The organism is Saccharothrix sp. NBAS 001, from assembly GCF_056640475.1.
Genome location: NZ_CM153251.1, coordinates 3199920 through 3257590, shown reverse-complemented (window position 1 = coordinate 3257590; position 57671 = coordinate 3199920). Strand labels below are relative to the sequence as shown.

The 57671-nt window shown below is 73.8% G+C and carries 50 protein-coding genes and 1 pseudogene (1 of these 51 only partly in view); 33 read left to right on the top strand and 18 right to left on the bottom strand.

Translation table 11 applies throughout. The features are described 5' to 3' along the window. On the top strand, positions 1-1122 hold the 3' portion of the coding sequence (locus tag AC0HI0_RS13735) for an RNA polymerase sigma factor (protein WP_480932725.1). 99 nt of this gene lie to the left of the window's left edge; the window shows 1122 of its 1221 coding nt (coding positions 100-1221); the start codon falls outside the window, past its left edge; its stop codon occupies positions 1120-1122. Between the two features lie 149 nt (positions 1123-1271). Further along, the gene (locus AC0HI0_RS13730) at positions 1272-2906 is read left to right on the top strand and encodes a tannase/feruloyl esterase family alpha/beta hydrolase (protein ID WP_480932724.1); all 1635 of its coding nucleotides are present in this window, start codon (positions 1272-1274) and stop codon (positions 2904-2906) included. 4 nt (positions 2907-2910) lie between these two features. On the opposite strand, the gene AC0HI0_RS13725 is transcribed toward AC0HI0_RS13730, so the two are convergent. From AC0HI0_RS13725 to AC0HI0_RS13715, 3 genes are read right to left on the bottom strand one after another with little or no spacing between them, the layout of a single operon-like run. After that, the gene (locus tag AC0HI0_RS13725; protein WP_480932723.1) at positions 2911-3870 is read right to left on the bottom strand and encodes an NAD(P)-dependent alcohol dehydrogenase; all 960 of its coding nucleotides are present in this window, start codon (positions 3868-3870) and stop codon (positions 2911-2913) included. Further along, entirely contained in the window at positions 3867-4151 is a 285-nt protein-coding gene (locus AC0HI0_RS13720) for a hypothetical protein (RefSeq protein ID WP_480932722.1), read from the bottom strand. The genes AC0HI0_RS13725 and AC0HI0_RS13720 overlap by 4 nt, the downstream gene beginning before the upstream one ends. Further along, positions 4151-4489: an ArsR/SmtB family transcription factor gene (locus AC0HI0_RS13715; protein WP_480932721.1), complete on the bottom strand. Its 339-nt coding sequence runs from the start codon at positions 4487-4489 to the stop codon at positions 4151-4153. The genes AC0HI0_RS13720 and AC0HI0_RS13715 overlap by 1 nt, the downstream gene beginning before the upstream one ends. A gap of 292 nt (positions 4490-4781) precedes the next feature. Here AC0HI0_RS13715 and AC0HI0_RS13710 point away from each other — a divergent pair, with 292 nt between their 5' ends. Further along, complete coding sequence (locus AC0HI0_RS13710; RefSeq protein ID WP_480932720.1) at positions 4782-6824, top strand: acyltransferase family protein; 2043 nt, start codon at positions 4782-4784, stop codon at positions 6822-6824. A 311-nt stretch (positions 6825-7135) separates the two neighbouring features. On the opposite strand, the gene AC0HI0_RS13705 is transcribed toward AC0HI0_RS13710, so the two are convergent. Next, a complete protein-coding gene (locus tag AC0HI0_RS13705) occupies positions 7136-8596 on the bottom strand; it encodes an aldehyde dehydrogenase family protein (RefSeq protein ID WP_480932719.1) in 1461 nt (486 codons plus the stop codon). Between the two features lie 152 nt (positions 8597-8748). After that, a complete protein-coding gene (locus AC0HI0_RS13700) occupies positions 8749-9744 on the bottom strand; it encodes a hypothetical protein (RefSeq protein ID WP_480932718.1) in 996 nt (331 codons plus the stop codon). Positions 9745-9993: 249 nt separating this feature from the next. Between AC0HI0_RS13700 and AC0HI0_RS13695 the strand changes: the two genes are divergently transcribed. Further along, positions 9994-10587, top strand: a complete 594-nt coding sequence (locus AC0HI0_RS13695) for a hypothetical protein (protein ID WP_480932717.1) — start codon at positions 9994-9996, stop codon at positions 10585-10587. Between the two features lie 7 nt (positions 10588-10594). Here the strand turns inward: AC0HI0_RS13695 and AC0HI0_RS13690 are convergent, their stop codons facing one another. The 4 genes from AC0HI0_RS13690 to AC0HI0_RS13675 are packed head-to-tail and all read right to left on the bottom strand — an operon-like array spanning position 10595 to position 15738. Then, positions 10595-13090, bottom strand: coding sequence for a CHAT domain-containing protein (locus tag AC0HI0_RS13690; protein WP_480932716.1), 2496 nt, complete (start codon positions 13088-13090; stop codon positions 10595-10597). A gap of 5 nt (positions 13091-13095) precedes the next feature. Beyond that, a complete protein-coding gene (locus AC0HI0_RS13685) occupies positions 13096-13578 on the bottom strand; it encodes a hypothetical protein (RefSeq protein WP_480932715.1) in 483 nt (160 codons plus the stop codon). Then, complete coding sequence (locus AC0HI0_RS13680; protein ID WP_480932714.1) at positions 13575-14186, bottom strand: RNA polymerase sigma factor; 612 nt, start codon at positions 14184-14186, stop codon at positions 13575-13577. Before AC0HI0_RS13680 ends, AC0HI0_RS13685 begins: the two co-directional genes overlap by 4 nt. After that, positions 14167-15738, bottom strand: a complete 1572-nt coding sequence (locus AC0HI0_RS13675) for a S8 family serine peptidase (protein WP_480932713.1) — start codon at positions 15736-15738, stop codon at positions 14167-14169. The genes AC0HI0_RS13680 and AC0HI0_RS13675 overlap by 20 nt, the downstream gene beginning before the upstream one ends. Before the next feature lie 196 nt (positions 15739-15934). Between AC0HI0_RS13675 and AC0HI0_RS13670 the strand changes: the two genes are divergently transcribed. From AC0HI0_RS13670 to AC0HI0_RS13635, 8 genes are all read left to right on the top strand, one after another. Next, a complete protein-coding gene (locus AC0HI0_RS13670; RefSeq protein ID WP_480932712.1) occupies positions 15935-17674 on the top strand; it encodes a LamG-like jellyroll fold domain-containing protein in 1740 nt (579 codons plus the stop codon). A gap of 64 nt (positions 17675-17738) precedes the next feature. Beyond that, on the top strand, positions 17739-18296 hold the full coding sequence (locus AC0HI0_RS13665; RefSeq protein WP_480932711.1) for a CGNR zinc finger domain-containing protein: 558 nt from the start codon (positions 17739-17741) through the stop codon (positions 18294-18296). Beyond that, the gene (locus AC0HI0_RS13660; protein ID WP_480932710.1) at positions 18293-18742 is read left to right on the top strand and encodes a protein-tyrosine phosphatase family protein; all 450 of its coding nucleotides are present in this window, start codon (positions 18293-18295) and stop codon (positions 18740-18742) included. The genes AC0HI0_RS13665 and AC0HI0_RS13660 overlap by 4 nt, the downstream gene beginning before the upstream one ends. A gap of 450 nt (positions 18743-19192) precedes the next feature. Further along, positions 19193-21037: an asparagine synthase-related protein gene (locus AC0HI0_RS13655; protein ID WP_480932709.1), complete on the top strand. Its 1845-nt coding sequence runs from the start codon at positions 19193-19195 to the stop codon at positions 21035-21037. Beyond that, positions 21034-21294, top strand: a complete 261-nt coding sequence (locus AC0HI0_RS13650; protein ID WP_480932708.1) for a lasso peptide biosynthesis PqqD family chaperone — start codon at positions 21034-21036, stop codon at positions 21292-21294. Before AC0HI0_RS13655 ends, AC0HI0_RS13650 begins: the two co-directional genes overlap by 4 nt. Beyond that, positions 21291-21749 (top strand): lasso peptide biosynthesis B2 protein, encoded by a 459-nt coding sequence (locus AC0HI0_RS13645; protein ID WP_480932707.1) that lies wholly within the window; start codon positions 21291-21293, stop codon positions 21747-21749. The genes AC0HI0_RS13650 and AC0HI0_RS13645 overlap by 4 nt, the downstream gene beginning before the upstream one ends. 29 nt (positions 21750-21778) lie before the next feature. Next, complete coding sequence (locus AC0HI0_RS13640) at positions 21779-23569, top strand: ABC transporter ATP-binding protein (RefSeq protein WP_480932706.1); 1791 nt, start codon at positions 21779-21781, stop codon at positions 23567-23569. Between the two features lie 95 nt (positions 23570-23664). Continuing rightward, positions 23665-24219: a sugar O-acetyltransferase gene (locus tag AC0HI0_RS13635; protein WP_480932705.1), complete on the top strand. Its 555-nt coding sequence runs from the start codon at positions 23665-23667 to the stop codon at positions 24217-24219. 187 nt (positions 24220-24406) lie between these two features. On the opposite strand, the gene AC0HI0_RS13630 is transcribed toward AC0HI0_RS13635, so the two are convergent. After that, a complete protein-coding gene (locus AC0HI0_RS13630) occupies positions 24407-24625 on the bottom strand; it encodes a hypothetical protein (RefSeq protein ID WP_480932704.1) in 219 nt (72 codons plus the stop codon). Between the two features lie 212 nt (positions 24626-24837). On the opposite strand from AC0HI0_RS13630, the gene AC0HI0_RS13625 reads away from it, so the two are divergent. Continuing rightward, positions 24838-25821: an AraC family transcriptional regulator gene (locus tag AC0HI0_RS13625; protein ID WP_480932703.1), complete on the top strand. Its 984-nt coding sequence runs from the start codon at positions 24838-24840 to the stop codon at positions 25819-25821. Here the strand turns inward: AC0HI0_RS13625 and AC0HI0_RS13620 are convergent. After that, entirely contained in the window at positions 25714-26583 is an 870-nt protein-coding gene (locus AC0HI0_RS13620; protein WP_480932702.1) for an NAD(P)-dependent oxidoreductase, read from the bottom strand. The two genes, AC0HI0_RS13625 and AC0HI0_RS13620, sit on opposite strands and share 108 nt — an antisense overlap. A gap of 96 nt (positions 26584-26679) precedes the next feature. Here AC0HI0_RS13620 and AC0HI0_RS13615 point away from each other — a divergent pair, with 96 nt between their 5' ends. Together AC0HI0_RS13615 and AC0HI0_RS13610 are read left to right on the top strand one after the other, a co-directional pair. Then, complete coding sequence (locus tag AC0HI0_RS13615; RefSeq protein WP_480932701.1) at positions 26680-27423, top strand: polysaccharide deacetylase family protein; 744 nt, start codon at positions 26680-26682, stop codon at positions 27421-27423. Between the two features lie 74 nt (positions 27424-27497). Beyond that, positions 27498-27887, top strand: a complete 390-nt coding sequence (locus AC0HI0_RS13610; RefSeq protein ID WP_480932700.1) for a hypothetical protein — start codon at positions 27498-27500, stop codon at positions 27885-27887. 12 nt (positions 27888-27899) lie between these two features. Here AC0HI0_RS13610 and AC0HI0_RS13605 read toward each other — a convergent pair whose 3' ends face one another. Then, positions 27900-28616, bottom strand: coding sequence for a TetR/AcrR family transcriptional regulator C-terminal domain-containing protein (locus AC0HI0_RS13605; RefSeq protein WP_480932699.1), 717 nt, complete (start codon positions 28614-28616; stop codon positions 27900-27902). 61 nt (positions 28617-28677) lie between these two features. Here AC0HI0_RS13605 and AC0HI0_RS13600 point away from each other — a divergent pair, with 61 nt between their 5' ends. Further along, complete coding sequence (locus tag AC0HI0_RS13600) at positions 28678-30213, top strand: MFS transporter (protein WP_480932698.1); 1536 nt, start codon at positions 28678-28680, stop codon at positions 30211-30213. A gap of 3 nt (positions 30214-30216) precedes the next feature. Here AC0HI0_RS13600 and AC0HI0_RS13595 read toward each other — a convergent pair whose 3' ends face one another. The 5 genes from AC0HI0_RS13595 to AC0HI0_RS13575 form a co-directional block, all read right to left on the bottom strand. After that, positions 30217-31092, bottom strand: coding sequence for a PaaX family transcriptional regulator (locus AC0HI0_RS13595; RefSeq protein WP_480932697.1), 876 nt, complete (start codon positions 31090-31092; stop codon positions 30217-30219). 4 nt (positions 31093-31096) lie between these two features. Next, entirely contained in the window at positions 31097-32761 is a 1665-nt protein-coding gene (locus tag AC0HI0_RS13590; RefSeq protein ID WP_480932696.1) for an AMP-binding protein, read from the bottom strand. 64 nt (positions 32762-32825) lie between these two features. After that, entirely contained in the window at positions 32826-33596 is a 771-nt protein-coding gene (locus tag AC0HI0_RS13585) for a maleate cis-trans isomerase family protein (protein WP_480932695.1), read from the bottom strand. Continuing rightward, the gene (locus tag AC0HI0_RS13580) at positions 33593-34483 is read right to left on the bottom strand and encodes a fumarylacetoacetate hydrolase family protein (protein ID WP_480932694.1); all 891 of its coding nucleotides are present in this window, start codon (positions 34481-34483) and stop codon (positions 33593-33595) included. The genes AC0HI0_RS13585 and AC0HI0_RS13580 overlap by 4 nt, the downstream gene beginning before the upstream one ends. A 61-nt stretch (positions 34484-34544) precedes the next feature. Beyond that, positions 34545-35663, bottom strand: coding sequence for a cupin domain-containing protein (locus AC0HI0_RS13575; protein ID WP_480932693.1), 1119 nt, complete (start codon positions 35661-35663; stop codon positions 34545-34547). 98 nt (positions 35664-35761) lie between these two features. On the opposite strand from AC0HI0_RS13575, the gene AC0HI0_RS13570 reads away from it, so the two are divergent. Genes AC0HI0_RS13570 through AC0HI0_RS13560 form a run of 3 tightly spaced genes read left to right on the top strand, consistent with a single transcriptional unit; the run spans position 35762 to position 39533 of the window. Beyond that, a complete protein-coding gene (locus tag AC0HI0_RS13570) occupies positions 35762-36181 on the top strand; it encodes an acyl-CoA thioesterase (protein WP_480932692.1) in 420 nt (139 codons plus the stop codon). Continuing rightward, positions 36178-38499 carry an oxidoreductase gene (locus AC0HI0_RS13565; RefSeq protein WP_480932691.1) on the top strand — a complete coding sequence of 774 codons (2322 nt, stop codon included), beginning with the start codon at positions 36178-36180 and terminating at the stop codon, positions 38497-38499. The genes AC0HI0_RS13570 and AC0HI0_RS13565 overlap by 4 nt, the downstream gene beginning before the upstream one ends. 14 nt (positions 38500-38513) lie before the next feature. Continuing rightward, positions 38514-39533 (top strand): carbon-nitrogen hydrolase family protein, encoded by a 1020-nt coding sequence (locus tag AC0HI0_RS13560; protein ID WP_480932690.1) that lies wholly within the window; start codon positions 38514-38516, stop codon positions 39531-39533. A 226-nt stretch (positions 39534-39759) separates the two neighbouring features. On the opposite strand, the gene AC0HI0_RS13555 is transcribed toward AC0HI0_RS13560, so the two are convergent. Beyond that, the gene (locus tag AC0HI0_RS13555) at positions 39760-40278 is read right to left on the bottom strand and encodes a hypothetical protein (RefSeq protein ID WP_480932689.1); all 519 of its coding nucleotides are present in this window, start codon (positions 40276-40278) and stop codon (positions 39760-39762) included. Positions 40279-40323: 45 nt separating this feature from the next. On the opposite strand from AC0HI0_RS13555, the gene AC0HI0_RS13550 reads away from it, so the two are divergent. The 14 genes and pseudogenes from AC0HI0_RS13550 (at position 40324) to asnB (ending at position 57442) form a co-directional block, all read left to right on the top strand. Next, on the top strand, positions 40324-40968 hold the full coding sequence (locus AC0HI0_RS13550; protein WP_480932688.1) for a hypothetical protein: 645 nt from the start codon (positions 40324-40326) through the stop codon (positions 40966-40968). A 308-nt stretch (positions 40969-41276) separates the two neighbouring features. Then, positions 41277-42302: an NAD(P)/FAD-dependent oxidoreductase gene (locus AC0HI0_RS13545; protein WP_480932687.1), complete on the top strand. Its 1026-nt coding sequence runs from the start codon at positions 41277-41279 to the stop codon at positions 42300-42302. A 317-nt stretch (positions 42303-42619) separates the two neighbouring features. Further along, complete coding sequence (locus AC0HI0_RS13540; RefSeq protein WP_480932686.1) at positions 42620-43966, top strand: lysine N(6)-hydroxylase/L-ornithine N(5)-oxygenase family protein; 1347 nt, start codon at positions 42620-42622, stop codon at positions 43964-43966. A 27-nt stretch (positions 43967-43993) separates the two neighbouring features. Further along, positions 43994-44362, top strand: coding sequence for a cupin domain-containing protein (locus tag AC0HI0_RS13535; RefSeq protein ID WP_480932685.1), 369 nt, complete (start codon positions 43994-43996; stop codon positions 44360-44362). Beyond that, a complete protein-coding gene (locus AC0HI0_RS13530; protein ID WP_480932684.1) occupies positions 44359-45984 on the top strand; it encodes a class I tRNA ligase family protein in 1626 nt (541 codons plus the stop codon). Before AC0HI0_RS13535 ends, AC0HI0_RS13530 begins: the two co-directional genes overlap by 4 nt. 10 nt (positions 45985-45994) lie before the next feature. Further along, positions 45995-47236, top strand: a complete 1242-nt coding sequence (locus AC0HI0_RS13525; protein WP_480932683.1) for an ATP-grasp domain-containing protein — start codon at positions 45995-45997, stop codon at positions 47234-47236. 81 nt (positions 47237-47317) lie between these two features. Continuing rightward, positions 47318-47656 (top strand): avidin-fold protein, encoded by a 339-nt coding sequence (locus AC0HI0_RS13520; protein ID WP_480932682.1) that lies wholly within the window; start codon positions 47318-47320, stop codon positions 47654-47656. A 13-nt stretch (positions 47657-47669) separates the two neighbouring features. Then, the gene (locus AC0HI0_RS13515; RefSeq protein ID WP_480932681.1) at positions 47670-49478 is read left to right on the top strand and encodes an ABC transporter substrate-binding protein; all 1809 of its coding nucleotides are present in this window, start codon (positions 47670-47672) and stop codon (positions 49476-49478) included. A 168-nt stretch (positions 49479-49646) separates the two neighbouring features. Then, positions 49647-50894 (top strand): ATP-grasp domain-containing protein, encoded by a 1248-nt coding sequence (locus AC0HI0_RS13510; RefSeq protein WP_480932680.1) that lies wholly within the window; start codon positions 49647-49649, stop codon positions 50892-50894. Between the two features lie 32 nt (positions 50895-50926). Continuing rightward, positions 50927-52192, top strand: a complete 1266-nt coding sequence (locus tag AC0HI0_RS13505) for an MFS transporter (RefSeq protein ID WP_480932679.1) — start codon at positions 50927-50929, stop codon at positions 52190-52192. A gap of 58 nt (positions 52193-52250) precedes the next feature. Further along, positions 52251-53498 carry an amidohydrolase gene (locus tag AC0HI0_RS13500; RefSeq protein WP_480932678.1) on the top strand — a complete coding sequence of 416 codons (1248 nt, stop codon included), beginning with the start codon at positions 52251-52253 and terminating at the stop codon, positions 53496-53498. Between the two features lie 39 nt (positions 53499-53537). Next, positions 53538-54123, top strand: a pseudogene (locus AC0HI0_RS13495) (IS982 family transposase); the annotation flags it as partial. A 189-nt stretch (positions 54124-54312) separates the two neighbouring features. Beyond that, positions 54313-55362, top strand: coding sequence for a MerR family transcriptional regulator (locus tag AC0HI0_RS13490; RefSeq protein ID WP_480934299.1), 1050 nt, complete (start codon positions 54313-54315; stop codon positions 55360-55362). Positions 55363-55603: 241 nt separating this feature from the next. Next, complete coding sequence (asnB, locus tag AC0HI0_RS13485; protein ID WP_480932677.1) at positions 55604-57442, top strand: asparagine synthase (glutamine-hydrolyzing); 1839 nt, start codon at positions 55604-55606, stop codon at positions 57440-57442. Positions 57443-57671: the final 229 nt, after the last annotated feature.

Below are 57671 nucleotides of genomic sequence, written 5' to 3'. Positions count from 1 at the left end.
GACGCGGTGCAGGAGGCGTTGCTGGACGCCGCCGGCCAGTGGCCGGCCGGGTTGCCGGACAACCCGCGCGGCTGGCTGATCACGGTCGCCGCGCGGCGGTTCGTGGACCACCTGCGCACCGAGCAGGCCCGCCGCCGGCGCGAACTGGCGGTGACCCCGCAGGCCGAGCTGCTCGCCCGGCCCGCCGACGCCGACCACGACCGCGACGACTCGTTGGCGCTGGTGTTCCTGTGCTGCCACCCGGACCTGTCGGACCCCAGCCGGGTGGCGCTGACCCTGCGCGCGGTCGGCGGGCTGACCACCGCGCAGATCGCGGCCGCGTTCCTGGTGCCGGAGAGCACCATGGCGCAGCGGATCAGCCGCGCCAAGCAGACGATCAGGGGGACGGGGTTCGGCGCCCTGTCGCCGAAGGACCGCGCCGAACGCCTGCGGGCCGTGCTGCACGTGCTGTACCTGGTGTTCAACGAGGGCTACACCACCACCGACGGCGCGGACCTGACCGCGCCCGCGCTGTCCGACGAGGCCATCCGGCTGACCCGCTGGCTGGCCGGTCTCCTGCCCGACGACGCGGAGGTGGCGGGCCTGCTGGCGCTCATGCTGCTCACCGACGCCCGCCGCCCGGCCCGCAGCACCCCGGACGGCGGCGTCGTGCCGCTGGCCGAGCAGGACCGCGCCCGGTGGGACCGGGACCTGGTCGCCGAGGGCCTGGAGCTGATCAGCCGGACCCTGCCGCGCGGACAGGTCGGCCCGTACCAGCTCCAAGCCGCGATCGCCGCCGTGCACACCGAGGCACCCAGCGCGCAGGACACCGACTGGCCGCAGGTCCTGGCCCTCTACGACCTGCTGGAACTGGCCGCGCCCAACCCGATGACCTCGCTCAACCGCGCGGTCGCGGTCGGTGTCGTGCACGGCCCGCGCGCGGCGCTGGACCTGCTGGAGGACCTGGCCCGGGACAAGCGCCTCGCCGACCACCACCGCCTGCACGCCGTCCGCGCGCACCTGCTCGAACAGAGCGGCGACCGCGCGGCGGCGTCCACGGCCTACCGGGCGGCCGCCCGGCGCGCGACCAGCGCCCCGGAGCGCCGCCACCTCACCGAACAGGCCAACCGGCTGGCCGGGTAGCGCGACCCGGTGGGCACGTCCGCCGGGTGCGGGCCGGTCCCGATCACGCCGGCGCTGTCGTACCCCTGTGATTGACTGTGCGTCAGGGGGCCTTCACCAAGGGTTACTCCTACACGTGCGCGTCACCGAATCGACTACGGGGGTGGACGATGAAAACACGCACGTTCCTCGCGACGCTGGCGATGGCGGTGTCGACGCTGACAGCGGTCGGTCCGGCCGGTGCGGAGCCGGCGGACCGGCCGCCGCGCCCGGTGCGGAGCTGCGCCGATCTGGTCGGCGACCACCCGGTGCCCGGCACCGGGGTCCACGTCGAGCAGGCGACCCCGGTGCCGGCCGGCGTCGAGCCCGAGCACTGCGACGTGCGCGGCCGCGTCGACCCCGAGGTCCGGTTCCGGCTCAAGCTGCCCACCACCTACTCCGGCCGCTACCTCCAGACCGGCTGCGGCGGGTTCTGCGGCGAGGTCGCGGCCCCGGGCATCCGGCCCTGCACGCCCGAACCCGGCGACTTCGCGGTCGCCACCACCGACGACGGGCACGTCGGCGACGGCCCGTTCCCCTCGGCGGACGGCCGGTGGGCGGCCGACGACCAGGCCGCCCGGGACGACTGGGCCTTCCGCGCCCCGCACGTCGTGTCGCTGGCCGCGAAGCGGCTGATCGCCGAGTACTACGGCGCGCCGCCGCGCACCTCCTACTTCGAGGGCTGCTCCAACGGCGGCCGGGAGGCGCTGCTGCTCGCCCAGCGCCACCCGGACGACTTCGACGGCGTCATCGCCGCCGCGCCCGCCGCCTACTTCTCCGCGCTGGCCCTGGACCAGGCGTGGCTGGCCAGGACCAACACCGACCCGGCCGGGCAGCCGATCCTGACCGACGCCCGGCTGCCGGCCCTGCACGCCGCCGTGCTGGCCCGCTGCGACGGCCTCGACGGCCTGGTGGACGGCCAGCTCGAAGACCCGCGCCGGTGCGACTTCGACCCGGCCACCACCCGGTGCCCGGAGGGCGTCGACGGCCCGGACTGCCTCACCCCGGCCCAGGTCGAGACGGTGCGCAGGCTCTACGGGGGCCCGGTCGACGAGCAGGGCCGCCGGCTCTACCCGGGCAACCAGGAGCGGGGGTCGGAACTGGCCTGGGCGGGCTGGCTCACCCCGCTGCCGGGGTTCGGCGGGTCGATCGCGTTCCTGCTCGCCGAGAACTACCTGCGCCACATGGGCTACCCGATCGGCACGCCGCACAGCTCGGTCGCGGACTTCCGGTTCACCACCGGGGAGCTGCGCCGGCTGACCGCCGAGGGCTCGCGGGCCAACGCGCTCGGCCTCGACCTCGGGCCGTTCCGCCGGTCCGGCGGCAGGCTGATCCTCTGGCAGGGCTGGAACGACCAGGCCGTCCCGCCCGCCGGCCTGCTCGACTACTACGACCGGCTCGGCCGGCGCAACGGCGGCCCCGCCGCCACCCGGCAGTGGGCCCGGGTGTTCATGGTCCCCGCGATGTACCACTGCGCCGGCGGCGACACCCTGGACACCTTCGACCCGCTGCCCGAACTGGTCCGCTGGACCGAGGACGGGATCGCGCCGGACCGCGTGATCGCCGCCGCGCGGGCCGCCGACGGCACCGTCACCCGGACCCGGCCGGTGTTCCCGTACCCGGTGCGCGCCCGCTACGACGGCAGCGGCAGCGTGGACGACGCGGCGAACTTCGTGCCGTGGCGGCCGCAGGACCCGCCGCGCGACGCGATCGACTGGCCCGGCTCGTACCTGCACCAGGTGCCGGGCCCGGTGACCAGGCCCTGACCGCTCACCCGGTGATGACGACCTTGCCCCTGGCGTGGCCCGTGCCGAGGTGCGCGAACGCGTCGGCGACCTGCGCCAGGGGATAGGTCCGGCCCACCAGCGGCACGACCGCGCCGGACTCGGCCAGCCCGACGAGTTCGGCGAGGTCGGCCGGGTCGATGGTCGAGACGTAGACCTTCACCCGCTGGCTGACCAGCAACGACATCACCGCGCCCCGGACGATCCGGGGCAGGCTGCCCAGCCACCGGCCGCCGCGCCCGCTGTTGGGCAGCAGCGTGCCGTGCCTGGTCAGCACCCGGCACAGGTCGGTGAGCGAGTGGTTGGCGACGTTGTCGAAGATCACGTCGTAGCGCGCGTCCTCCCGGGTGAAGTCCCGGGTCCGGTAGTCGATCACGTCGTCCACGCCGACCGACCGCAGCAGTTCGTCGGAGCCGCCGCACACCGCCGTGACCACGCAGCCCCGGTGCCGGGCCAGCTGCACCGCGAACGACCCGACGCCGCCCGCCGCGCCGTTGACCAGCACCCGGTCCCCGGCCCCGACCTTCGCCGCGCGCAGCCCGTGCAGCGCGGCGAGCCCGGCCATCGGCAGCGCCGCCGCCTGCTCGAAGGTGAGGTTCGCGGGCTTGGCGACCAGGTTCGCCGCCTTCGCCACGGCGTACTCGGCGAACGCGCCGTCGCCCTGCCCGACCACCTCGTCGCCGACGCGCGGCCCGGTCACGCCCGGACCCACCGCCTCGACCACGCCGGCCAGGTCGACGCCGCGCACCGGGTTCCTCGGCCGCCGCAGGCCCGCCGCCAGCCGCAGCGCGTAGGGCGTGCCGGTGAGGAACAGCCAGTCCGCGTAGTTCAGCGCCGCCGCCCGCACCTGGACCAGCACCTCGCCAGAGCCGGGGGTCGGCGTGGGGAGGTCGGTCAGCTCCAGCACGTCCGGGCCGCCGTACGCGCCGTGCACCGCGGCCTTCATTCGACGGTCCGCAGGATCTGCTCGATGGACGCCGCCCGGGTGCGCAGTTCGGCCACGTCCGCCGCGGTGCGCTGCTGGGCGTCGAGGGTCTTCTCGGCGAGCTGCTCGTAGCGGCCCACCAGCTGCCGCAGGTGCTCCTCCTGGTCGGCCTTGATCTTGGTCTTGCGGATGTCCAGGAAGCTCTGGAACAGGAACAGGGCGGTGACCATGGCCAGGAACAGCAGCCCGATGGTGAGGACCGCGTCGGGCCAGGTCGTGGACCCCTCCGCGCTGAGTGGCATCAGGAACGCTCCTTGCGTCCGGGACCCTTCTCCGGGTCCGTGAGGGTCTGGGCCGCCTCGGCGAGCGTCGAGGCGGTGAGGCGCAGGTCGAACTCGGCGACCTCGTAGTACTTCATGGCTTTGCCGTCCTCGGAGAGTTCGAGCGTGCCGACCACCAGGCCGGCGGCCTCCAGCCGCTGGAGGTGCATGTGCAGCAGGGGACGGCTGATGCCGATCTCGCGGGCCAGGTGGCTGACGTAGTCCCGGCCGCCCGCGAGCGTCGCGACGATCCGCAGCCGCAGCGGGTTGGCGAGGGCGGCCAGGACCTCGACCAGGTCGTCACCGGTCGGCCGCGTCATGTTCAGGCCATCCCTTCACGTGTCAGAACTTTCTTACACGTGAAACCGTAGCACGACATGGCGGGTGTGGTCGCCGAACTCCGCGATCAGGCCCACGCGCCTGCGATTCCCCGGACCGGCGGGGGACGGGGCGGTGGCGCCGGTGGCCGGTACAACACTTGCGACGTTCGGCCGATCAGGTCACGGCACCTCGGGTATCGTCGCCCCGACCTCGCTCGTCCGGGCGAGGCACGGGGGGCGTCGGCGAAACCCGGGATCGGCGACGCGAGCCAGCAGCTGTTCGGAGCCGATCTTGAGTGTTGCCCAGTCCTCGCGCGCGGACTCGACGCCGACCGTGCGGTTCTCCGCCGCGGGCGCGCGCTTCCGGCCGGAGATCCAGGGCCTGCGCGCCGTGGCGGTCGTCCTCGTGGTCGTCTACCACGTGTGGCTGGGCCGGGTCTCCGGCGGCGTGGACGTGTTCTTCGTCATCTCCGGGTTCCTGGTCACCGGCCAGCTCCTGCGCGCGGTGGACAAGGGGCGGATCGCGTTCCGGCCGCTGTGGGGGCGGATGATCAAGCGGCTGTTCCCGGCGGCGCTGACCGTGCTGCTGGTGGTGCTGGTCGCGAGCTTCCTGCTGCTGCCCGGCAGCCGCTGGTTCCAGACCATCCGCGAAGTCGTCGCGGCGGCCCTCTACCTGGAGAACTGGCAGCTCGCGGCGGACTCGGCGGACTACTTCGCCCAGCACAACTCGGCCAGCGTGGTGCAGCACTTCTGGTCGCTGTCCATCCAGGGCCAGTTCTTCGTGGTGTGGCCGCTGCTCGCGGCCGGCGCGCTGCTGCTCGGCCGGGCCACCGGGTGGGGCGTGCGCCGGGTGCTGGCCTGGTTCCTGGCGTCGGTGCTGGTCGAGTCGCTGGTGTTCTCCATCGCGCTGACCACCGTCGACCAGCCGCTGGCGTACTTCCACTCGCTGACCCGGGCGTGGGAGTTCGCGCTGGGCGGCCTGCTCGCCTTCTTCGCCGACCGGGTGGTGCTCGCCCGCGCGGTCCGGCTCGCGCTCGGCTGGGTCGGCATCGCCGGGCTGGTCGCGTGCGGCCTGGTGCTCCAGGTCGGCGCGGTGTTCCCCGGCTACCTGGCGTTGTGGCCGACGCTGTGCGGCGCGGCGGTGATCCTGGCGGGCACCAGCGGCAGCGCGGTCGGCGTCGACCGGGTGCTCGGCTCGGGCGCGCTGAAGTACGTCGGCGACGTGAGCTACTCGCTGTACCTGTGGCACTGGCCGGTGCTGGTGCTGTTCCTGGTCGCGACCCGGCAGCAGTCCGTCGACTTCCCGGACGGCGCGCTGATCATCGGCGCGTCCGCCGTGCTGGCCGTGCTGACCTACCACTTCGTCGAGCAGCCGGTGCGCCGCTCGGCGATCGGGGTGGCCAAGCCCTGGGGCGCCTACCGGTTCGGCCTGCTGCTGATGGTGCCCGTGCTGGTGACCGCCGGCACCTGGCAGGTCGTCACGCAGCACCGGGTCGACTCGTACTCGTTCGCGCCCGACCCGGACCACCCCGGCGCGCTCGCGCACCGGCCCGGCTTCGAGTACGAGGGCTCGCCCGACGCGCCGATCGTGCCGCCGCTGGAGGTACTGCGCGACGAGGTCGGCGCGGTCGGCCCGGAATGCCTCAACGTCGGCACCAACGACGAGGTCTACACCTGCACCTACCGCGGCGACAACGAGCCCGTGAAGCGGATCGTCGTGGTCGGCGACTCGCACATGCACTCCTACCTGCCCGCGTTCGAGGCCATCGCCAAGAAGCGGGACTGGGAGTTCACCACCTACCTCAAGGGCGGCTGCCCGCTGTCCACGGAGTCCTACGTCGAGCCCACCGAGCCGGTGTACTGCCCGCAGTGGGCGGACGCCGTGCTGCCCAGGATCCTGGAGTCGAAACCGGACCTGGTGGTCGTCAACGCCACCCGCAACGTCCGCCAGGGGCTCACCGAGCAGACCCCGCCCGGGTTCGTCGAGCAGTGGCGCAAGCTCGACGCGGCGGGCCTGCCGATGCTCGGCATCCGGGACAACCCCCGGTTCGACATCTCGCCGGCGGAGTGCCTGGAGATCAACGGCCTGGACTTCGCCAAGTGCAGCGTCCCCCGCGCCGAGGTCTACGGGCCGCCGCCGTACGACCGGCTCCCGGACGTGCCCGCCGGCATCCGGTTCGCCGACTTCGGCGACTACTTCTGCGACGCCCGCCAGTGCACGCCCGCCGTGGGCAACGTCTACATCTACGGCGACCACAACCACCTCGGCCGCAGCTTCGTGACCACCCTGACGCCGGTCGTGGAGGAAGCGCTGGCCACCCGCCTCGGCGAGTAGGGGCGGGGTGCCGCTGCCGGTCGTCGCGACCCGGCACCGCCACCCCGCCGCACGTCCGCGCGCGGGCTTCGGGACCTGGCCGTACCTGGTCGACACGTTGGTGACGGTGTGTCGGCCTGGTCATGGGCGAGGCGTCCGGGTGCGGTGAGGACCGGGTCGTCGCCGCACCCGGCGTCCCCGCCCGCACGGTGTCCCGACCGACAACGCCGGGAACCACCCGGTCTCCCGCGACACTGAACGCGGTCACACCGCACTCGAAGGGCAGCCACCCATCAGCCGCGTCCAGTCACCAACCTCATGACCAAGTACACCTAGAACGGGTAGTGCGCGTGTTCGGTGGCCAGCGTGATCCAGCGGGTCGTGGTGAACGCCTCGGCGCCCCACCGGCCGCCGAAGCGCCCGTAGCCGCTGGACTTCACGCCGCCGAACGGGGCCTGCGGCTCGTCGCCCACGGACTGGTCGTTGACGTGCACGATCCCGGTCTTGACCCGGCGGGCCACCGACAGGCCCCTGGTGCCGTTCTCGGTGAGGATGCCGCAGGTCAGGCCGTGGTCGGTGTCGTTGGCGCGGGCCACGGCCTCGTCGTCGGTGGCGAACGTCTCCAGCACGCACACCGGCCCGAACGCCTCGCCGTAGTGCAGTTCCATGTCCGTGGTCACGCCGGTCAGCACGGTCGCCCGGTGCAGCGCGCCCACCGGCTCCTCGCCACCGGTCAGCACGGTCGCGCCCTTCTCCCGCGCGTCGCGCACGAGCGCCGCGACCCGCTGCGCGGAGCGGGTGTTGACCAGCGGGCCGATCACGGTGTCCGGGTCGGTCGGGTCGCCGTGCGGGAGCGAGGCGATCTTCGCCACGAACCGCTCGGTGAACTCCGCCGCGATCCGCTCGTGCACCAGCACCCGGTCGCCGGACATGCAGATCTGCCCGGAGTTCATGAACACCCCGAACACCGCCGCGTCCACCGCGTGGCCCAGGTCCGCGTCGTCCAGCACGATGATCGCGTTCTTGCCGCCCAGTTCGAGCACCGCGGGCTTGAGGTGGCGGGCGGCGTGCGTGCCGATGATCCGGCCGACACCCGTGGACCCGGTGAAGTTGACCACCCGCACCCGGGGGTCGGCGATCAGCGCCTCGGCGACCTCGGCGGCGTCCGCCGGGTCGTTGGTGACCACGTTGAGCACCCCGGCGGGCAGTCCGGCGTCGCGCAGCACGTCGGCCAGGAACAGCCCGGACGCCAGCGGCGCCTCCTCGCTGGGCTTGAGCACCACGGTGTTGCCGGCCGCGATCGGCGCGGCGAACGCCCGCACGCCCAAGATCAGCGGGGCGTTCCACGGCGCGAACGCCGCCACCACGCCGACCGGCTCCCGCACGGCCAGGCCGAGCGCGCCGGGCTCCTGCGCGGAGAGCACCTCGCCCAGCGGCGCGGTGACCGACGCCGCGGCCTCGCGCAGGATGTTGGCGGCGAGGAAGACGTTGAACATCGCCCACCGCCTGGTGCCGCCGGCCTCGCCCGCCATCAGCTCCGCGGCCTGCTCGGCCCGGGCGTCGAGCAGGTCGGCGGCGTCGAGCAGGACCTTGCGCCGGGCGAACGGCCGGACCGCGGCCCAGTCGGCGAACGCGGCGTCGGCGGCGGCCACCGCCGCGGCCACGTCCTCGGGGCCGGCGGCGGCGACGGTCGCGTACACCTCGCCGGTGAAGGGGTTGACGTCGTCGACGGTGCGGCCTGACGTCGCGGGCACGTCGGAGCCGGCGATCAGCAGGTCACGGTGGATGGTCATGGTTCAGCGCCTCCGGACCACAGCAGGGGTTGGTCGGCCAGCATACGGACCGCCGGCCCGACCGCCCTTGTGCCGACGCGTCCGCCATTTGGCCCTGCGCGCACGCCGTCGTCACCGCACCCGGCCTGCGGCGCGGCGGCCCGGGAGCGGTCTCAGTCCTCGTACCGCCTGGTCACCACGAAGGACGTGCCGTCCAGCACCGAGCCGACCGGCGTGCCCGCCCAGCGGGCCAGCTGCTCCGCGCTCCCGCCGCTGCGGGTGAGCAGCTCGGCGAGTTCGGCGGCCGAGGGCGGGCTCGGGCGGTAGGAGCCCAGCACGGGCTCGCCGGTGGCGGCGCTGTCCTCGTCGTCCGGGTCGTCCGCGATCCACCGGCAGACCTCCACCCGCCACTCGGTCCGGCCGTGCACGGCGTCGGGCACCGGGGCCTCCACGGCGAGGAAGTAGCCGTCCTGGCCCTCCTCGGCGGGGTCGTCGGTGATCGAGAAGTCCTCGGCGAGCAGTTGCGCCTCGTCGTTGGTGCACCGGGTGTAGGCGTCGAGGAGCAGCCGCAGGTCGGCGGCCCCGGTGCGGATCTCCTCGACCGACAGGTCCCGCTCCACCTCGTCCAGCCGCCGGCGCGTCTCGCCGCTGAGCCCCTCCACGTCGCCGAAGGACACGAACGGCCCTTCGAAGTCCCAGATCCGCCGGTCCCGCGCGTCGGTCGGCTCGATCCCGTCGGTGAACTCGGCCAACGCCTCGCGCAGCCAGCGCGCCTCGGCCTCCAGCTCGGCGTTGATCGCCACCCGGACCGGGTCCGGCACGCGCTCGGTGCACTCGTCCAGGTAGAGCAGGGAATCGTGCAGCAGCGCCTTCACGTACTCGTACCAGAGGCTGTGCGCCCCGGTGAGCAGGTCCCGGCGGGCGCTCGGGTCGGTGAGCGCGGCCAGGTGCTCGTCGGGGTAGTAGGCGAACCGGTCGCCGCGCGTGTCGGGCACGCTGACCGGCACGGTGGCGCAGGCGGAGATCCGGTTGAGCGCGTCGACCACCGGTTGCGCCAGTTCGGTGTCGTCGAGGCTGGTCACCGTGGACGACACGGTGCCCTCGGGGCCGCGGTAGGTGGCGAGCACCTGGATCTTCCCGCGACTCGGGTGCTGGGAGTAGATGGTCACTGGTGCCCTTCGGCCGGCGGTCCGCGAGCGGACGGCGCGGCGGGATCGCGGGAGCGGCGGCGCGGGGCCGGGCCCCGCGCTCCGGGGAGCGCCGGCGGTGGTCCAGGTCCGGTCCCGAACTCCTTGCCGTGCCGTGATTTTAGCGCACGCCGCGAGGTCGCCGCGCCGGTCGGCAGGGGCTACCGTTCCGGTTGCCGCGCGGGCACCGCGCCCCGCCGGCGGACCGTCCACTGTGGATCGGGGGATTCGGTGCAGTTCTCGATGGCGGTGCTGGACGGGATCGTCGCCGGCCGGATCGACCTGGCGTTCCGGCGGTGGCGGCGGCCCGACGTGCGGCCCGGCGCGCGGATCACCACGGCCGCCGGCGTGGTCGGCATCGGCGAGGTGGCGGTGGTGCGACCGGCCGACGTGCCGGACGCCGACCTCGCCCGCGCCGGGTTCGCCGACCGCGCGGCGTTCGAGGGCAGCCTGCGGGCGGGGGAGGACCGGCTGCTCTACCGGGTCGAGGTGCGGCACGTGGGGGAGGAACCCAGGGTGGCGCTGCGCGCCGCCGACGACCTGTCCGCCGCCGAGCTGGCCGAGGTGGCGGCCGGGCTGCGCCGGCTGGACGCGCGCAGCGGGCGCGGCGCGTGGACCGCCGACGTGCTCGGCCTGATCGCCGACCGGCCCGGCGTGCGGGCGGCGGACCTGGCCGCCGAGGTGGGGCGCGAGGTGCCGAAGTTCAAGTCGGACGTGCGCGCGCTGAAGTCGCGGGGCCTCACCGAGAGCCTGGAGACCGGCTACCGCCTGTCCGCCCGTGGCCGGCGGGTGCTCGACCACCTGCGCCGGACCGGCGACGGGTGACCGGCGGTCAGCCGCCCCAGCCGTGGCAGACGAACGGCATCAGCCACTGGTCCTCGGTGGCCTCGGCCAGCGCCTTGCCCGGCGGGACGCCCCGGGTCAGCGCGTGGTGGTAGGAGGTCATGACGTCCACGGCGGCGTGGTCGTCCACGCGGGCGACGCTGGAGACCACGGTGCGGCTGCCGCTGTAGAGCAGCGCGGCGGTGAAACCGAGGATCTCGTCGCCGGTCCGCACGACCGCCTGCCCGATGTCGCACGAGGACAGCACGACGTGGTCGGGCACGGCCGCGAGCTGGTGCACGTCGTGGGCCATCAGCGGCCCGTCGACCAGGTCGAGCCGGGAGAACAGGACGTTCTCCTGCTCGTGGTGGCCGTGCGAGGCGAAGTGCGCCAGGCCGCTGCGGTTGACCGCGTGCAGCGTGTTGGCCACGGTCGCGTCCGGGCCGTCCAGCACGGTGCTGTGCGGGTAGATCCGGGCCAGCCGGTGCACCTCGTCCGAGGAGTGCGCGAGGTTGGGGCCGCCGACCAGCAGCACCGGTCCGGGCGGCCGGACGGCGCGTTTCGCGGCCACCCAGGCGGACGGCGACGGGGTCACCGTGACCGGGCGGCCGCGCAGCGCGTCGAGCAGGCTCCACGGCATCGCGGACAGCGCCCCGGTGGGCACCAGCACCAGGTCGCGGTCGCCGACCGCGTCGAGCAGCGGGGTGAGCACGTGGTCGGTGACGATCGCCAGCTGTCGCCGGATCGAGGTGTGGATGACCCGTTCGATGGTGGCGGGCAGGCTGCGCCCGCACGCGGCGTCGAGGTCGCTGCGCAGCCGGGCGATGGCCTCGAACACGGTCCCCGGGTCGCCCAGCCCGAGCAGGTCGGCCTGCCGGTCGCCGATCACCTGGGCCAGCAGCCGGTCGCCGTGGGTCAGGAACACCACCATGGCCGCGTCCGCGTCCGCCAGTTCCGCCTTGACCTCGGCGAACCCGACCTCGGCGTGCCGTTCGCCGGAGCCGTCGGTGCGCCAGCCCTTGGCCCGGATCTCGCGCTCGATGTGCCGGGCCCGGCGCAGCGCGTCGAGGTCCTGGCTGCCGCGCAGCTCGGCGGTGCGCACCTCGGTGGCGGCCTGGCGCAGCTCGGCGACCGCGTCCACGGTCTGCCCGTCGGCGGGCGTGCGGACCGGCGGGAACCGGAACGCCTGCGCGCGGGAGCGTTCCAGCCAGCGGTAGACGACCTCCGGCCGGCCGTTCTCCAGCGCCGCCGCCAGACCGACCCGGGCCAGCTCGCCGCCCAGCGACGTGGTGCCGGTCTGCAGGTCGAGGCTGCCGAACCGGGCGCGGTGCTCGCGCAGCAGCTCCAGGCCGGCGTGCGCCTCGGTGAACGTGCGCCGCCGGTCGCCCTCGGCGGACCCGAGTTCGGCCAGCGCGAGCCGGCGCAGCAGCCGGTTGGCCAGCGGCGCGCCCGGCCGGTCCCGCCCGGCCAGCTCGCCGCGCGCGGCGGGCAGCCGGCCGCACGCGACGTACGCCCGCGCGGCCAGCAGCGCCGCCTCGTCGGCGTCGTTGCGCAGGCCCAGCGACCGCAGCCGCCCGGCCAGCCGGGACGCGGCGCGGGCCACCCGGACCGTGCCCCGGCCGGCGGTGAAGTCGGCGCGCAGCTCGGCGAGTTCGGCGACCCCGGCCCAGGTGTCGTTGCGCCGCCGCCGGAAGTGCAGCCGGGCGCGGGCCGCCCACCGCCGCGCGTCGCCCGGGTCCCCGGCGGCGAGCTTCGCCCGCGCCATGGTCAGCTCGGCCTCGGCGTGCTCGTGGCCCATCCGCAGCGCGGGGACCTGCCGCAGGAAGGTGTCCAGCTCGGTGGCCGCCTCGCTGGGCAGCCCCGCCGCGAGCAGCGCCCGCGCCCGGTCGCCCGCCAGCACCGCGAGCATCCCCTGGCCCTGCGCGGCGTAGACCTCGGCGGCGATGTCGAAGTCCCGCAGCGCGCCCGGGATGTCACCGGTCAGCACCCGGCACTGGCCCCGGCCGTGCACCGCTTTCGCGACCGTGCGCGGCATCCCGTCGTCGGCTCCGAGCGAACCGCCGATCCGGGCGCACAGGTCGAGGTCGGCCAGCGCGAGCCGCACCCGGCCCGCGATCTGGTGCAGCATCCCCCGGTTGAGCAGCACCCGGGCCAGCGCCGCCTGCTTGTCGGTGCGCCGCAACCGCTGGATCGTGTCGTCGAACAGCGCCAGCGCGTCGTCCAGCCGGCCGGTCATCAGGAACACCAGGGCCCGCTGGGACAGCAGCAGGTGCCGGTCGTCCGGCGCCACCACCTGCTCGGCGTCGTCCAGCAGCTCCAGCGCGCGGTCGGTGTTGCCCTGCGCCACCTCGGCGGCGGCCAGCGTGCCGAGCATCCGCGCGGTCTGCGACGGGGTCGCCTCGGCGAGCCGCAGCGCGTCCCGGAGCCGACGCGCCCCTACCGCGGGCCGACCGCTGTTGATCTCCTCGATCGCGCGCTCATGCAGTGTCCGCACACGGTCGCTCACCGGGCCTATAGTGTCATTGTCGGTGTGCTTACGGCACCGGTCCGCCCTTCTGGTCGGATCACGAACTGCATCAGGCCCGAGGGCACGCTGTCCAGCGAGAACCGGCCTTCCTCGTCGGAGCGGGTCCGCAGCGGGCCGGCCGCGGTGCGCACCTCCACCGGGTGCGCGGCCGGCGGCGAGATCCACCCGTCGATGCGCACCGTGCCGTCGCCCCGCGCCTGCACGTTGACCAGGAAGTCGAGCGTCTCCCCGGTGAACGTGATCAGCCGGGACCGCACGTCGCCGCGCGCGCCGGCGAGTTCGTGGTGCTCGGCGATCCGCACCACCTCGACGTCGACCTCCTCCAGCTGCACGGCGAACCGCACCAGGTCGACCAGGTCGCCGGGCACCGGGTCGAGCGACTCGTACATCCACCGGACCTCGCGCAGCACGAGCGAGTCCAGCTCGTCGAGTTCGCCGCGCGGGCTGTCCGGGTCGGTCGGGGTCACCGCCAGCTCCCCTCTTGGTCGGCGAGGAGCTGTTTGCGCAGCTGGGCCAGGCACCGGCCGCGAGTGGGGCCGATGCTGCCGCGCGGCATCCCGAGCGCGGCGCTGATCTCGGAGTACTCGGCGCGGCCGACGAAGGCCACCACACGCAGCAGTTCGCGGCAGCGGTGCGAGAGCTTGCCGACCGCCTCCCACAGGCGGATCCGCCGGTCGGCGAACACCGCCTCCTCGTCCGGTCGCGGACCGGGGTCGGGCAGTTGGTCGTCGGGCGCGACGCCGATCAGGTCGTGGCCGCGCTGTTCGTCGCGCAGGCTCCACGACGCCCGCTTGGTCACCGTCACCAGCCACGCGGTCAGCGCGCGCGGCGACTGGATGTCGGCCATCGAGCCGAGCAGCCGCAGCCACGCGGTCTGCACCGCGTCGGCGGCCCGCTCGCGGTCCAGGCCCTGGGCCCGCGCCACCTGCCACAGCACCGGGGTCAGCACCTCCACGATCCGGCCGAGCGCCGCCCGGTCGCCGTCCCGGGCGGACTCGAACAGGCCGGCAAGCCCCTCGTAGTCGTCGAAGGGCTTGCCGTCCGCCTGCCGGCGGTCAGACCTCGTACTGCTCATAGCAGCGCTCCAGCGCCGCCCACGCCCGCTTGATCACCGTCTCCTGGTCGACCGCGGCCAGGCTCAGCCCGGTGTCCGCCGCCGCCACGTCGATCAGCGCGTTCGCCACCGCCGCCGCGGCCAGCGGGGTGGCGAAGGAGGTGCCGTCCCACACCGCGAACCCGCTGCGGAAGTCGTCCGGGTCCAGGCCGCTGCGGTGCGCGTCGGCCAGTTCCGGCTGGCGCGGCCCGCTCACGTCGGTGGGGAACGTGCTCACCACGCCCGCGCCGGTGGCCCAGCAGGTGACCCACGCGCCGTCGTTGGAGAAGCCCGCCTTGGTGGCGTTGGGGTTCAACGCCCCCACGCTGATCACGCCGGGGCCCGCGCCGGGCAGGTCCGGCAGGTCGGCGAACGCCGCCGGGTAGAACCGCCTGCTGGTGGAGTTGTTGCCGGACGCGGCCAGCACCAGCACGCCCTGCTCGGTGAGCCGGCGCACGACCTCGGCCAGGTGCGTGGTGTAGACGGCGTCGGCCGGCGACTCGTCGAGGTAGCCCAGCGACAGCGACACGACGTCGACCATGTCCGCCGGCCGGTCCTCGCGCCGGGCCCGGTCGACCCGGCGGGAGATCTCCTCCAGCGCGGCGATCACGTCCGAGCCGTAGGCGACGCCGTCGCTGTGCATGACCCGCACGGCGAGCACGTCGGCGCTCGGCGCGGCCTGCCGGATGATGCCCGCGATGAACGTGCCGTGCCCGGTGTTGCTGTCGACGTCGCGGATCAGGTGGTCCGAGACGACCGGGCTGTCCCAGTAGTCCAGCAGGGACGGCTCGGCGACCGCCTGGTCCCGGATCGCCCGCTGGGCCTCGTCCAGCACGGAGATGAAGCCGTCGGCCGGCGGCGGCGCGGACCGGTCGGCGATGCCGAACCACGGGTGCGGCCCGATGCCGGAGTCCAGCAGCGCCACCACGGGCCGCCGGGTGAGCCGCTCGCCGAGTTCGGCCCGGCGCGGCGGCGCGGCGGCCATCGCGACCGGCACGCGCGACGAGCCGGACGGTGAGCGGCGGTAGGAGCCGTCCACCTGGTCGCTGTTGGTGTCCCACGGCGTGCCGGTGATGGTGACCGCGCTGAACACCAGGTGCTCCAACGAGATCCGCCGCACCAGGTCGTGGTCGAGCGCGTCGCCGGCCGCGGCCCGCAGCCGTTGCAGCGCGGCCCACGAGTCGACGTCGTGGTCGCGCCCGGCCAGCGCGCGCAGCACGACCGGCCGTGCGCTCCCGCCGCCCCCGGTCCCGGGGACCGCCAAGTCGTACCCGGCGTCGTTGAGCACGCCCCGCACCGCGTCCATCGCGGTGCCGTCGCACAGCACGTCGTCGGGGATGAGCAGCACCCTCGGCCGGTACGCCGTCGACCGCGGCGGGGTCCCGCCGGACGCCTCGACCCGGTCCGGGTCGAGCACGCGCCCTTCGTGCCGGTCGAGCAGCTCGGCCGGCACCCGCAGCTTCGCCGCGGTCTCGTAGTCGGTTCCCCCCGCCCGTGGTGCGCCCAGCCGCCTTCGGATGAACTGGATCGCCACTAAGCCCCTCCTGTCTCGCGGTGACACCTTCCCCCGTCCCCGCCTGACACGTGTGCCGTTCGGTCCTCTCCAATACCTCCGGGTGATAACAAAAAGGTAACGGGCGTGGGTGGCGCGAAAGGCGACCGGCAGTTAGTGAGGAAGGTTCATGTCCGGTTCGCCGCCCGTTGGCGGAGCCTGCCTACTGTCCCGGCCCATGACCACCCGCCGCACGTTTCTGCTGGGTACCGGGGCCGCCGCCGCCGGCACGCTGGTCGCGACGACCGCCGCCGCACCGGCCTCCGCCGAGCCCGAGACCCGGTCCACCCGCCCGGACGCCGACCGCGACCGGTTCGCCATCGCGGTCATCCCGGACACCCAGTACCTGTTCGACCGCGATCGCGGCAACGCCGAGCCGCTCGACGCCGCGCTGCGGCACCTGGTCAACCGGACCTCGGCGGACAACATCGTGTTCACCGCGCACCTGGGCGACCTCACCGAGAACGGCCTCAAGAGCGAGATCGAGGACGTCGGCCGGTCGTTGCGGGCGCTGGACCGGCGGCGGGTCGGGTACAGCGTGCTGGCCGGCAACCACGACCTCGACTCGCGCACCGACGACCAGCGCGGGCGCACGCCGTACCTGGACGAGTTCGGGCCGCGCCGGTTCCGCGAGTCGCCGACCTTCCGCGGCGCGAGCCCCGACGGCTACAACAGCTGCCACGTGTTCCGCGCGGCCGGCCGGGAGTGGCTGGTGCTCGCCCTGGACTGGCGGATGTCGGACAAGGGCTTCGCGTGGGCCCGCGACGTGCTGGCCAAGCACCCCAAGCTGCCGGCCGTGCTGACCACGCACGAGTTCGTCTACGCGGGCGACGGGGGCAAGGCCGAGCTGTCGGACTACGGCCGCCGGCTGTGGGAGAACCTGGTCAAGGACCACGACCAGATCTTCCTGACCCTCAACGGCCACTTCTGGCCGCCCGCCCGGTCGGTGCTGACCAACGCCGCCGGCAACGACGTCCACGTGCACATCACGAACTACCAGGACCGCTACTACGGCGGCAGCGCGATGATCCGGCTCTACGAGTTCGACCTGGCCCGCAACACCATCGACGTGCGCACGTACTCGCCGTGGCTGGCCGGCAAGCGGTCGCTGAACACGTTGGAGCGCAGGGAGGTCGAGCTGACCGGCGACGCCGACCGGTTCAGCGTGCCGATCGACTTCGAGAAGCGGTTCGCCGGTTTCGCGCCGGTCCCGGTCCGCCCGGAGCGGCCGGTGCGGCAGCTGCTCGTGCCCGGCACGGTCGCGTACTGGCGGGCCGACTCGCTCAAGGACCTGTCCGGCAACGGCAACGACCTGCGCCAGGTCGGCACGCTCACCGCGACCACCGACCACCACCGCGATTCGCCCAGCCGCGCCAGCAGGTTCTTCGGCAAGGAGGGCTACCTGTCCACGGTGGACAAAGCCCCGATGAACCGGATGACCTTCGAGCGCGGCTACACCGTCGAGGCGTTCATCAAGCTGCCCGCGGGTTTCAACCACCCGTGGTGCGGCCTGCTGACCAAGCTCGCGCCCGGCGCGGCGGCCGGCAAGACCGGCGACGACCCGAAAGAGCCGCTGTGCACGCTGAACGTCGCGGGCGGCGGCGGGTTGCAGTGGGCGGTGTTCCCGAAGAACCGCAACGAGATGTCCACCAACTGGGGCCACGAGATGGCCGAGGACACCTGGTGGCACGTCGCCGTGGTCAACGACGGCCGGCGCACCAAGCTCTACGTCGAGGGCTCCGAGCTGCTGCGCAACCCGTCGACGCCGGCCACCGGCATCGCCACGGCGAACGACCCGTGGCTGGTCGGCGCGTACGCGTACGACCGGATCGTGGAGAAGTCGTTCCACGGCTGGCTCGGCGAGGTGCGGATCGTGGACCGGGCGCTGCCGGTCGACCGGTTCCTCACCGCGCGCTGACGGTCGCGAAGATCGATCGGTAAGGGTTATAGTCCTCCCAGAAAGATTACTGGGAGGGGTGTTCGTGGACGTGTCCATCGGCGACTACCCGGCCGGGGCGGCGTTGGCGACCGACCTGGTCACCACGTCGCCCACGGTCCGGGGCGTCGACGCGCTGCCGGACCCGGCGGCCCTGGCCGACCTGCTCGCCCGGCACGGGATCGCCGGCGCGACGCCCACCGCCGACGACGTCTTCGCGGTCCGGCTGCTGCGCTTCGACGTGCGCGGCATCGTGGAGACCGAGACCGAGGAGCAGGCCGTCGCGGGCGCGGGCGTGCTGATCGGCCGGGCCGGGCTCGGGCCCGTCCTGCGCCGCGACGCCGAGCGGCGCTGGCAGTGGCACGTCCCGACGAGACCGGGCGCGCCGCTGGCCGACCGGCTCGCGGCGGTCGTCGGCGTGGCGCTGCTGGGCGTGGTCCGCTCGCTGGGCCACGACCGGTTCCGCGCGTGCGCCGCGCCGGGCTGCCGGGGCGTGTTCGTCGACGCCAGCCGGGCCGGCCGCCGCCGGTACTGCACGCCCGACCTGTGCGGGAACCGGGTCAACGTGGCCAACCACCGCAGGCGCCGGGCGGTGACCGGATGAGCGCCCCACCGCTGACCGGGGCCACCGAACTGCCCGACGGCACGCTGGTCCGGGGCCGGGGTCTGCGCCGGCCGCGCCCGGCGGGCCCCGTCCCCGGCTACGGCCTCTACCTCGGCACGGACCGGCTGCGCGCGCTGCACGACGACGGCCTGGCCTGGCCGCGCGAATGGCTGGACTGGCCGGACTTCCGGCTCCCGCGCGACCGGGACCTGGCGGTCCGCCGGATCCGCGCCCTGCACGACCGGGCCCGGTCCGGCGAGGCCGTCGAGGTGGCGTGCAACGGGGGCGTGGGGCGCACCGGCACGGTCCTCGCGTGCTTGGCCGTGCTCTCCGGCGTCGCCCCGGCCGACGCCGTCGCGTGGACCAGGGAGCACTACCACCGCAGCGCGGTCGAAACCCCGTGGCAGCGGCGGTGGGTGGCGAAGTTCCCCGTCGCGGACTCCTGAGCGCCTGTCCACTGTGGACCGATGTCGGCGGGTGCGGCGCGACCGCCGGCCGGCCGGGAGCGCCCGGTACCGACTCGTGCGGGCCCCGGTCGTCACCCACCGCACGGCAGGGGGAGTTCTGACCCTTAAGGCTGCCTCGATCTTCGCGTTCGGTCATGGAACGGGAGCTGGTGGGCACTTCACGGTGAACGCACCGCACGAAGGTGTGGACGGTCCGGCAGGTGGTTCTGCCGATCACCACCGTGTGCCACGGTGATGTCCCGGAACTGCCTCGGTGAAAGGACTTTGGCCATGCGAACCAAGCCGGCGAGCTACACCAAGCCGCAGCTGGTGCGGGTCGGCGCGTTCTCCGGACCGACCCTCGGCCTCGGCGGACCCCGGCGGGACTCCCGTCGCGGCCGGCAGCGCTGACCGGTCGCGGTGCCGGCGGGTGACCGAGGGGAAGGTGCGGTGAGCACGAGTTCTCCCGATCGCGCTCGCGGCGAGGAGTGGTTCGTCGTCCTGCCCGACGACGAGGGCGCCCTCGCCGCGTTCGCGTCGCTGTGCACGGGCCCGTTCACGGTCGCCCGGAAGCTCGACCACCCCTCCGGGCGGCCGTGGCTGGTCGGCCGCTGGGACCCGCGCGACCTGCTCGTGGGCACCGCCGGGCGGACCCGGGTGGCCGTGCTGGGCTGCTGCCCGGCGTCGGCCGACGAGATCGGGGCCATCGCGCGGCGCACCACCCACCCGCTCGACCTCGACCCGGTGGCGCGCTCCCTGGCGGGCAGCTTCCACCTGGTCGCCAGCGTCGACGGCGCGGTCCGCGCGCAGGGCACGGCCTTCGGCGTGCGACGGGTGTTCCACGCCCGCGTCGGCGGGGTGGAGGTGGCCGCCGACCGCGCCGACGTGCTCGCCCGGCTGGCCGGCTCCGGGGTCGACGAACGGCGGCTGGCGTCGTGCCTGATGTTCCCGCAGGCACCGCCGGCCGTGGCCGGGGTGCCGCTGTGGCACGGGGTCGCGGCGGTGCCCGAGGACCACTGCCTGCTGCTGTCCCGGCGCGGGCGGGCGCGGACCGTGCGCTGGTGGCGTCCACCCGAGCCGACGTCGTCGCTGCGCCGGGGAGCGCCCGTGCTGCGCGCGGCGCTGACCGGCGCGGTGGCCGCGCGGGTGGCGTCGAGGCCGGTGGTCAGCGCCGACCTGTCCGGCGGCGTCGACTCGACCGCGGTGTGCTCGCTGGCCGCCGCCAAGGTGGGCCGGCTGCCCGCGTTCACCGTCGTCAGCCCGGATCCGGCCGACGACGACGGCCGGTGGGCCGCGATCGCCGCCGCCGGGCTGCCCTCGGTGCGGCGCGTCGTCGTGACCGACGACGACCTCCCCGGGCCCTACAGCGGGATCCTCGACCGGGCGGCGGCCCGGGACGAGCCGTACCCGGACACCCACGTGCGTGCCGAGGACGTCGCACGTTCCCGCCTGCTGACCGCGCACGGCTCCCACCTGCACCTGTCCGGCGAAGGCGGCGACGAGGTGCTGCACGCGCCGTGGAGCTACCTGCCGGAACTCCTCCGCCGTGACCCGAGGCTGGCCTACGCGCACGTGCGCGGCCACCAGGCGCTGCGCAACTGGTCGTGGGCGCACGTGCGGTGGTTGCTCACCGCACCGCGTGACGAGCGGCGCGTCCTGCTGGCGCGGGCACGTGCGCTCACCACGCCGGAGGACCGCCGCCGGGACAGCTTGCGGCTGCCCCCGTGGGCGACCCCGGACGCCGTGGACGCCGCCCGGGAACTGCTGCACCGGGCCGCCGCCGACGTGGACCCGGGCGCGCGTGGCGGCGCGCTGGAGGACAACGTGCGGCTGGCGCGCCACAGCGGCCGGGTGGTCCGCGGTTCCGCCATCGCCGCCGCGGCGCACGGACTCCCGGTGGCCGCGCCGTTCCTGGACGACCGCGTGGTGGAGGCGTGCCTGGCCGTGCGGCCGGAGGAGCGCACCACCCCGTGGCGCTACAAACCGCTGCTGGCCGAGGCCCTGCGCGGCGTCGTCCCGGAGCGGTCGCGGTCGCGCGCCACCAAGGGCGGCACCACGCCGGAGTACGCCGCCCTGCCCCGCTACCGCGCGGACCTGCTCGCCCTGTGCGAGGACTCCCGGCTGGCCGCCCTCGGCCTGGTCGACGTCGACCGGCTGCGGGCGGAGCTGACCGGGATCTGGCTCGCCGACGCCACGCCGATCATGGTCGAGCAGACCATCGGCTGCGAGCGCTGGCTGCGGGACCTGGAGCACACCGGCTTCCCCACGACCCTCCTGACTGGAGTGCCCGGATGACACTGCGGCTCGCGGACCACGTGTCCCTGACCGAGACCGAGGACGGCGCGGTGCTGCTCGACGAGCGCACCGGGCGCTACTGGCAGCTCAACACCACGGGCTCGGCGGTGCTGCGCACCATGCTCGACGGCGGCGACCGGCGCGACGCCGTCGAGGTGCTGCTGAAGCTGGACGGCTGCGAGGCGTCGAGCGTGGGCGCGGACGTCGCCGAGGTCGTGGAGCACCTGCGCTCGGCCGGACTGGCGGTGCCCCGGTGACCACTCCCGCCGCGCTGCCCGCCCGGACCCGGCGGGCGGGCGCCGGCCGCCGGGCGGTCGGCTGGGCCGTGACGGTGGTGGCGCGCGGGCTGTCCGCGCTGCCGCCCCGGTGGATCAGGTCGGTGCTGGCGGTCGTGCGCTCCCGGGCCCGACCGGCGAGCTACGCCGAGGCGGAAGCCGCCCGCGACACCGTGACGGCGGTCAGCCTGCGCTGCGCGGGGGCGGGCTGCCTGCCGCGCTCGATCGCCACCGCCCTGCTGTGCCGGCTCGGCGGCGCCTGGCCGACGTGGCGGGTCGGGGTGCGCACCGCGCCGTTCGCCGCGCACGCCTGGGTCGAGGCCGAGGGCCGCCCGGTCGGCGAACCGCCGGGCACCGAGCGCCTGCACGTGCTGATGACCGTCCCGCACGCCGGGACCGCCCGCGCACCGGTCCGGGGCGGCCCGGCCGGCCGCTGAACCGCCCCCGACGGACAGGACCACCGCCGATGACGGTCGTCGCACCGACCGACCACGCACCCGCGTCCGCGCCGGACGGGCCGCCGCCCACCCGCGTGGGGCCGCGCCACCTGCTCGCGGCCACCCGGGGCCACCGCCGCGGCATCGCCGTCGCCCTCTCGCTGACCCTGCTCGGCGCCGCGCTGGGCCTGGTCCAGCCGCTGGTGGCGATGCGGACCATCGAGTCGGTGTCCACCGGCGGCCCGGTCGGGTGGCTGCTCGCGCTGCTCGCGGTGGTGTTCGTGGCGGCGGCGGTGATCGACACCCTCGGGCGGTACTGGCTGGAGCGGGCCGGCGCGGGCGTCGTGCTCGACCTGCGGATCCGCCTGGTCGACCGCCTGCTGCGGCTGCCGATGCGGCTCTACGACCGGCACCGGGTCGGCGACCTGCTGGCCCGCGCCACCACCGACACCACGCTGCTGCGCGACGCGATCGCCTACGACCTGGTCGACCTGGTGTCCGGGGTGTTCGTCGTGGTCGGCGGGATGGCGGCGATGCTGTGGCTGGACCCGCTGCTGTTCCTGATCGTCGCGGTCGTGGTCGGCGGCATCGGCGGGGTGACCCTGTTCGTGCTCAGCGGCATCCGGGACGCCACCGGCAGCGCGCAGGACGACCTGGGCCGGATGTCGGCCGAGCTGGAACGCGCGCTGACCGCCATCCGCACTGTCCGCGCGATGCGGGCCGAGGACCGGGAGAAGGAGCGGATCGCCGAGTGCGCGCGCCGCAGCTACCGGCAGAACCTGCGGGCCGCCCGGCTGGACTCGGTCGCCGGCCCCGCCGTCACGCTGTCCGCGCACGGCTCGCTCATCGTGGTGCTGGTGGTCGGCGGCACGCGGGTCGCCGAGGGCCACCTGACCCTCGCCGAGCTGGTGGCGTTCCTGCTCTACGTCAGCTACCTCGCGCTGCCGGCGGCCGGCCTCTTCGAGATCGCCGCCACCCTCCAAAGAGGACTGGCCGCGCTCCAGCGGGTGCACGACCTGACCGAGCTGCCGGTGGAGACCGACCACCCGGCCGGCCGGGGCGCGCCCGCCGGCCCGCCGACCGGGGGCACCGTCCCGGACGGCCCGCGCCCGGCGCTCGAACTGCGCGACGTCTGGTTCGGCTACCGGCCCGACCGGCCGGTCCTGCGCGGCGTCACCTTCACCGTCCCGCAGCGCGGCCACGTGGCGCTGGTCGGCGGCTCCGGCGCGGGCAAGTCCACGCTGTTCGCGCTGGTCGAGCGGTTCTACGACCCGGACCGGGGCACCATCCTGCTCGACGGCCGCGACCTGCACGCCGACCTGACCACCGCGCGGGCCAGGGCGTTGCTGGGCCTGGTCGAGCAGACCTCGCCCGTCCTGCACGGCACCCTGCGCGAGAACGTCGCCTACGCCGTACCCGACGCGTCCGAGCGGGACATCCACCGGGTGCTCGCGATGGCCAACCTGACCGGGCTGGTCGACCGGCTGCCCGACGGCCTGGACACCCCGGTGGGCGAGCACGGCGGCATGATCTCCGGCGGCGAGCGGCAGCGCCTGGCCATCGCCCGCGCCCTGCTGCCGCGCCCCCGCCTGCTCCTGCTCGACGAGCCGACGGCCCACCTCGACGCCGCGAACGAAGCCGCGTTCGCCCGCACCGTCGGGCAGGTCTCCGCCGAGTGCGCGCTGCTGGTGATCGCCCACCGCGACACCACCGTGCGGCTCGCCGACACCGTCGTCGTCCTCGACGGTGGCGTGGTCGTCGCGATCGGCCCGTACGACGAGGTGGCGCACCGGGTCGCCGCCGTCCACGACCCGTCCTGACGGGCCGCCCGCCGTTCGTCGGTGATCAGCGGACGTCCTCCCACCGTATCGTCGAATCGTCGGGTGGGTGCTTTCGCTCCGGAGGGGACGGCCGCGTGGGTGAGCAGAAGGAACGGATGTCGCGGGGCGAGTGGTACCTGGACGAGCCGGACCTGGCCGAGGAGCGCCGCGACTGCGGGCGCGCGCTCGACCGGTTCAACGCGACGGGAGCGGACGACGACGCCGAACGCCGTAGGATCCTGGCCGACCTGTTCGCCGGGTTCGGCCCCGGATCCGTTGTGCTGCCCCGGTTCCAGTGCAGCTACGGTTCGCTGATCACCATCGGGGCGAACAGCTTCGTCAACAACGACGCCATCTTCATGGACGACGCCCGGATCACGATCGCCGACGACGTCCGCATCGGACCCCGCGCCCAGCTGCTCACCGCGCTGCACCCGGTGCGGGACCACGAACGCCGTCGCGCCGGCTGGGAACGGCCGGCGCCGATCGCCATCGGCGACAACGCCTGGCTCGGCGGCGGTGTCATCGTCTGCCCGGGTGTGAGCATCGGCGAGAACACCGTCATCGGCGCCGGCAGCGTGGTGGTCCGCGACGTGCCGGACCACGTGCTCGCGGCGGGCAACCCGGCGCGGATCATCCGACGACTGTGACTTCTCCCTCGTGCGAAGCCAAGTCGGGCCCGTGCTCCTCCTCTCCGCCCCGCCCCGCCGCACGCCGGGCGGCGGCGTGCGGCGGTCCGGGCCTCATCCCTGAAGAGGGCCGGACCGCCTCGCCGGATACCCGCGCCGGGCGGCGCGAGCCCGCCCCGGCACGGGACTTCCGGCAGGTGCCGTCGGATCAGGTCACGGGTAACTGGAAGAACACCAGGTAGAGGAGTACCAGCAGACCGATCACCCCCACCGTGGCGCGGACGAGTTGCCGCATCCACTCGCCGAAGTTGCGGCCGAGGCGGCTGCGGGAGTGGGAGAAGTAGGCGTGGGCCTCGCTGGCGCTGTTGAGGCGGGTACCGACCAGCAGCCCCGCGCCGAGGACGAGCAGCACGACGAACGTGGACACAATCAACCTCTTCCGGATGACGATCGGCTGGACCGCGAGCCGTGCGGTGGAGCCCGCACGGCCGCGTGACGACCGCTCGGACACGGCCGGGGGACACCGTCGTCCAGGGACCTGTGGCCCGATCAGGGGAGCCACGCCGGGGATGGCGTCGGATGGGAAGTCGACGCCACGGTCGACACCTCGCCTAGTCTGACCCGCATCGGGAGGCTGCTATGCGTAATTTCGCGGTGTCGGGGCAGAAGACCCCCCTGATGTCGGGTATCGGACATGCCGCGCGGTTGAGGTTCGGCGGCGGTGCGGCCGGCATCGAGCGGATGGAGGCGGCGCTGGTCGGCACGGCGTTCGAGCCGCACCGGCACGACACGTACGCGATCGGCGTGACGCTGGCGGGCGTGCAGACCTTCCGCTACCGGGGCGAGCAGCGGCACTGCCTGCCGGGGGAGTGGCACGTCCTGCACCCCGACGAGCCGCACGACGGCGCGGCGGGCACCGAACTCGGGTTCGGCTACCGGATCCTCTACCTCGACCCGAACCTGGTGCAGGACGCGCTCGGCGGCAGGCCGCTGCCGTTCGTCGCCGATCCGGTGATCCGACCGGACCGGGTGGGCGCGGCCGTGGCGAACTGGTTGCGGCACATCGACGACCCCCTGGACGAGGTGGAGGCCGCCGAGATCACCGCGGCGGTCGCGGACCTGCTGCGCGCGCACTCCGCCGAGCCCGCGCCGGGCCGGGGCAGGCTCGACCTGGACGCGGTGCGCCGGGTGCGGGCGCTGCTGTCGGACGACTTCGCGCACCGCCACCGCGCCGCCGACTTCGAGCGGGTGTCCGGACTGGACCGGTGGGCGGTGGCCCGCCAGTTCCGGGCCGCGTTCGGCACCAGCCCGACCCGGTTCCGCACGATGCGCCGGCTCGACGCGGCCCGGCGGCTGATGGGCGCGGGCGCGCCGCCGGCGGAGGCGGCGGTGGCCGTGGGCTTCGCCGACCAGAGCCACCTCACCCGGATGTTCAAGCGCGCCTACGGGGTGACGCCGGCGGTGTGGATCGCGGCCGTGCGCGGCGGGGAGCGCGGAGCCCGCCGGGGTGGCGGGTCACGTGCGCGCGCGGATGGCGTGCACCACGGCGGCCATGTCCTCCTTCCCGTGGCCGAGCGCGACGGTCTCGCCGAACAGCGCGTGGCAGACGTCCAGCAGCGGTGACGCGACGCCGGCCGCGCGGGCGGCCTCGGCGATCAGCCGGTTGTTCTTCAGCACGTCGGTGGCGGCGGCCTGCACGGCGAACTCGCCCGCCAGCAGCTTCGCCGCCTTGGCCCGCGACACCGAGGACGCCATCGGGCCGGCGTCGAGGATGCGGGTCAGCACGGCCGGGTCCAGCGCGTTCGCCTCGGCGAACCGGTACGCCTCGGCCAGGCCGGTGACCATGGTGATCAGGAACAGGTTGACCGCGAACTTCATCAGCAGCGCGCCCGGCACCGGCCCGCAGTCGACCACCTCGGCGCACATCGGCGCGAGCAGCGGCCGGACCCGGGCCACGTCGGCGTCCGCGCCGGACACCATCGCGACCAGCGCGCCCTGCTCGGCCGGCCCGCGCGAACCGGACACCGGCGCCTCGACGTAGGCGCCGCCCGCGCCGGCCACGTCGCGGCCGAGCGCGTCCGAGTAGTCGGCGGGCATCGTGCCCATCTGCACGACCGTCCGCCCGCGACAGCGCGCGCCGAACCGCGCACCGCCGCGATCGAGCACCGCGTCCACGGCCGCCTCGTCGGCGAGCATCAGGAACACGACGTCGGCCTGCGTGAACACCTCGTCGGGCCCGTCGGCGACGTGCGCGCCCGCGTCGGCGAGCGGGCCGGACCGGTCGGCGGTGCGGTTCCAGACGGTGAGCGGGACGCCCGCGCGGGCGAGGTTGAGGGCCATGGGCTGTCCCATGACGCCCAGTCCGATGAATCCGAGTTCGACCACGCCGGAGTTCTAGCCGCCGGCGGCCCGCCGGGTCTTGAACGATTGTGCGCGGAGCACCGGGCGCGGTCACGGATCGTGATCCGCCAGGATGGCCCGATGCGACTGCTACCCCGCACCCCGAGGGCACGTCGGTGGACGGTGGTCCTGGTGGCCGTGGTCGTGCTGGTGCCGTTGTGCGGGGTCGGGCTGACGGCGCTGGCCAACGCGCGGACCTTCCAGCTGTTCGGCGAGATCGTGAACCGGGTGGAGACCGGGCGGAAGGTGGTCGCGCTGACCTTCGACGACGGCCCCGACCCGGCGGGCACCCGGCCGATGCTCGACGTGCTGGCGGTCAAGGGCGTGCGCGCCACGTTCTACCTGACCGGCCGCGAACTCGCCGCGCACCCGGAACTGGGCGAGGCGATCGCCCGCGCGGGCCACGAGATCGGCAACCACTCGTACTCGCACGAGCGGATGGTGTTCGTGACGCCGTCCTTCGTGGCCGAGGAGGTCGAGAAGACCGACGAGCGGATCCGCGCCACCGGCTACACCGGCGAGATCACCTTCCGCCCGCCCAACGGCAAGAAGCTGGTCACCCTGCCGCACTACCTGTCCGAGCACGGCCGCAAGACGATCACGTGGGACGTGGAGACCGACTCCGCCGGCGAGCAGCCCGCCACCGGCGCGGAGTTGGCGCGGCGGACCGCCGAGCAGGTCCGGCCGGGTTCGATCGTGCTGCTGCACGGCATGTACCCGGGTCGCGCGACGACCAGGGACGCGATCGGCCCGCTCATCGACCGGCTGAGCGGACAGGGCTACCGCTTCCTCACGGTCGCCGAATTGCTCGCGTCGGCGGGCTGAGGGGCCCGCTCCGGTCCGCCGCCGGGCGACGCCCGGCTGACGGCCGGTGATCATCCGGAACGTAGGGTTGCCCCATGAGCGGATACACGGACGAGGAGAGCCGGACTCTGCGCACGGCGGTCTACGGCGCGATGGTGCTCGTGTCGGTGGCCGAGGAAGGCGCGCTGGACCAGGAGAGCCACGCGGGCATCCGGGCGATGGCGGCCCTGCCGCCGGGGGTGCGCGCCGCCGTCGACTCGGGCGCGCCGCAGCTGCCGGCGGGATCGGTCGAGGACGTGGAGGCCGGCGTGCTGGCGGCGTTGCGCGGGTCGGTGGCGTTGCTGGCCGCGCGGTCCCCGGAGGAGGCCGACGCGTTCGTGCTCGCCGTGGTCGGGATGTGCGAGCGGGTCGCGTCGGCGGACGGCGAGGTGGGCCGGGAGGAGAGCGCGGTGGTCGGCCGGGTCCGCGCCGCGCTGCGCCGCTGACCGCCGCCCCGGTCAGCCCCGCCGGGACGCCACCAGCGCCTCGACGCCGTCGAGGAGGCGTTGCAGGCCGAACTCGAACTGGTCGCCCGCCCACGGGGACACGCCCGCCTGGAGCGCCCGCAGCAGGCTGGGGTACCGGGTGAAGTCGACCAGTTCGCCCAGCGCCCGGTTCCGCTCGGCGGTCTCGTCCGGCGAGCGGGTGCCGGCCTGCTCGTCCTCCGCGTGCTGGCGCGCGAGGCCGCGCACGTAGGCGTCGATCGACTCGACCACGGCCATCTTCTCGGCCTCGGTCAGCCCGGTGCCCTCCAGCGCCGCGAGCGCGGAGTCCAGCCAGCGCAGCATGTTCGGGCCGGGCGTCGCCGCGGTGGCCACCAGCCGCAGGATCCACGGGTGCGCCCGGAAGGCCACCCAGTCGGCGCGCGCCCAGGCTTCGAGCTTGGCCCGCCAGTCGCCCGGCCACTCGTCCGGCAGGGTGTCCTGCGCGCCGATCGCGTCCAGCATCAGGGCTTCCAGCTCGGCTTTGCCCGGCACGTAGGTGTAGAGCGAGGCGGTGCCGACGCCGAGCGCGGTCGCGATCCGGCGCATGGACAGCGCGGCCAGGCCCTCGGCCTCGGCGACCTCGATCGCCGCGGCGACGATGCGGTCCGCCGTCAGGCCGCGCTGCGGGCCCCTGCTGGGCCGCCGGCCGTCACCCCAGAGCAGTTCGAGCGCCTGGTTCTTTGCGTTCATGACGAAACCCAGTATACCGTTCGGAGTAGATCGAACGGTGTTCGGAGTTTGGGGGGACCAGGTGACGACCGCGGGGGTCGTGCGTCGTCGGCGGGAGCGGCGGGCGCTGTGGGCGGCCACGTTGACCAACGGGCCGAACGAGCTGATCGACTTCGTGCTGCCGCTGTGGGCCGGGGCGTCGCTCGGATTGGGCGCCACCGGGGTCGGTGTGCTCACGGCGCTGGAGATGGCGGTGTCGGTGCTGGTCCGGCCGGTCGCCGGGGTGCTCGCCGACCGGTACGAGCGCCGGTGCGTGGCCGCGAGCGGCGCGCTGCTCTACGCGGTGTCGTGCGCCGGGTACGCGGTGGCGGGCGACGTGGTCGTGGCCTACGGGGCGGCGGCGGTCGGCGGCGCGGGCGGCGCGCTGCTGTGGGTGAGCGTGCGCGCCATGGTCGGCGAGCGGCTGGACGAGGACTCCGGGGTGTTCCCGAGGCTGCTCGGGGCCGAGGAGACCGGGTCGTGGGTCGCGTTCGTGCTCGGGTTGGCGCTGCTCGGCGTGATCGGCTTCGGCGGGCTGTTCTGGCTGTGCGCGGCGGCCTGCCTGCTCGCCGCCGGGTTCCTGGTGACCGCGCCGAAACGCCCCGGGCCCGTCGGGGGCCGCCGGGACGCGGCCGGGGGACTGGGCGCGGCCGGGGGACTGGGCGAGGTCGGCCGGCGGCTGCGGCCGATGCTGTTCGCGGTCGCGATGACGATGGCCGCCGAGGCGGCCGTCTCGCTGCTGCTCCTGCTGCACCTGCAACGCGGGTTCGGCCTGGAGGTCGTCCAGATCGCCTACGTGTTCCTGCCGGGAGCCATCGCGATGAGCGTGGCGGCGGGGTACCTGCACCGCTACGTCGTCCGGTTCGGGCGCTCGCGGGTGCTGACGGCCGCGTCCCTGGCCAGTTGCGCGTTCGCGGTGAGCCTGTCGTGGGCGCCGGGCCCGTACGTGATCGCCGGCCTGTGGGTGCTCAGCGGGCTCGCGTGGGCGGCGGTGATACCGGTCCAGCAGGCGGTGATCGCCGAGGCATCCGGTGCCCGGGTCGGTCGCGGCATGGGGGTCTACGAGTCCGCGTGCCTGGTCGGCGGGCTGGTCGGCAGCCTCGCGGCGGGCGTGCTCTACGACGGCGCGAACTGGGCGGTGGCGTGCCTGGTGGCCGGGGGCGTCATCCTGGCGGGCGCGGTCGTCGTGCCCCGGGCCGTGCGGCGGCTCGGCGTCGCCGAGTTCCCGCCGCCCGCCGAGGACCCGGTGCCCGCCGATCCGGTGCCCGCCGACCAGGTGTCCGCCGAGGACGCGTGGGCCGAGGAGGCGACGGGCGAGGGGGAGGCCAAGCGGTGGACCGGTCTCGCGGTGGACGCGGCCCTGTTCGCCGGCACGCAGGCCGTGCTGGCGTACTACGACCTGTCGTGGGTGCGCGACCTGGTCACCCGCGATCTCGGCACGGTGCTGCTCGGCCGGGTCCCGCGCGACGGGGCGGAGGCGTTCATCTATGGCGCGGGCCGGATCTGGGCGGTCGTCCTGCTGGTCGATCTGGTGTGGACGGTCTGGAAAGCCCTGCGCCGGCCGGCGTCGGTGCAGTAGCGCTCAGCCGGAGACCGTCCGCTCGCCGTACCCCCGGGCGGCGCCCTCCAACCGGTCCTGGAGGCTGAAGAACAGGTCCGCGGCGCGGATGCCGATCCACTCCGGCGGCAGCAGCTCCTCGGGCAGGCCGGGGTCCAGGTAGGGCAGTCGCCGCCAGTCGGTGAGCAGCCGGACGTAGTCGGCGAACGCCGCCCGCTCGCCGGCCGCGCCCGCGCCCGGGGACGGCAGGCCCCGCCACCGCTCCAGCGACGGGCCGTGCTCGGTCAGGAACGCCGAGTACAGCCCTTCGAGCTGGTCGAGGTCCCACCACCGGCGGACCTTGCCGGCCAGGTCGCCGAACGCCAGGTGGTCGGCCCGGAACAGGTCGGCGTAGCCGTGCAGGTCCTGGCTGCGCAGGATGTCGGCGGTGGGCTCGTGCAGGTGCGCGGGCGCGATCCAGACGCCCGGCGCGGCGGTGCCGAACCCCAGCCGGCTGAGCTGGGAGCGCAGCAGGTGCCGCTTGTGCCGTTCGGACTCGGGCACCGAGAACACCGCGAGCAGCCAGCCGTCGGCCAGGGTCGCCCGCTTGCGCCGGAAGATCCGGTGGTCGCCCTCGTCCAGGATGGCCAGGCCGGCGGGCGACAGGGCGTACCCGGCCGCCCCGCCCCGCCGCTCCGCCTGGAGCACGTCGCGCCGCTTGAGCCGGGAGATCGACGACCGGACCGCGGCCTCGTCGATGTCGAGTTCGCCGAGCAGGCCGACCACCGAGGCGACCGACAGCCAGCCGCCGTGGTCGCGGGAGAACAGGCCGTACAGCGTCACGATGAACTGCCGGGGCTGGGCCGCCTTCGCGTAGCTGTCCCCGTCGGCGAACCCGACCTCGCCCGATCCCGTCGTCACGGCGTCACGGTATCAGTGCGTCACCGGCGGTGATCCCGTGCTGCGCCGGGGCCCCGGCCACGTCCGGGGCCTGCTCCCGCACCCGCGCCCGCAGCTTGAACCGCTGCACCTTCCCGCTGGGCGTCTTGGGCAGCTCGGCCACGAACTCGACCCGCCTCGGGTACTTGTACGGCGCGATCACCGACTTGACGAACGCCTGGAGTTCGGCCGCTTTCGCCGGGTCGGCCGACGCGCCCGCCCGCAGCACCACGAACGCGTGCGCGATCGCGCCGCGGTCCGGGTCGGGCGCGCCGACCACGGCGGTCTCGGCGACGTCCGGGTGGTCCAGCAGCGCCGCCTCCACCTCCGGCCCGGCGATGTTGTAGCCGGACGAGATGATCATGTCGTCGTTGCGGGCCTGGAACCAGAAGTAGCCCTCGGCGTCGCGTACGTAGGTGTCGCCGGTCAGGTTCCAGCCGTCGCGCACGTAGTCGAGCTGGCGCGGGTCGGCGAGGTAGCGGCACCCGGTGGGGCCCTTCACCGCGAGCCGGCCGGGCACGCCGTCGGGCGCGGGGTTGCCGTCCTCGTCCAGCACGACGGCCCGGAACCCGGGCACGGCCTTGCCGGTCGCGCCGGGCCGGATGTCGTCGTCGGCGGCGGAGATGAAGATGTGCAGCAGCTCGGTGCCGCCGATGCCGTTGATGATCCGCAGCCCGGTCTCCCGGTGGAAGTGCTCCCAGGTGGACGGTGGCAGGTGCTCGCCCGCCGACACGCACCGCCGCAGCCCGGACAGCTGCGCCGCCTTCCCCGCCGCCAGCATGGCCTTGTACGCGGTCGGCGCGGTGAACAGCACGGTCACGCCGTGCCGGGCGACGACGTCGGCGAGTTCCCCCGGGGTGGCGCGCTCGACCAGGAACGAGGACGCGCCGAACCGCATCGGGAACACCACCAGCCCGCCCAGGCCGAAGGTGAAGCCGATCGGCGGCGTCCCGGTGAACACGTCGTCGGCCTCGGGCTTGAGGACGTGCCGGGCGAACGTGTCGGCGCACGCCAGCACGTCCCGGTGGTAGTGCATGGTGGCCTTGGGCCGCCCGGTCGTCCCGGAGGTCGGCGCGAGCAGCGCCACGTCGTCGGACGCGGTGTCCACGGCGGTGAAGGTGTCCGGTTTGGTCGCCGAGCGCGCGACCAGGTCGTCGGGTCCGGCCCCGCCGTAGAGCAGGCTCGGCACGCCCTCGGGCAGGTCGGCCGCGAACCGGTGGTCGGACAGCACCAGCCCGGTGGCGGTGAGGTCGACCAGTTCGGCGATCTCCTTGGCGCGCAGCAACGGCATCACGGTCACCGCGACACCGCCCGCCTTCACCACGGCGAACCACGCGGCGACCGTCCACGGGTTGTTCGGCCCGCGCAGCATCACCCGGTTTCCGGGCCGCAGGCCGAAGTCGTCGACCAGCACGTGCGCGATCCGGTCGCTGCGCGCGGCCAGGTCGCCGTAGGTCCAGGTCTCGTCGTCGGTGCGCAGGCACGGGCGGTCCGCGCCGAACCGGCGGATCGCGTCGTCCAGCAGGACCTCGGCGCAGTTGAGGCGGTCCGGGTAGTGCAGTTCGGGAAGGTCGAACACGAAGTCCGGCTGCTGCTCCGGCGGCGGGAGGTGATCCCGGCAGAACGTGTCGACGTGGGCGGATCTGTGCATCGGCAGCACTCCTTCCCGGAGTGTCGGGACGCTGGGCCAAGGGGGCGGGCGCACGGCGGGTGCGTCAGGTGCGGAACGGCGCGTCGGCGTAGCCGCCGGCCAGGAGGGTGCCCGCGCCGGGTGCGTGGGCGGGCAGGTCGAGCGCGCGCATGAGCTGGTGCGCGGTCGCGATCGACGCGGACAGCACGGGTTTGCCGAGTTCCTGCTCGACGATCTCGACGGTCTCCAGCGACGGCATCTGCACGCACGCGGACAGCACGATCGCGTCCGCGTCCCGGTAGTCCAGCGCCGCGGCGATGGGCACGAGGTTCTTCGGGTCGTGCGCGGCCACTTCGAGGTTGTCCGGGATCTCCAGCGCGGTGTAGTCGGCGACCTCCACCCCTTCGTCGCGGATGTAGTCGACCACCGTCTCGGTGAGCGGCTTGAGGTACGGGCACACCACCGTGATGGACCGCGCGCCGATCAGGTGCAGCGCGTCGACCAGGGCTCCGGCGCTGGTCACGACAGGTGCGGGCGCGCCGTTCTCGGCGGCGATCGCGCCCAGGTTGCGCTCGGACGTGCGGTGGTAGCCCTGCCCGAGGCTCATGATGGCGACCAGGCAGGCGTACCCGAGGACGTCCACCCGCGCGTCGGACAGTTCGGCGGCGCAGCGGCCCGAGTCGGCGTCCATGGCGGCCAGTTCCTCCTTGCGCACGTGTTTCATGCGCATCCTGCTGGAGTGGAACGTGAACCGCTCGGGCGCGACCGCCTCGCGGGCCCGGAAGATGGCCGGGATCTCGGTTTCCATGGTCACGTTGGAGCTGGGCACGATCTGCCCGATCCGGAAGGTCCTCACCGGACGTCCACCACCGGGTTGCGCAGCGTGCCGATCCGCTCGACGGTCGCCTCCACCACGTCGCCGGGCCACAGCCACACCTGCGGCGTGCGGCCCGCGCCGACGCCGGCGGGCGTGCCGGTGGCGATCACGTCACCGGGTTCCAGGGTGATGCCGGCGCTGATGTCGGCGATCAGCTCCGGGATCCGGAACAGCATGTACCGGGTGCTGGACTTCTGCCGCACCTCGCCGTTGACCTTCAGCGACAGCTCCAGCGCGTGCGGGTCGGGGATCTCGTCGGCGGTGCGCACCGCCGGGCCGAACGGCGCGTAGGTGTCCTGGCCCTTGGAGTAGAACCACAGGCCGCCCCGGCGCTGGTCGCGCGCGCTGATGTCGTTGAGCACGCTGTAGCCGAACACGTGCTCCAGCGCGCGTTCGGCCGGGACCCGCTTGGCGGTCTTGCCGATCACCACGGCCAGTTCGCACTCCCAGTCGAGCTGCTGGGTGAGGTGGCCGTTGTGCTCGATCGCCTCCTCCGGGCCGATGACGGCGGTGGCGGGCTTGGCGAACAGCACCGGCCGCTGCGGCAGCTCCTGGGCGGTGTCCAGGGCGCGGGCGGACTCGGCGACGTGCTCGGTGTAGTTGAGGCCGACCGCGATGATCTTGCCGGGCCGCAGCGGGGCGTGCAGCGCCACGGTGTCCAGCGGGTGCGCGACGCCGTCCGGGAGCGGCCCGTCGAGCAGGGCCGCGACGGCGTCCGCCGCGTCGCGCTCGACCACGTCGAGCAGCGTGCCGGGTGCCGGCGCGGACCGCGCGGCGGCCAGCGCGCCGACGTCGACCACGTCGGACTCCCGTTGCACGCCGAGGCGGCGGGGACCGCCCTCGGTGGAGAAGGTGACCAGCAGCATGGGTGATCCGTTTCTGGAACGTCTCTTCTGGAACGGTTGTCCGGCGTCGGTTTCCGGGTGGTCAGGCGACCGGCTGGTGGCCGTCGTTGTCCGAGTAGGCCTCTTCGCGGAAGAACCCGAGGGCACGCATGACCGGGAAGTCGTTGAAGGAGAACAGGCAGGCGTCGTCGGACCGGCTGGCGTTGGCGTGCTCGTGCCACGCCCAGGAGGGGACGCAGAAGATGTCGCCCTCGGTCCAGTCGATGCGCTGCCCGGCCACGATCGAGGTGCCGCTGCCCTTGGCCGCGGTGTAGATCTTGGAACCGACCTGGCGGTGCGCCAGCGTCGACTCGCCCGCCCGCAGCAACTGCATGTGGGCGCTCATCGTGGGCATGACCGAGCCGCCGGTCAGCGGGTTGCTGTACTCCATGATGATGCCGTCGTACGGGGAGCCGTCGGTCGCCTTGGCGGCGTTGAGCAGCGCCTCGTAGGTGGTCTCCCACGGGTAGGCGAGCAGCGGCGAGTGGTTCTTGTGCCACGTGTCGCCGAAGGGCCGCAGCTGGCCCGCGCCGTAGACGTGCAGGGAGGAGTTCGTGATCCCCTCCTGCTTCTGGTAGACGTCCGGGTGCACCTCGTAGAACGGCGCGTCCAGGGCGTTGACCAGCGGGATGTCCAGGCCGTCCTGCCAGATGACCGGCCCGTCGGTGCCCTCGATGCCCTCGTTGCCGTGCTCGTGCCACGTCCAGTTGGGCGTGATCGCGAAGTCCCGGGGCCCCACCTTGAGCTTCTGGCCGTCGACGATGGTCCACGCGCCGGTGCCCTCGATGACGAAGCGGAGCGCGGCGGCCTGGTGCCGGTGCGCGGTCATCGACTCGCCGGGGCCCATGATCTGCAGGCCGCTGTAGAGCAGGCCCACGGTCGCGGCGATGTCGCGGCGCAGCGGGTTGTACAGCGCGACCACGCGGCGGCCCGCGTCGTCGCCGCTGACCAGCCGCAGCGCTTCCATCACCAGCGGTCGCAGCTCCTGGTAGCTCCACTTCACCGGCACGGACTGCGGCTGCGGGTACCACGGCTCGATCTTGTTCGCGACGGTCCACAGGGCGCCCGCGTCGAGGCGCTCCAGCTTCTCGTAGTAGGCGTGCAGGTCGGCGTTGTCGGTCACGCGAGCGCGGCCAAGCACGTCGTCGCTGTAGGTCGTCATGGCAGCTCCTCGCCACTCTGCGCGATATCTCGTTGTCTTGACGAACGTCACGATCGCGCAATACCGTTCGCGGTGTCAAGAGTCCTGGAGGGGCAGCTATGGCGACACCGGATTCCCGGCCCGAGGTGACGATCGAGCGCCGCGTCGAGTGGCACGACACCGATGCCGCCGGGCACCAGCACCACTCCGCGATCCTGCGCTGGGTGGAGCACGCCGAGGCGGAACTGCTGCGCGGACTGGGACTGGCCCGGCTGTTCGGGCGTTCGCCGCGCGTCCGGCACGAGGTCGACTACCGGGCCCGGCTGTGGTTCGGCGAGACCGTGCGCACCCGGCTCCGCGTGGTCCGGGTCGGCCGGACCTCGCTGCACTACGAGTTCACCGTGCACGGCGAGTCCGGCGTGGCCGCCGAGGGCGCGCTGGTCGTCGCGCACGTCGAACCGGGCGCGCCGGGCGCCACGCCGTGGCCCGACGACGTGCGCGCGGCCCTGGCCGGCGCGGTGCGGGCGGGTGACCGATGAGGATCGCGATCATCGGCGGCGGCCCCGGCGGGCTGTACTTCGCCGCCCTGGCCAAGCGGCTGGACCCCGCGCGGGAGATCACCGTCTGGGAGCGCAACGCGGCCGACGACACGTTCGGCTTCGGCGTGGTGTTCTCCGACGAGACCCTGGACGGCATCGCGGGCGCGGACCCGGTCATCGCCGCCGCCATGGAGGCCGAGTTCGCCCGGTGGAGCGACATCGACATCCACTACCGCGACACCGTGCGGACCTCCGGCGGCCACGGGTTCGCCGCGATCGAGCGCAAGCGGCTGCTGCAGCTGCTGCGCCGGCGCTGCGCGGAACTCGGCGTGGACCTGCGGTTCTCCACCCTCGCGCCGGACGCCGACGAGCTGCGCCGCGACCACGACCTGGTGGTCGCCGCCGACGGGGTGAACTCGGCGACCCGGGCCAAGTACGCCGACGTGTTCCGGCCGTCGCTGGACGAGCGCAACTGCCGGTACATGTGGCTGGCCACCGACCGCGTGCTGGAGGCGTTCACGTTCCTCGTGCGCGAGACCCCGCACGGCCCGCTCCAGGTGCACGCCTACCCGTTCAGCGCCGAGCGCAGCACGTTCATCGTGGAGCTGACCGAGGCCACCTGGCGCGCCGCCGGGTTCGCCGGGCTGGGCCGCGACCTCCCGCCGGGCCGCAGCGACGAGGAGAGCGTGGCCCGGTGCGCCGCGCTGCTCGGCGACTTCCTCGACGGGCACTCGCTGCTGACCAACAACTCCAAGTGGGTCCGGTTCACCACCGTGCGCAACGCGACGTGGCGGCACGACAACCTGGTGCTGCTCGGCGACGCCGCGCACACCGCCCACTTCTCCATCGGCTCGGGCACCAAGCTCGCCATGGAGGACGCGCTCGCGCTGGCCGCCGCGCTGGAGACCGCCGACCCGATCGGCACCGCCCTGGAGCGCTACGAGGCCGAGCGCCGCCCGGTCGTGGAGTCCACCCAGCGGGCCGCGCAGGCCAGCCTGGAGTGGTTCGAGACCATCGACCACGCGGTGGGCCAGGAGCCCGAGCAGTTCGCGTTCAACCTGCTCACCCGCAGCCGCCGGGTCACCTACGACAACCTGCGGCTGCGCGACCCCGAGAACATCGCCGAGCTGGACCGCTGGTTCGACACCGGCCAGGACGTGCCGACCCCGCCGCTGTTCCAGCCGTTCCCGCTCGGCGGCACGACCTTGCGCAACCGGGTGGTGTCCGCGCCGGTCGCGCTCTACCGGGCGGTGGACGGCGTGCCCGGCGACGCGGAACTGCTGCACGTGGCCGGGAAAGCGTTGGGCGGCAGCGGCCTGGTGCTCGCCGGCATGACGGCGGTCAGCGCCGAGGGCCGCGTGACGCCGGCGTGCCCCGGGCTCTACACCGACGAGCAGGTGGCCGCGTGGCGGCGCGTCACCGACGCGGTGCACGACAACAGCGGCGCGCTGGTGGGGGTGCAGCTCAACCACTCCGGCCGCAAGGGCTCGACCGCCGTGCCCGGGGCCGGGTCGCTGGGCGCGGCGCTGGAGGACGGCTGGCCGACCGTCGCGCCGTCGCCGATCGCCTACCGGGGGCTGCCCGCTCCCCGCGAGCTGACCGAGGGCGAGCTGCACGTGCTGGTCGGGGAGTTCGCCGCGGCCGCCGCGCGCGCCGACGCCGCCGGGTTCGACGTGCTGGAGATCCAGGCGGGGCACGGGTTCCTGCTGTCCACGTTCCTGTCGCCGCTGACCAACGAGCGCACCGACCGCTACGGCGGCGGACTCGCCGGGCGGCTCGCGTTCCCGCTCGCCGTGCTCGACGCCGTCCGCGCGGTGTGGCGCAAACCGCTGCTGGCCAGGATCTCGGCGGTCGACTGGGCGCCCGGCGGCACGACCGTCGAGGACGCGGTGCGGATCGCCGCCGCGTTCGCCGAGCACGGCGTGGACGCCGTCGACGTGTCCAGCGGCGAGGTCGTGCCGCACGAGCGGCCGGCGTACGGGCGCGGCTACCAGACCCCGTTCGCCGCGCGGATCCGTGCCGCGACCGGCGTCGCGACGATCGCCGTCGGCGGCATCTCCGGCTACGACGACGCGAACTCCGTGCTGCTGGCCGGCCGGGCGGACCTGGTCGCCGTCGGCCGCGCGCACCTGCACGACCCGGCGTGGACCCTGCACGCGGCGGCCGAACTGGACTACACCGGTCCCGGCGCGCCCTGGCCGCCGATCCACGCCGCCGGCCGCGCGAAACCGCCCTCGGCCGGCCGGGCGCGGCCGTCGCTGTCGCTGCGCCCCGCCGAACCCGAACCCGTGCACCAGCGCTGGCTGCCCGGCCGCTAGCGAGGAGAAGGAACATGGACGACTTCCCGTGCTTCACCGCCGCCGCCGTGCAGGCCGCCCCGGTGTACCTCGACCCGGCGGCCACGGTCGCGAAGGCCGCGTCGATCATCCACGAGGCCGCCGGCCGGGGCGCGGAGCTGGTGGTGTTCCCGGAGGTGTTCGTCGCCGGGTACCCGTACTGGAACTGGACGATGAACCCGGTCGCCGGGTCCCCGCTGTACGAACGGCTCTACCGCGCGTCGGTGGACGTGCCCGGACCGCACGTCGACGCGTTGCGCGCCGCCGCGGCGGCCACCGGCACGACGGTCGTGATCGGCGTCAACGAACGCGGCCGGCACAGCCTGGGCGTGCTCTACAACACCGTGCTCACCATCGGCCCGGACGGCTCGCTGATCGGCCGGCACCGCAAACTCGTGCCCACCTGGGCGGAGAAGCTCACCTGGACGCCCGGCGACGGCAGCACGGTCGTCGTGCACCGGACCCCGATCGGCCCGCTCGGCGTCCTGGCGTGCGGCGAGAACACCAACACGCTGGCCCGGTTCTCCCTGCTGGCACAAGGGGAACTCGTGCACGCCGCCAACTACATCGCGCTGCCGGTCGCGCCCGCCGACTACGACATGGCCCAGGCGATCGCGATCCGCACCGCCGCGCACGCGTTCGAGGGCAAGCTGTTCTCCATCGTCGCCTGCTCCACGATCACCGACGAGATGATCGAGGTCGCGGCGGGCGACGACGTGGAGACCGCGCAGCGGATGCGCCGCCCGAACAGCGCCCTGTCGGGCATCTTCGGCCCGGACGGCAACCCCGTCACCGAGCCGCTGATCGACCGGGAGGGCATCGTCTACGCCGAGATCGACCTGGCCCGCTGCATCCAGCCCAAGCAGATGCACGACATCATCGGCCACTACAACCGGTTCGACGTGTTCCGCCTGCACCACAACACCACCCCGACCACACCCCTGGTCCAGGAACCGGTCGCGCCGGGACCGCTGCAAGGCCCGTGGTCGCCGGACGAGGCGGAGCCGGCCGGCTAGGGCGGAACCGTTGTCGCCGCAGCGGCGATCGGGAAGGCCGGGCCGGTATCACGCGGCGGTCGCCCACCCGCGTTCCACCGCGAGATCCACAACAGCGCCACGCGGAGCACTGCGGATTGCCGAAGCGCGTCGGCGGCGTCCGGCCGACCGGACGCCGCCGACGCGCCCTGAACGCGGGTCCGCCCCGCGACCCGCGAGGAAGCGCCGGTCGCGGGGCGGACCCGGCCTACACCGTGCCGTTGAAGCGGTCGGCCAGGTAGGCGGCCTTGGCCGCGTCGTCGCGCTCGGAGTACAGGAAGCGCGACCACGCGGCGCGCTCGTGCAGCACCGCGCCGAGTTCCCAGACGCACACCACTTGCAGGTGCGGCCCCTGCTCCAGCTTCTGGAACCCCTCGTGCTGGGTGACCTCGCGGTAGTAGACGCTCAGCCACATCTCGTTGTTGTTGCGCCAGGTGGCGACGATGACGAAGTGGAACGACTCGCCGCACAGGTGGTGCACCACGAAACCCAGGTCGCCGGAGACCGCGAGGTCGCCGGCGGCGACCTGGTCCACCAGGAACCGGTGGCCCTGCGCCCGCACGTCGGGGTCGACCACGGCGTCGGCCTTGCGGACCTCGTACCACTTGAGGTGGGAGTCCGACAGCACCACGTCGTGCTCGGGCAGCGCGAGGACCTCCTTGGGGTAGTGGCGGTAGCCGTCTTCGACGCTGGTCAGCTTGGCGAGGTGGGCGAGATTCGTGGTCACGGCACGGGATCGTAAGCCCGGCGGGCCGGGCTAGTCTGCCCCGTTGTGAAACCGGATCTGAGCACCCTTCGGGCCGCCGTCGTCGAGTTCGGCGGCTTCTCCCAGCCGGACAGGTCGTGGACGGCGCTGCTCGCGGCCACCGCCCCGGCGATCGACCTGGCGCTGCCCGCGCACCGCGAAGCCGTCCACCGCTGGCTCAACGCGTGGGGCTGCCGCATCCGCTACCCGAAGCCCGGCGAGCCGCAGGTGTTCGACACCGGCCTGGCCGCGTGGTGGGCACGCCGGCGGGACGCACTGCCCACTGTGGAGACCCGGATCGGCGAGTTGACCGACGCACGGATCGCCGCGCTCGGCGAGTGCTTCGGCGACTTGGCCGCGACCCCGGCCGCGACCACCCGCTCACTCGGCCCGACCGCCGCGTCCAAGCTGCTGTTCGCCTTGCGCCCCAACAGCTTGATGCCGTGGGACGACCTGATCGCGCAGAAGCTGCACGGCGCCCGCGACCGGGCCGCCTACGCCGCGCACCTGGCGCTGGGCCGGGGTTGGGCGCTCGACCTGCTCGCCGAGTCCGGAACGGACGAACCCGGGCTGCTCGCCCTGCTCGACCGGCCCGGCCGGTCGCTGGCGAAACTGCTCGACGAGTTCTGCTACCTGGTGCACACGCGTAATTGGTCGGTCACGGTCGGCTAGCGGGTGATCGGCCGGCTACCGTCGGCGAGCGGCCGATCGGCGGTGTCCGGTGGCCCGGAAACCTGCCCGACGGCCTCCTCATAAGCGTTGGTTATGAGGAACCACGTCTCACTTGGAATGGCTCGTTGACATGGCCCGGCCGGTGCCTACTATCTGCGTGACCCAGCAACGAGAGAGTCCGGGGTGCGCACCATGTCGGTCGGCGAAACAACCCGCCGCACATTGTCTGATTTGCCGCCAAAGCGAATCGGACACGCTTTCGGCAGCACTCCCGGGAATTTCCGGTCGAACCGGGCGGACCGGTCGGCATGAGGGTCGGGGTGATCGGCGGGGGTCTCGCGGGCGCGTTGTTGGCGTGGCGGCTGCGGGAGGCGTCCGACCGGGTGCGGGTGGAGCTGCTGGCCCGGGACCGGTCGGTGCCCGACGCCTCCTCGGTGTCCGGCGGGCTGGTGCGCGGGTTCGAGGTCGATCCGGCGGCGGCCCGGGACGCGGCCGACAGCCTGGCCGAGGTGCGCGCCGACGCCCGGCTGCGCGAGTGGAGCGGGTACCGCGAGATCGGCTCGTCCTACCTGGTGCCGCGCGGCGCCGACCCGGCCGAGGCGGTGCGGGTGGTCGACGCGCGGCTGCCCGGGTCGGCCGAGGTCGTGGACGCGGCGGGGCTGCGCCGCCGGTTCGGCTACCGCGACCTGCGCGACGACGCGGTGGGCGTGGTCGAACGGCACGCCGGCCACCTCTCGCCCGCGCGGCTGCGCGACAGCGCGGTGGCGTGGGCGGTCGAGCACGGGGTGCACGTGCTGCGCACCGCGGTCGCCGAGGTACTCGACGGCCCCGCCCTGCGCACGTCGGACGGGCGCGGGCGGGAGTACGACGCGCTGGTCGTGGCCGCCGGAGCGTGGACGCCGGGCCTGGTCGAGCACGGCGGGACGTTGCGCACCAAGCAGATCCAGTACGGCGTGTACCGGGTCGACCTGCCCGGCCTGGGCGCGTTCGTGGACGAGGACACCGGCCTGTACGGCAGACCGCGCGGCGACGGGACGTTCCTGCTGGGGCTCGGCTGCGACCGCTGGGACGTGCGGCCCGAGGACGTGCGGCCCGACCACGGGCTGTCCGACCGGGTGCGCGCCGAGGTCCGGCGAAGATTCGGCGTCACGGCGGGCGTTCCGGCGGCGGAACGGGTCGTGGCCTCCTCCGACTGCTACCACGCGCCGGCCGGCCTGCGGCTGCGCCCGGTCGCGCCGGGCCTGTTCACCTTCACCGGTGGCAGCGGCGGCGCGGCGAAGACCGCGGTGGCCGCGAGCCGGATCGCGGCGGGTGGGGTGCTGGCGCTGTCCTGACCGGTCCGCCGGATTTTCCCGGCCGGGGGCGAAATGCCCTCCGGTCGGGTTTCCGGCTGCCCGGAAAAGGTCGATTCCCGAGTCGATAGGGTTCCCGTATCGGGCCGATTCGGGGTGTTTCCGGAACACCTTGTCGGTTGTCGTCCGGTCACCTACGGTTCCACCGGCAAGCCGATCCGGCTTTTTCCGACTTCCTCGCCCGGAATTCTTTCCGGCGGCGGCGGACCCGAATTCCCTCCCTACCGGGGCAATGCGCGGTCCGTCGCGCGTGGCGTCGCCGTCGCGGAGCCACCCACTTCAAGGTTTGGGAGAATGCGTTGGACCACCGGGATGTAGAGCTGCTGGCCATCGGCGCGGGGCCGGCGAACCTGGCGCTGGCCGTGGCGCTGGAGGAACTCGCGCCCGACCTCGCCGCCCGCACGCTCGTCGTCGAGCAGCACGAGACCGTGGCCTGGCAGCGGGGGATGCTGCTGCCCTGGTCGCAGAGCCAGGTGTCCTTCCTGAAGGACCTGGTGACCTTGCGCAACCCGCGCAGCGAGTTCTCGTTCGTCAACTACCTGCACTCGATCGGCAGGCTGGACGAGTTCATCAACCTCGGCACCTTCACGCCCTACCGGCTGGAGATCTCCGACTACCTGGCCTGGGTGGCGCGCTCGCTGTCCTCGGTGCGGGTCGAGCACGGCCGCCGCGTGGTCGGCGTCGAGCCGGGCGACGTGGTGGCGGGCCGGGTCACCGGCTGGCTGGTGCGCTTCGCCGACGGCGGCACGGTGCGCTGCCGCGACCTGGTGGTCGGCGCGGGCCGCGACGCCCACGTGCCCGAGCAGTTCGCCGCGCTGCCGCGCGAGCGGGTCGTGCACAGCACCGAGTTCCTGGACCGGGTCGGCGGGCTGGACACCGGCGCGGCGCACCGCGTCGTCGTGGTCGGCGGCGCGCAGAGCGCGGCGGAGATGGCCTGGTCCACCCACCAGGGCTTCCCCCACGCCCAGGTCACCATGGTGATGCGCTCGATCGGCCTGAACGGCTACGAGAGCAGCAAGTTCACCAACGAGCTGTTCTACCCGTCCTTCGTGGACACCTTCAACGCGGCCCGGCCCGCCGCCCGCGAGCAGCTGCTCGGGGAGATGCACCGCACCAACTACGCGGGTCTCGCGCCGGCCATGCTGGAGAACCTGTACCGGACGATCTACCTGGAGAAGCTGACCGGCACCGAGCGGCTGCGGATGATCGCCATGGCCGAGATCGCCGACGCCCGGCTCGACGGCGACGAGGTCGTGCTGACCCTGCTGGACCGCAAGTCCGGCGAGACCGACGAGCTGCGCTGCGACCTGGTCATGCTGGGCACCGGGTTCGTCAAGCGGATGCCCGCGATGACCCGCGCGCTGGCCGCGGCGGTCGGCGTGGACGACTTCACCGTCACCCGCAACTACCGGATGACGCTGCCCGGGTCGGTCGAGGCCCGGGTCTACCTCCAGGGCGTGAACGAGTCCACCCACGGCATCGCCGACTCGCTGATCAGCGTGCTCGCGATCCGGTCCGGCGAGATCGTCGGCGACCTGCTGGCCGGCCGCCCGGCGTCCACTCCGGACAGTCGCGCCGCGACCGCGCCGGAGGGCGTGCCGCGCTCGGCCGCGGACCTGCTCGCCACCGTGCCCCACCCCGCCTGAGCCACCGACCGCGAAGGAATCACGACGATGATGGAGATCCGCAAGCTCGACCGGGCCAACCTCAAGCCCGACAACGGCCTGGTGGCCCAGCGGCTGATGCCGTGGTCGCTGGTGAACGCGCCGTTCGAAGGCTCCTGGTGCGTGGTGCGCCCGGGCGCGGAGTCCGGCGCGCACGGCCACCACGAGTACGAGATCTGGGTGGCGATGTCCGGCGAGTCGCACATCCTCACCGCGGCCGGCGAGACGCCGTTCGTGGCGGGCGACATCGTGCACTTCACGCCGCACGAGCGGCACCAGGTGGTCAACCGCGGCGACACCGACTTCGAGTTCTACGCGATCTGGTGGGACGCCGAGCTGACCGGGAAGTTCTCCGCCCGCCACGAGGAGTCCGCGTGACCGGCCGCTCCCGTCCGGCGATCGTGGTCGCCGCGACCCCCACCCCCAACGGCGACCTGCACGTCGGGCACATGGCGGGCCCGTACCTGTCCGGCGACGTCTACGCCCGCTACCTGCGCGCCAACGGCCGCGAGGTGGTGTACACGACGTGCACCGACGACAGCCAGAGCTACGTCGTGTCCACCGCGCACCGCCGGGGCACCACGCCCGCCGACCTGGTGGAGACCTCCACCGCCGCGATCGGGCGCTCGCTGACCGCCATGGGCACGCTGATGCCCGGCCTGCCGCCGATCGACGACCGCTACCGCCGCACGGTCCTGGACTACGTGGCCGACCTGCACGCCGCCGGCCGGTTCCGGCTGCGCACGGTCCGCCTGCCCTACGCCAAGAACGCGGGCCGGTTCCTCTACGACGGCCTGGTGACGGGCACCTGCCCGGTGTGCCTGGCGGGCAGTTGCGGCGGCGCGTGCGAGAACTGCGGGCACCCCAACAACTTCGACGAGCTGGTCGACCCGAAGTACACCCTCGACCCGGCCGACCCGGTGGTCTACCGCGAGCAGACCATCCTGGTGCTGCCCATGGAGGAGTACCGGGAGCGGCTCACCAGCTACTACGCCGCGCGCACCCCGCGCTGGCGGCCGCACGCCAAGCAGCTCGTCGGCGAGCTGCTGGCCCGCCCGCTGCCGGACGTGCCGGTCACCTTCCCCGGCACGTGGGGCATCGCGGCCCCGTTCCCGGAGACGCCCGACCAGGTCCTGTACCCGTGGATCGAGGCGATGCCCGCGTCGATCTACAGCACGTGGTGGGCGGCCGGGCAGCTCGGCCTGCCCGCCGGCGACACCGACCAGCTGTGGCGCCGCGAGTCCGACGCCGAACTGGTGTACTTCCACGGCTTCGACAACGTCTACCACTGGGGCCTGGTCGACCTGGTGATGCTGATGGCGCACGGCGACCGGTACACCACGCCGGAGTCCAACGTCTGCAACGAGTTCTACGACCTGGACGGCGAGAAGTTCTCCACCAGCCGCAACCACCTGATCTGGAGCGCGGACCTGCTCGCCGAGGTGCCGCGCGACCTGGTCCGGTTCTACCTGGCGCTGACCGCGCCGGAGTTCCAGCGCACCAACTTCAGCCGCGAGGCGCTGCACGCGGTCACCACCCGGCGGCTGATCGAGCCGTGGAACGCGCTGGCGGACGCGGTGTCGCTGGCGGTGGTCGGCGTGTCCGGCGTCCCGAAGACCACCGAGGACGGCCGGCGCCGCTCGGCGGCGATGCTCGACCGGTTCCGGCTGTGCTACGAGCTGCCCAACTACAGCCTGGGCCGCGCCGCCGAGACGGTGATCACCCAGCTCGGCCGGTTGCGCGCGCTGGCCGGGTCGGTGGACGGCAAGCGCAACGGGCACTCGCCGGTCGCGCCCGGCGACCTGCTGCTGGAGGCCCGCACGCTGCTGGCGTGCGCCGGGCCGATCCTGGTCGACGTCGCGGACGCGCTGCGCGCCTCGGGCGTCGACCTGTCCCTGGGCTCGGCGCGGGCGGAGAGCGTCCCGCTGTTCGGCTTCCCGCGCCTGCCCGCCACCACCGCGCCGACCGGTTTGCGGCCGGCGCTCGACGGCGCACGCTAGGAGGCCGGCCGTGAAGCTGCTGACCGTGGAAACCCGCCAGTACCTCCAGTACTACCACTCCCGCTACGAGCAGGTGGAGGCGCTGGGCGCGGAGCTGTACGTCCTCAACGGCGAGGGCACCGAGGACTTCTGGCCCGCCGACCGCTACCGGCTGGTGGGCACCAAGGACATCGAGGACATGATCGCCACCGCGAAGCAGTGGCACGCGGTGGAGGACTTCGCCGGTGTCATCACCTTCTCGGAGGCGGCCGTGGTCGCCGTCGCGGCGATCGCCGAGGCGCTGGGCCTGCCCGGCATCGGCGTGGAGGCCGCGCTCAACAGCCGCAACAAGCTGTTGATGCGCCAGGCGCACGAGAGGGCCGGCGCGCCGATCCCCGGCTTCCGGTACGTCACGGAACTGGCGCAGGCCAAGGACGCGGCCCGCGAGTTCGGCTACCCGGTGATCGTCAAGCCCACGCTCGGCGCGGGCAGCCACTTCGTGTTCAAGTGCGACGACGAGGACCAGCTGGTCGAGCACTACGGGCAGGCCGAGGCCGGCATCCGGGACCTGTTCTGGGCCAACTCCGAGGCCGAGGGCGTCGACCTGGGGCCCAACGGGCTGCTGGTCGAGTCGTTCCTGGACGGCAAGGAGTACCTGATGGAGGCCGTCTCCTGGGACGGCGAGGTGTACCTGGGCTCGGTGGTGGACCGGATCACCGCCGAGGGCGGGACGTTCGACGACGACGTGCACCACGCGCCGACGTCGATGAGCCCGGAGGACCTGGCCGCCGTGCACGAGGTGGTCAAGGCCGGCGCGCTCGCGCAGGGCCTGCGGCGCAGCGTGATGCACGCCGAAGTCCGGTTCCACCGGGGCAGGCCGTACCTGCTGGAGATCGCCGCGCGGGTCGGCGGCGGCGGGCTGGACCTGATCGCCCGGATCACCGCCGGGCACGACCCGATCGCGGCGGTGGTCGACATCGGGGCCGGGCGGCGGCCGGACGTGCGGCACTTCCGGCCGACCGGCACCCACGTCACCGCCATGTGCCTGATCTCCGGGGCCGGCGTGGTGGACCACGTCGTGGTGCCGGAGGAGGTGGCCGGGTCGGAGCGGGTGTTCCTGCTCAAGATCACCGCCCGGCCCGGCGACGAGATCAAGCGCCCGCCCGACGGCAACACCATCCTCGGTTTCCTGGGCACCACCGGGACCTCCGAGCGGGACGCGTTCGAGCTGATGACCGACTACGCCTCGAAGATCCGGGTCGAGTTCCGCTGACCACCCGCCCGGCGCCGCGCCCCACCGCGCGGCGCCGGGCCGCCGAGGCACCACGACAACGCATTGGGGAGCGCAGGAGAAGTGATCAACTACAACGGCAAGAGGTTCCGGCCGGTCGCCGACGGCGCGCCGGAGGAGAGCCGGGTGGCGGTCTACCACCAGGACGGCGACCTGCTGTGGGGCGAGTTCCTGGGCGGCAAGGCCCGTCGGGGCGCGCTCACCGGGACCGCCGGGCCCGACGGCTCGCTGGACTTCGCCTACTGCATGGTCCTCGACGGCGGCGAGGTCGTCTCCGGGCACTGCCGCAGCACGCCCAACGTGCTGTCCGACGGGCGCATCCGGCTGGACGAGGTGTGGGAGCGGTTCGGCTCGCACGCCTCCAGCGGCGTGTCCGTGATCGAGGAAATCCCGGCGAGCTGAGGACGAGGACACCATGACTTCCGCGAGCACCGCGATCGCGCCCGCGCCGGGCGCGCCCCGCAAGGGCGGCGTGGTGACCTGGGCGTGCGCGCCGGGCTTCCCGCCCGCCGTGATCTTCCCGTTCACCCCCGCCGAGCGCATGGGCACCCGCAACATCCTGGAGTTCCAGGCGCTGATGTACCGCACGCTGTACTACTTCGGCAGCGACGGCACGCCGAACGTCGACTACACCCAGAGCATCGGCGAACCGCCGCAGTGGAGCGAGGACGGGCTGACCGTCACCGTCACGGTCAAGCCGTGGCGGTGGTCCAACGGCGAGACGGTCTGCGCGGACAACGTGCTGTTCTGGGTCAACCTGATGAAGGTCAAGGGCGCGCGGTACGGCGAGTACGTGCCCGGCTACTTCCCGGACAACCTGACCGCGTACGGGAAGCTGGCCGAGGACAAGGTGTTCTTCACCTTCGACAAGGTCTACTCCAAGCACTGGGTGCTGCACAACCAGCTCAGCACCATCACCCCGCTGCCCCGGTCGTGGGACCGCACCGAGGCCGGGCCGGCCGACGCGTCGGGCGACCTCGCCGACGTCGAAGCGGTCTACGAGTACCTGATGGCGCAGCAGGGCGACATCGTGGACGAGGGCAACGCGCACCGCACCAAGTGGGCCGACAGCCCGATCTGGAGCGTGGTGAGCGGGCCGTGGCGGCTCAAGAGCTACACGCTGGAGGGCATCGTCACGTTCGTCCCCAACGAGCACTACTCCGGGCCGAACAAGCCGTACCTGGACGAGTTCCGCCAGGTGCCGACGTTCTCCGACGAGGAGCAGTACCGGATGCTCCAGGCCGGGCCCGACTCCGAGCACGGCATCCAGGTCGGCTACCTGCCGCTGAGCTTCGCCACCGAGCCCGCGGTGGACCCGGTGGTCGGCGGGCCGAACCCGTTGGCGGACCACTACACGATGTACCCGCAGACCGCGTTCTGCATCCGGTACATCTCGTTGAACTACAACAACCCCACCGTGGTCGGCAAGATGTTCGCGCAGACCTACCTGCGGCAGGCGTTGCAGAGCGCACTGGACCAGGACACCGCCGTGCGGGACATCTACCAGGGCTACGCCTACCGGCAGAACGGCCCGGTGCCGATGTACCCGAAGACCGACTACGTCTCGCCGCGCCAGCGCGAGGGCGCGTGGCCGCTGCCGTTCGACCCGGGGCACGCCAAGCGGCTGCTGGAGGCCAACGGCTGGGACACCAGCCGGACGCCGGCGGTGTGCGTGCGGCCCGGCACCGGGCCGGGCGAGGCGGGGGAGGGCATCCCGGCGGGCACCGAGCTGACGATCCTGATGCGCTACGTCGAGGGCCGCCCCGCGCTGACCCGCGTCATGGAGGGGTTCCGCGACGCGGCCGCCGAGGCGGGCATCGAGCTGCGGCTCCAGGAGGTGTACGGATCGGTCCTGGTCGCCGAGGACGCGCCGTGCAAGGCGACCGAGGAAACCCCTTGCCTGTGGGAGATGTGCTGCTGGAACGGCGGCTGGGCCTACCACCACCCGACCGGCGAGATCCTGTTCTCCACCGGCGCGGGCGGCAACTTCGGGTTCTACACCGACCCGAAGGCCGACGAGCTGATCGAGCGCACGGTCACCAGTGACGACCTGGACGTGCTCTACGAGTACCAGGACTACATCGCCGAGCAGGTCCCGGTGATCTTCACGCCGAACTTCCCGATCCGGCTGTTCGAGGTGGCGAACTCGCTGCGCGGCTTCGGCCCGGTCAACCCGTACGGGATGATCAACCCGGAGAACTGGTACTACGCCGACGAGGGCTGACCCCCCCCGCCGCCGCGCCCGGCCGGACTCCGGGCGCGGCGGCCGGCCGGTGCCACCACCGGCCCGCCACGACAGTCCACTTCGGACACTCTGCCCCGCCGCGCCGGCCGCTTCCGGCATCGCGGTCGGGAAACCCTTGAGCGGCAACGAGAAATGAGGCACCGGGTCATGACCGGCACCGAGGACACCCGCCCGCTGCTGCTGGTGGTCGCCACCGGCATGCGGACCTACCGCGAGTACCTGCTGCGCTCGATCGGCGCCGAGTACCGCGTGCACCTGTTCCTGAACGCGGAACCCGACTGGGAGAAGGAGTACGCGGCCGGCTGGACCGTGCTGCCCGACACCATGGACGGCCCCGCGATGGCCGAGGCCGCGCGGGCGGTCGCCGCGCGCGACACCGTCGCCGGCGTCCTGTGCTGGGACGAGGCGCGCATCCACGCCGCGTCGTTCGTCGCGCAGGCGCTCGGCGTCCGCAACGGCGACCCGGAGGTGGTGTGGCGGTTGCGGGACAAGGGGCAGACCCGGGCCGCCCTGGACGCCGCGGGCGTGCCGCAGCCCCGGTCGATCCCGGTCAAGACGGTGCGGGACGCCGTCGCGGCGGCGGCCGTCGTCGGCTACCCGGCGATCCTCAAGCCGCGCGGGCTCGGCGCGAGCCTGGGCGTGATCAAGGTGGCGGACGAGGCGCAGCTGCGCGCGAACTTCGCGTTCACCGCGGCCGCCGAGGGGCCCGAGCCGGTGGTGTTCGACACCGACCAGCCGGTCCTGGTCGAGGAGTTCGTGGCCGGCGAGGAGATCAGCGTCGACTCGGTGGTGCGCGACGGCGAGGTGACCCCGCTGTTCGTGGGCCGCAAGGTCGTCGGCTACCCGCCCTACGCCGAGGAGGTCGGCCACTTCGTGTCCGCCGCCGACCCGCTGCTGTCCGACCCGGCGCTGCTCAAGGCGTTGCAGCGCACCCACGAGGCGCTCGGCTTCACCGACGGCGTCACGCACTCGGAGTTCATGCTCACCGCCGCCGGCCCGAAGGTGATCGAGGTCAACGGCCGGCTGGGCGGCGACCTGATCCCGTTCCTGGGGTCGCTGGCCACCGGCGTCGACCCCGGCCTGGTGGCCGCCGCCGCGGCGACCGGGCGGCCGGTCGACCTGGCGCGGACCAGGAACGGGGTGGCCGGCATTCGGTTCTTCTATGTGTCCGAAGAAGACACCACCATCGGATCGCTCGGTTTCGCGGAGAATGCGCTGCCCGAGGGGATCGAGCGAGCGGTGGTGGTCGCCAAGCCCGGCGCCGTCGTCTCGCCGCCGCCCAAGGGCACGGTCTGGGGCCGCATCGCGTTCGCCGTCGCCACCGGCGAGACCCGCGAGCAGGTCGCCGACCGGCTGGACGCGGCCGAGGCCGCGTTCGACGTCACGCCCGCCTGAAACCCCCTGCAACCCCCGAGAGATGTGAAGTGATGGCAACGCAGAACAAGTCAGCCGGCATCCGGGCCACGTTCGTCGAGTCGCCGACGGCGGTGAAGGCGGTGCTGGGCGGCGTCTTCGTCAACAAGGTCGGCGGCTTCCTCAACATCTTCCTGGTGCTGTACCTGACGGCCACCGGCTACTCCGCGGGCCAGGCCGCGACCGCGCTGGGCGTGTACGGCGTGGGCAGCGTGGTCGGCGTGCTGATCGGCGGCGCGCTGGCCGACCGCCTGGGCGCGCGCAACTCCACCGTGCTGAGCATGGCGGGCTCGGCGGCGCTCATCGCGGCCCTGCTCTACCTGCCCTCCTACCCGCTGCTGATCGTGGCGATCGCCCTGGTCGGCGCGATCGGCCAGGTCTACCGGCCGGCGTCGGCGACGCTGCTGTCGGAGCTGACCGACGACGACCGCCAGGTCATGGTCTTCGCGATGTACCGGTTCGGCCTGAACCTGGGCACCACGGCCGCGCCGCTGATCGGCTTCGGCCTCTACCGGTTCGGCGGCGACAGCTACCACCTGCTGTTCTGGGGCGAAGCCCTGGTGGCCGCCGGGTACGCGGTGCTGGCGCACTTCGCGCTGCCCTCCAAGGCGGCGGAGAAGCGCATCCGGGGCGTCGAGGACGCGGACGCGCCCAAGCCGGCCGGCAGCTACGCCGACGTGGTCAAGGACCGGCGCTACCTGGCGTTCCTGCTGGTCGTGTTCATCAACGGCCTGGTCTACGTGCAGTACCTGGTGACGCTGCCGCTGGACGTGGCGAACTCCGGCGTGCCGGTGTTCTGGTACACCTTCGCGGTCGCCCTCAACGGCGCGGTGGTCATCCTGTTCGAGCTGGTGATCACCAAGACCACCCAGAACCTGCCCGCCAAGCTGGTCGTGGCGACCTGCTTCGTGCTGCTCGGCCTGGGCGTGGCCGCCTACGGCCTGCCGCTGGGCCCGGCGGTGATCATCGCCGGCACCCTGCTGTGGACGCTGGCCGAGATCATCGGCGGCCCGGTGGTGTTCTCCTACCCCGGCCTGGTCGCGCCCGCGCACCTCAAGGGCCGCTACATCGGCAGCTTCCAGTTCGTCTACGGCCTGGGCGCGGCGGCCGGGCCGATCGTCGGCGGCTTCCTGTTCCTCCAGCTGGGCCACTCGGTGTGGCCGGTGCTCGGCGCGGTGTCGTTGCTCGCGGCCGCGATCGGGTACGTGGCCACCAAGGACACCCGGAAGAAGGACGAGACCGCCGCGGAACCGGCCGGCGAACCGGTCGCGCAGAGCTGACGGGCACGCCCGCCCCGGCGTGTTGCCCGGCGGGCGCGCGACGCTGATAGTGATCAGCGTGAACCTCGACGACCTTTACCGCGACCTGCACCAGCACCCGGAACTCGGTTTCGCCGAGACGCGCACGGCCGGCATCGCCGCGCGGGAGCTTCGCGCCGCCGGGTTCGAGACCACCGAGGGGATCGGTGTCACGGGCGTGGCGGGCGTGCTGCGCAACGGCGACGGCCCCACCGCCCTGCTGCGCGCCGACATGGACGCGCTGCCCGTCGCCGAGCGCACCGGGCTCCCGTACGCCAGCACGGTGGTCGTCGACAAGGACGGCCACCAGGTCCCGGTGATGCACGCCTGCGGCCACGACGTGCACGTGACGTGCCTGGTCGGCGCGGCGCGGCAGCTCGCCGAGTCGCGCGAGACCTGGCGGGGCACCGTGCTCGCGGTGTTCCAGCCGGCCGAGGAGCTGGGCGGCGGCGCGCAGGGGATGGTGGACGACGGCCTGTTCGACCGGGTCGGCACGCCGGACGTGGTGCTCGGCCAGCACGTCGCGCCGATCCCGGCGGGCCTGATCGGGCTGCGGCCCGGGCCGGCGTTCGCCGCCGCCGACACCATCAAGGTCACCCTCTACGGCGAGGGCGGGCACGGCTCGCGGCCGGAGGCGGCGGTGGACCCGGTGGTGATGGCGGCGGCCACCGTGCTGCGGTTGCAGACCGTGGTGTCGCGGGAGGTGTCCGGCCTGGACACGGCCGTGGTCACGGTCGGCGCGATCAAGGCCGGCACGGTCGCCAACATCATCCCGGACTCGGCCGAGCTGCTGCTGAGCGTGCGCACCTACACCCCGGCGGTCCGGGACCGGGTGCTCGCCGCGATCGACCGGATCGTGCGGGCCGAGGCGGCGGCGTCCGGCGCGACCCGCGACCCGGAGATCACGTTCGTGTCCGGCTACCCGGCCGTGGTCAACGACCCGGACGCGGCGGCGCGCACCCGGGCCGCGCTGGCCCGGGTGGTGACCGACCCGCGCGTGGTCGACCCCGGCCCGGTGACCGGCAGCGAGGACGTGGGCGTGTTCGCCACGGCGGCCGGCGTGCCGCTGGTGTACTGGCTGCTGGGCGGCGCGGACCCGGCGGCGTTCGCGGGCGCGACGTCGGCGGGCACCATGCGCGAGATGGCCGCCGGCCTGCCCGCGAACCACTCGCCGCTCTACGCCCCGGTGATCAGCCCGACGTTGGAGATCGGGGTGGCGTCGCTGGTCTCGGCCGCGCGCGAGTGGCTGCCGGTGACCGCCGGCCAGAGGATTGATTCCGAGGGGTAGGCGCCTGGAGGCATGGGCGGGGGTGTCGATGTGCGGGTGGTGACGGCCAGCAGTGACACGCTCGCGACCGCACTCCGCGTCAGGGCCGGCGACCTGCTGAAGGCCGCGCCGCACCTGGCCCTGTGGCGTCCGGGGGTCGGGCTGCGGCCCCGGTTGACCGACGCGGAACGGGTCGCCCGGCGGTGATGCTGCCCGGGTTCACCTCCGGGGCCCGCCGGCTGCGCCACGCCCGCGCCCGCCTCGGGCACCTGTTCCGTCACCTGTCCGGCCGGTCCGGCTGCCACACGCGGTCACGGCATTCCGCGGAGCCGGTCGGGACGGTGACCGGGGGCCTGGCCGTCGACGCGGCCCTGGGGACGGACGACGTGCGGCTGGTCGATCCACCCCCGCAGAGTGCGGGCGTTCCCGCGAGACCGCGAGACGCTCCGACCTGGCCGGGTGCGCCCGGTACGGCTACCGCGCCTCTCACTCCCCGCCGGTTCCCCGGGGACGGCGGCCGTACCCGGTCCGCACCCCGGGAGGGCCGTCGTCTACGCCCCGACCGGAGCCGAGGCCGACGAACGCACCACCCCCGCTCGACATCCCCGACACCGAACCGGCCCTCGCGGACGACCGGCCCGGCCAGGGCCGAAACCGGGACCCGACTGCTGTGACCGGGCCGCAAAGGCGAACCCGAACAACCCGGCGGCCACGCCACCGAGGGGCGTGCCCCACGAGCGGGCCGGGAACGGGCGGGTTTGACCTTCACCCACGGGGAAGCCGGACGGTGGTGGCAGCCGGGCGAGGTGCCCGGCCGGAGGAAGGGAGCGGGGTGGTGGAACTGCTCACCATCGGGGAGTTCGCGCGGGCGTCCAGGCTGTCGCCGAAGGCGCTGCGGCTCTACGACGAGCTGGGCCTGCTGATGCCGGCCCGGGTGGACCCGCGTTCGGGCTACCGGTTCTACGCGCCCGACCAGCTGGAGCGGGCGCGCCTGGTGGCGTGGCTGCGCCGGCTGGGGATGCCACTGGCCCGGATCCGGGCGGTCTGCGCGCTGGACCGGGCCGGGGCGGCGGCCGACGTGCGCGCCTACTGGGCGCGGGTCGAGGCCGACACCGCGACCCGGCGCGATCTCGCCGCCTTCCTCGTGGCCCAGCTGTCAGGGGAGGAACCCACCATGACCGTGGCACTGCGGTACGCGCTGCGCACCGACCGGGGACTCGTCCGCGAGTCGAACCAGGACCGGGGGTACGCGGGCGAGCACCTGCCGGCCGTCGCGGACGGCTTCGGCGCGCGCGGCGAGCCTGCGAGCACGGCGGCCATCGACGTGATCGCCCGGCTGGACACCGCCATCCCGGCGGGGGAGCTGTTGAACAGCCTGGCCGACGCGGTGCGCCGGGCCGGTACCGCCGTGGGCGGTTTCGTGGCTGCGGGGGAGGGGTGCAGCGGGACGACGCTGACCGCGCTGGTGCTGTCCGGCTCCCGGCTCGGCCTGGTGCACGTCGGCGACGCGCGGGTGTACCTGCTGCGCGGTGGCGAGCTGTTCCGGATCACGCACGACCACACGGCCGTGCGGTCGCTGATCGCCGAGGGCCGGCTGACCGAGGAGGAGGCGGTCAGCCACCCGCACCGGTCGCTGCTGGTGCGCGCGCTGGACGGGCGGCGCGAGGTGGAGCCGGACCTGGCGCCGCACGACGCCCTGCCCGGCGACCGGTACCTGCTGTGCTCCGACGGCCTGCACACCGTCGTGGCCCGTGACGACCTGCGGGACGTGCTGCTCGAAGCACCCGACCCGGACCGGGCGACCCGCCGCCTGGTGGACCTCGCCAACGGCAACGGCGGTCCGGACAACGTGGTGTGCGTGGTCGCGGACGTCGTCCCGGCCTGAGCCACACCGCAGCCGGCGGAGTTCCGCGTCGAGCGGGGGTGGTGGCCCGCCTCGGCTGCGCCGCGTGCACCGGGTGGTCCGGCGGACCTCGGCGCGTGCGGACCTACCGAAGTGACGTGCGCGACAGTCCGTAATCAAACGGGGACGGAGCGTGCAATTCGGGCAGACAAACGTCACTACTGGGTGTTACATCGCGGTAGAGGATAGTTGTCCTTGCTAAGTAGTTGCGGGGAGGTCCGCTATGTGCGGTATCACCGGATGGGTTTCCTACGACGTCGACCTGGCGCGGCGGCAGGACACCGTCGACGCCATGACCGGGACCATGGCCTGCCGGGGGCCCGACGACTCCGGCACGTGGGTGCGCGACCACGTCGCCCTGGGGCACCGCCGGCTCGCGATCATCGACCTGCCGGGCGGGCGGCAGCCGATGTCCGTGCGCACGCCCGGCGGCGAGGTCGCCCTGGTCTACAGCGGCGAGACCTACAACTTCACCGAGCTGCGCGACGAACTCTCCCGGCTGGGCCACGTCTGGGAGACCGACAGCGACACCGAGGTCGTGCTGCACGGCTACCTCCAGTGGGGCGACGCCGTCGTGGACCACCTCAACGGCATGTACGCGTTCGCGATCTGGGACGAGCGCGACGACAAGCTGGTGATGATCCGCGACCGGATGGGGATCAAGCCGTTCTACTACCAGCAGACCCGCGACGGCGTGCTGTTCGGCTCGGAGCCCAAGGCGATCCTGGCCAACCCGCTGGCCCGGCGCGTGGTGGACACCGACGGGCTGCGCGAACTGGTGGCGCACACCAAGAAGCCCGGCTGGTCGCTGTGGAAGGACGTCGTCGAGGTCCCGCCGGGCGCGATCGTCACCGTCGACCGCGGCGGTGTCCGCGCCCGCACCTACTGGCGGCTGGAAGCCCGCCCGCACACCGACGACCGGGACACCACCGTCGCCCGCGTCCGCGAGCTGATGACCGACATCGTGCACCGCCAGCTGGTCGCCGACGTGCCGCGCTGCGTGCTGCTGTCCGGCGGCCTGGACTCCAGCGCCGTCACCGGGCTGGCCGCCGCGCACCTGGCCGGCCAGGGCGAGCGGGTGCGCACCTTCTCGGTGGACTTCACCGGCCAGGAGGAGAACTTCCGGGCCGACGACATGCGGCCCACCCCCGACTCGCCCTACGTCCGCGACGTCGCGGGCCTGGTCGGGTCGGCGCACGAGGACGTCGTGCTCGACCCGTCGGACCTGACCGACCCGGTCTCGCGCCGCGCGATGATCACCGCGCGGGACATCCCGGTCGGCATGGGCGACATGGACGTGTCGCTCTACCTGCTGTTCAAGGCGATCCGCGCGCAGTCGACGGTGGCGCTGTCCGGCGAGTCGGCCGACGAGGTGTTCGGCGGCTACCGGTGGTTCCACGACGAGTCGGCCGACGCGGACACCTTCCCGTGGCTGGCGTTCCGCAACGTGCTGATGAACAACCGGACCGCCATGTACGACAAGGGCCTGGTGCGCCGCCTGGGGTTGCGGGACTACATCGGCGACCAGTACCGGACGGCGGTGGCCGAGGTCGAGCCGCTCGACGGCGAGTCCGCGCGCGAGGCCCGGATGCGCGTGGTCTGCCACCTGCACCTGACCCGGTTCGTGCGAATCCTGTTGGACCGCAAGGACCGCGCGTCCATGGCGGTCGGCCTGGAGGTGCGGGTGCCGTTCTGCGACCACCGGCTGGTCGAGTACGTGTACAACACGCCGTGGGCGCTCAAGACGTTCGACGGCCGGGAGAAGAGCCTGCTGCGGCACGCCACCGAGCACGTCCTGCCCGCGTCGGTGCGCGACCGGGTCAAGAGCCCCTACCCGTCGACGCAGGACCCCGCCTACGCGGCGGCGTTGCAGCAGCAGGCCAAGGAGGTGCTGGCCGAGCCGGGCCACGCGGTGTTCGACCTGGTCGACCGGGCGTGGGTGCACCGGGTGTCCGAAGTGGACGCGGCGGCCATGGAGCCGACCGACCGGGTCGGCCTGGACCGGCTGCTCGACCTGTACCACTGGATCGACCTGTACCGCCCGGAACTCCAGCTCGCCTGACCGCCCCCGCCCGCCGCCGCCCCGCCCGGGGGCCGGCGGCGGGTGCGCCCGGCCTCCGCCGCTCGTCGACAGGGTGTCCGCGCGATGCCGACGTCCGGCCATGCGGGACGACGGGGCCGGTCGGCGTGGCGGCCCAGCCGTCGACGGACCGGCCGGCCACGCCCCGGCGGGTCGCGCGCGGCGAGTCCGGACCGCCACCCGGCCGCACCGGGGCCGCCGACGCGCGGTC

What these genes read in the sequence shown, in the direction of transcription:
- AC0HI0_RS13605 (WP_480932699.1), bottom strand. Translation starts at nt 28,616, where the DNA reads ATGAACGCAAAGAACCAGGCGCTCGAACTGCTCTGGGGTGACGGCCGG.
- AC0HI0_RS13545 (WP_480932687.1), top strand. Translation starts at nt 41,277, where the DNA reads ATGAGGGTCGGGGTGATCGGCGGGGGTCTCGCGGGCGCGTTGTTGGCG.
- AC0HI0_RS13705 (WP_480932719.1), bottom strand. Translation starts at nt 8,596, where the DNA reads ATGACCATCCACCGTGACCTGCTGATCGCCGGCTCCGACGTGCCCGCG.
- AC0HI0_RS13640 (WP_480932706.1), top strand. Translation starts at nt 21,779, where the DNA reads ATGACGGTCGTCGCACCGACCGACCACGCACCCGCGTCCGCGCCGGAC.
- AC0HI0_RS13725 (WP_480932723.1), bottom strand. Translation starts at nt 3,870, where the DNA reads ATGAAGGCCGCGGTGCACGGCGCGTACGGCGGCCCGGACGTGCTGGAG.
- AC0HI0_RS13610 (WP_480932700.1), top strand. Translation starts at nt 27,498, where the DNA reads ATGAGCGGATACACGGACGAGGAGAGCCGGACTCTGCGCACGGCGGTC.
- AC0HI0_RS13570 (WP_480932692.1), top strand. Translation starts at nt 35,762, where the DNA reads ATGGCGACACCGGATTCCCGGCCCGAGGTGACGATCGAGCGCCGCGTC.
- AC0HI0_RS13590 (WP_480932696.1), bottom strand. Translation starts at nt 32,761, where the DNA reads ATGCACAGATCCGCCCACGTCGACACGTTCTGCCGGGATCACCTCCCG.
- AC0HI0_RS13625 (WP_480932703.1), top strand. Translation starts at nt 24,838, where the DNA reads ATGCGTAATTTCGCGGTGTCGGGGCAGAAGACCCCCCTGATGTCGGGT.
- AC0HI0_RS13730 (WP_480932724.1), top strand. Translation starts at nt 1,272, where the DNA reads ATGAAAACACGCACGTTCCTCGCGACGCTGGCGATGGCGGTGTCGACG.
- AC0HI0_RS13575 (WP_480932693.1), bottom strand. Translation starts at nt 35,663, where the DNA reads ATGACGACCTACAGCGACGACGTGCTTGGCCGCGCTCGCGTGACCGAC.
- AC0HI0_RS13715 (WP_480932721.1), bottom strand. Translation starts at nt 4,489, where the DNA reads ATGACGCGGCCGACCGGTGACGACCTGGTCGAGGTCCTGGCCGCCCTC.
- AC0HI0_RS13580 (WP_480932694.1), bottom strand. Translation starts at nt 34,483, where the DNA reads ATGCTGCTGGTCACCTTCTCCACCGAGGGCGGTCCCCGCCGCCTCGGC.
- AC0HI0_RS13670 (WP_480932712.1), top strand. Translation starts at nt 15,935, where the DNA reads ATGACCACCCGCCGCACGTTTCTGCTGGGTACCGGGGCCGCCGCCGCC.
- AC0HI0_RS13680 (WP_480932714.1), bottom strand. Translation starts at nt 14,186, where the DNA reads ATGAGCAGTACGAGGTCTGACCGCCGGCAGGCGGACGGCAAGCCCTTC.
- AC0HI0_RS13650 (WP_480932708.1), top strand. Translation starts at nt 21,034, where the DNA reads ATGACACTGCGGCTCGCGGACCACGTGTCCCTGACCGAGACCGAGGAC.
- AC0HI0_RS13560 (WP_480932690.1), top strand. Translation starts at nt 38,514, where the DNA reads ATGGACGACTTCCCGTGCTTCACCGCCGCCGCCGTGCAGGCCGCCCCG.
- AC0HI0_RS13510 (WP_480932680.1), top strand. Translation starts at nt 49,647, where the DNA reads ATGACCGGCACCGAGGACACCCGCCCGCTGCTGCTGGTGGTCGCCACC.
- AC0HI0_RS13565 (WP_480932691.1), top strand. Translation starts at nt 36,178, where the DNA reads ATGAGGATCGCGATCATCGGCGGCGGCCCCGGCGGGCTGTACTTCGCC.
- AC0HI0_RS13660 (WP_480932710.1), top strand. Translation starts at nt 18,293, where the DNA reads ATGAGCGCCCCACCGCTGACCGGGGCCACCGAACTGCCCGACGGCACG.
- AC0HI0_RS13515 (WP_480932681.1), top strand. Translation starts at nt 47,670, where the DNA reads ATGACTTCCGCGAGCACCGCGATCGCGCCCGCGCCGGGCGCGCCCCGC.
- AC0HI0_RS13720 (WP_480932722.1), bottom strand. Translation starts at nt 4,151, where the DNA reads ATGCCACTCAGCGCGGAGGGGTCCACGACCTGGCCCGACGCGGTCCTC.
- AC0HI0_RS13535 (WP_480932685.1), top strand. Translation starts at nt 43,994, where the DNA reads ATGATGGAGATCCGCAAGCTCGACCGGGCCAACCTCAAGCCCGACAAC.
- AC0HI0_RS13505 (WP_480932679.1), top strand. Translation starts at nt 50,927, where the DNA reads ATGGCAACGCAGAACAAGTCAGCCGGCATCCGGGCCACGTTCGTCGAG.
- asnB (WP_480932677.1), top strand. Translation starts at nt 55,604, where the DNA reads ATGTGCGGTATCACCGGATGGGTTTCCTACGACGTCGACCTGGCGCGG.
- AC0HI0_RS13615 (WP_480932701.1), top strand. Translation starts at nt 26,680, where the DNA reads ATGCGACTGCTACCCCGCACCCCGAGGGCACGTCGGTGGACGGTGGTC.